The sequence below is a fragment of the Bradyrhizobium sp. 141 genome, from assembly GCF_023074055.1.
In the GTDB taxonomy this organism is placed as follows: domain Bacteria; phylum Pseudomonadota; class Alphaproteobacteria; order Rhizobiales; family Xanthobacteraceae; genus Bradyrhizobium.
Genome location: NZ_JADPKR010000103.1, coordinates 56,305 through 113,975, shown reverse-complemented (window position 1 = coordinate 113,975; position 57,671 = coordinate 56,305). Strand labels below are relative to the sequence as shown.

Below are 57,671 nucleotides of genomic sequence, written 5' to 3'. Positions count from 1 at the left end.
CTTCCAACGCGGCTGGGCTGGCGACGTTCCGTCTCGGACGTATACGGCTCGTATCGTGGCAGGAACCTGGCCACCTAGAGCCCCGCCTCATCCTCAGCGATGCGTTTGAGATAATCCGACTTGCTGAACTGCATATGATCCACACACAGCTGAGCCAGCGCCCAGCTGTCGCGCCCCCTCAGCAGTTCGATCATCATCTCGTGCTGCCGCCGCGAAAGCGCGAGGCCGTCGCGGTCGGCGAGGTTCTTGGCGCGCATCGGCAAGGTCAGGTTCATGTAGTCCTGGAGCGAGCGCACCAGATAGGGATTGCCGCAAGCCGAGAACAGCGCGAGGTGGAAGGCATCGTTGGCTTCGTGGATGCCGCGCAGATCCTGCATGTCGGCCTTGGCGCAATATTGCTGTTGCAGCGCGGCTAGTTCGTCGATCAGGCCTTGCGGCGCGGGCAGGGGGATCATCAGCGCCGCCTGCCGCGTCAGCATCTCCCTGACCTCGTAGATCTGCCGGACCTCCTCGGACGAGTAGTACCGCACGGTGGCGCCGACGTTCTTCTCGCGGCGGACGATGCCGCGCCGCTCCGCATCCACCAGGGCCTGGCGCACGAAGTGGCGAGAGGTGCCGTAGCGCGACATCAGCGCGTCTTCGGTCAGCCGCGCGCCCGGCGGCAGGCGGCCGAAGATGATGTCCTCTTCCAGCCGCGCGACGACGTCGTCCGGGTCGTCGCGCCGGACTGGCATGGCGTCTGCGGTGCGAATCTCGGACATGCCCTCAGCCTCCGGCTTCAGCCGGTCTGCCCCTGTGGAGCAGGGAAGGCGCAGATTGTCAATAACTCCTGCCAATAACGGCGCCTGAAGCCGGAAATGCGACAATATGGACCAACCTTATTGACAATCGAGGGGCAGGCTGTACCACAATGGCAACGTAAGGAGTGGCATGATGACGAGTGGGTTGCGCAAGGGTTTGACGAGCTATGGCGACGCCGGCTTCTCGTTGTTCCTGCGCAAGGCGTTCATCAAGGCCATGGGCTATTCCGACGACGCGCTGGAGCGCCCGATCGTCGGCATCACCAACACCTATAGCGATTACAACCCCTGTCACGGCAACGTCCCGCAGATCATAGAAGCCGCCAAGCGCGGCGTGATGCTGTCGGGCGCGATGCCGTTCGTGTTCCCGACCATCTCGATCGCCGAGAGCTTTGCGCATCCGACCTCGATGTATCTGCGCAATCTGATGGCGATGGACACCGAGGAGATGATCCGGGCCCAGCCGATGGATTCGGTGATCGTGATCGGCGGCTGCGACAAGACGTTGCCGGCGCAGGTGATGGCGGCGATCAGCGCCGACCTGCCGACCGTGGTCATTCCCGTCGGCCCCATGGTGGTCGGCCATCACAAGGGCGAGGTACTGGGCGCCTGCACCGACTGCCGCCGCCTCTGGGCGAAATACCGCGCCGGCGAGATGGACGATACCGAGATCGAGGCGGTGAACGGCCGTCTCGCGCCATCGGTTGGTACCTGCATGGTGATGGGCACGGCCTCGACCATGGCTTGCATGATCGAAGCCATGGGCCTGTCGCTGCCGATGAGCGCGACGATTCCCGCGCCGCACGCCGAGCGTTTCCGTCTGGCGGAGGCGAGCGGCAAGGTGGCGGCCGAGATGGCGAAGGCGAAGGGGCCGAAGCCGAGCGAGGTGTTGACGCCGGCCTCTTTCAAGAATGCGCAGGTCGTGCTTCAGGCGATCGGCGGCTCGACCAACGGCCTGATCCATCTGACCGCGATGGCGCATCGCTCGCCGCACCGGCTCGATCTCGAGGTGTTCGACCAGATTGGCCGCGAGGTACCGGTGCTGGTCGATCTCAAGCCGTCCGGCGAACATTACATGGAGCATTTCCATCACGCCGGCGGCGTGCCGAAGCTGCTGGCGCAGCTCGGTGACCTCGTCGATCTCGAAGCGAAGACCATCAGTGGCCAAACGCTGCGCGATGTCGTCGCGACTGCCGAGGACGTGCCCGGCCAGGATGCGATCCGTCCGCGCGACAATCCGATCAAGAAGGAGGGCGGCCTTGCCGTCCTGCACGGTAATCTCGCGCCGCGCGGTGCGGTGATCAAGCAATCGGCCGCGAGCCCCAAGCTGTTGCAACACTCCGGGCGGGCGGTCGTGTTCGAATCCGTCGAGGACATGACCTTGCGGGTCGACGATCCCGATCTCGACGTGACCGCCGACGACGTGCTGGTGCTGCGCAATGCCGGCCCCAAGGGAGCGCCCGGCATGCCCGAGGCCGGCTATCTGCCGATCCCGAAGAAGCTCGCGCGCGGCGGCACCAAGGACATGGTGCGCATCTCCGATGCACGCATGAGCGGCACCGCATTCGGCACCATCGTGCTGCATATCACGCCGGAATCCGCCGTCGGCGGGCCACTGGCGCTGGTGAAAAACGGCGACATGATCAGCCTGGATGTGGCCAAGCGCAGCATCGAGCTGTTGGTCGATGCGGCGGAGCTGGATCGGCGCCGTGCCGCGTTGAAGCCGGCCGCCGCGCCGGAGGAAGCTCGGCGCGGCTACGCCTGGCTGTTCAACGAGACCATCATGCAGGCCGACGAGGGCTGCGATTTCGATTTCATGCAGAGGACTGGGAAGAAGACCGAGACAAGCTGACCGAACGACGAGCGCCCAGACCGCACAAGCGGCGGGCGAAAACATAGGGGGAAACGATGATTGCACGATCCATGCGTGGGTTGGCGGCTGCGGCCGCTATGCTTTTCGTCACCGGGGCCGGAGCGCAGGAGGTGAAGCATTATCGCTTTGCCTATGACCAGCCGCGCAACACCGGCTATTCCATCGCGGGCGACCTCTTTGCCGACAAGCTCAAGGAATTGAGCAAAGGCACCATGATCATCGACCAGTATCCGGGCGCGCAACTCGGACAGGAGCCGCAGGTGCTCCAGCTCGTGAAAGCCGGGGACGTCGAATTCTCAATCATCTCCTCCGCCAATACCGCGACGATCTCGCCGCAGGCCGGGGTGATGTCCTTGCACTATCTGTTCCGCGACGAGAACCACGTCGTCAAAGGTCTGGCCGATCCCCGCGTGTTCGAAGCGCTCAAAGCCATGATCGACGAGACCACGCAGGGCCTGCACGTGATTGCGACGGGCTCGCAGGGAGTGCGCCATATGTACTCCAGAAAGGAAATCCATAACGTCGGCGATATCAAGGGCGCCAAGATCCGCGTGCAGGCGACCGCGACCGAGGACACCATGTTCCCGGCCTATGGCGCCCAGACGGTGCACATGCCGTTCGGCAGCGTTTACACGAGCTTGCAAACCGGCGTCGTCGACGTCGCCGAGAACAGCATCAACGTGTACCTCGTCAACAAGCATTACGAGGTCGCGCCGGTCCTTAACATCACCGAGCACGAGGCCAACAACGCGCTGGTGTTCATCTCGGATAAGCTCTGGCAGAGCCTCTCGGCCGAACAGAAGGGGTGGGTGCAGGCCGCGGCCAACGAGGTCAGCACGAAGGAGCCGGCAAAGGCGTTCGAGCTCGAGCGCACCGCGGCCGAGAAGCTGAAGAAGATGGGCGTGAAGATCGTCGACAATGTCGACAAGAAGAGCTTCGCGGCGGTCGCCGATCCCTATCTCGACAAGCTCGCCAAGGAGCTCGGCCCGCATGCCGAGAAGATCAAGGATTTGATCCGGTCGATCAATTAGCTACTAGCACTGTCGTCATGCCCGGGCTTGTCCCGGGCATCCACGTTCTTCCTTCGAGCCAGCGCCAAGTGCGTGGATGGCCGGGACAAGCCCGGCCATGACGAGAAAGCTGCAGCCGGGGACACCAATGGCCATCGCCGACAAACTGCTGGTGCAACGCCAGCGTCACCTGAAATGGCGCTGGCTCGACTGGCTCGAGCTTGCGCTGATGATCCTCTGCGGCGTGCTCTGCTTCGGATTCTCGCTGTCGGTGACCGCCGACATCGTCACCAGGACCATCGGCCATCCCTGGCTATGGCTCCAGGAGGTCACGTCGACGCTGTTCATTTACGCGATCTTCATCGGCACGGCGGCCGCGACGCGCCGCAACGACCACCTCTATCTCACCGCCATCTCCGAAGCGATGCACGGCACCTCGCGGCTAATCGTCGAGGTGATCATCCGTCTCGTCGTGCTCGGCGTCGCCTTCTGCCTGATCTGGTACGGCTACCAGAATTATCTGCGCGGTTTCGGCAGTTTTCGCTTGCCGTCGGGCACGCCGATCGCCTCGCTCTACGCGATCATCCCGCTCTCGGGCGTGCTGATCGGCCTGTTCACCATCGAGCAGCTCGTCAACGGCCTGCGCAATGGTTTTGACCATCCCGAGCCGCCGGACGAAGATGCGGAGCCGGTCGTTGCTGCCGCACAGATGGGGGTGCAACCATGAGCGCACCCATTGTCCTGGCGTTGATGACGGTCTGTTTCCTGTCGTTCGGCTATCTCGGCGTGCCCGTGCCGTTCTCACTCATGGCCGGCGTCTTCATCGGCGCGCTGCTGTCGGATGTTTCGCTCGCCGCCATCATCCAGAAGATCTTTGACGGCGTCGATTCCGAAGCGCTGCTGGCGATCCCGTTCTTCCTGCTGGTCGGCGAGCTCATGAGCTCGGCCAACGTCGTGGTGCGAATAGCCAATCTCTCGGTGTCGCTGGTCGGGCATATCAGAGGCGGGCTGTCGCAGGTCGTGGTCGTCTTCAGCATGTTCTTCTCGGAGATGTCGGGCTCGACCACCGCCGACGTTGCCGTGATGAGCCGGGCGCTGGGCGGCCCGATGAAGCGAGAGGGCTACGAGCCCGCCTTCATCGCGGCGATCATCGCGTCGGCCTCGACCATTGCAGCGCTGGTGCCGCCGAGCATCACGGCGGTGGTCTATGGCGCGGTCGGCAACGTCTCGATCGCCGGCCTGTTCATGGCAGGCGTCGTGCCGGGCATGATGATCGGTTTCGGGTTGATGATCTATTGCTATTTCTTCGGCCCGTCCGGACTGCGCAAGCCGCGTGCGCCGCTCAAGCAGGTGGTGTTCGCGGCCGGCGATGCCGCTCTGCCGCTGATGATCCCGGTGATTCTGCTCGGGGGCATCCTAACCGGCTGGTTCACGCCGACGGAGGCGGGCGTGGTCGCCGTGGTCTGGATCGTCCTGGTCGTGATCCCAGCGCTCAACCGCGGGCATATCAAAAAGATCCCCTACGATTTCTGCCTCGCCGGCCTGATCTTTTCGCTGCCGCTGATCACCATCGGCGCTGCCAACGCCTTCGGCTGGATGCTGGCTTATCTGCGCGGCGCGACCTACATCGCCGAATGGATCACCTCGATCGCCGGCAACGATCCGCACCTGATCATGCTGTTGATGGTGCTGCTCTTCACCATCGTCGGCGACTTCATCGAGCCGGTGCCGACCATCATCATCTTCATGCCGCTGGTCAACGCGCTGACGGAAGCCGGCGACATCAACGCCGTGCATATGGGTGTGGTGCTGATCGCCACGCTCGCCTTCGGCCTGATCACGCCGCCCTATGGCCTTGTGCTGCTGATGGCCTCGAAATTCGTCGGCATCAGCTTCGCCAAGGCATTACGCGCGGCGCTGCCGATCTACCTGGTGTTCCTGGCGACGATTGCCTTTGCCATCTATTTCCCGAGCGTGGTGCTATGGTTACCGCGGCACGTGCTCCCTGAATCGGTCGGCTGCTTCAAGTCACCGGCGGGGACGGGCTATATCTGTCCGCAGTAGCGATTTGCTCGATGCGCCATCGCGTTTTTTCGTGCACGTAGCGGAACGGCGTGCCATGGCTGTTCTTGAAATAGCTGCCGCACAGCGCGTTCGCCATTCCTTGCATCACCGCGTCGTGGCAAACGAACAAGAGATCGTCGTCAGGATGACGCTCGAGCCAAGTCGAGACGCAACGCAGCGAGCGTTCGGCCATGGCGTCCCAGTTCTCGCCGTCGGTCGGAAGGATCGACACGAGGCCGATCGCTGATTTGAGGCCGTGCTTGGTCATGAGGTCGCGGACGGGCAGGCCCTCAAAGCTACCGAAATCGAACTCGATGATGCCTTCGTCGATCGCGAGCGGGACCGAGATCGCGTCCGCGATGATCTCGGCCGTTCGCGCCGCGCGCATCAGGGGGCTTGTGACGATGCGGCTAATCCCGGCGCCGCGCAGCATGTCCACGGCTTCGTGCGCCTGCCGCAGGCCGTCCTCGTTCAGCGGATTGTCGGTCCGCCCCTGGAATCGTCCCTCGCGATTCCAGTCGGTCGCGCCGTGACGAAGGCCGTAGAAGCTGCGCGCGGGCGTCGTCACTTTGACTTACTCGTGAATTTCTTCACGGCGGTGCGAAACTCTTCCGTGCTCATCGCCATGATGATCTTGTGCTCCTCGGCGTCTAACTGCTGCTTCACCGGCGTGGTGGCGGCCTGGTAGACCAGAGACTTGGTGCCGGCGATTGCGGCCGGCGGGTTTTGCGCGAGACGCTCGGCGAGCTTTCGCGTCGCCGCCTTCAGTTCCGCGGCGGGAACAATCTTGGCAACGAGGCCCCATTCATGGGCCTGCTGCGCGGTGAAATTGTCCTCGGCGAGAAAAATCTGCAGCGCGCGGCGGGAGCCGACCGTGCCGACGATGCCGACCGTCGAGCCGCCGTCGGGTGACACCCCGATCTTGGCATAGGCCGGCGTGAACTTGGCGTCGTCAGCGGCAATGCAGAGATCGGTGACGAAGGCGAGGCCCATGCCGGCGCCGGCGGCCGAGCCGTGCACGCTCGACAGCGAGATCTTCGGCATGCGCCTGACGATCTCGATGAAGGCGTGATAGTGCTTCAGGAGTTCGCCGACGACCGGCGTCACCGTACCGGCTTCGGCGGCCGCCCCGATCGTCTGCAGATCGCCGCCCGCCGAGAAGGCGCGGCCTTCGCCTTCGAGCACCACGACGCGGATGTTGTCGTTGCCTTCGATGGAGGCGGCGAGATGTTCGAGCTTCTGTGCGATCGCGAGATTGATGGAGTTGAACGCGGCGGGACGGTTGAGCGTGATGGTCGCGATCGGGCCGTCGATCCGGAGCAGCGCGGGATCATCGGGTTGGGAGGCGGGCGCGGTCATTTGGAAATCCCCGGCAGGAGGTGGTTGCTGCAACTAAATCGCAGAAGGCGAGAGGTGACAATCCCCGGGCCGCCAGTGCTCCGGCGGCTCTTGCGCTGGGCGGAGCGATAGGCTCAAATGGGGCCGCCTTCGCCAAGGAACGGACACGAGCGCCGGCTCCTCGTAAGGCCAGCAAATCAAAATCAGCGAAAGAGGAGACGACATGGGTCACGCTCGTGTCTCCGGAAGTAGGCTGCTCCAATGACCGACGGTCCGGTGATCATCGTCGGTGCGGGCCATGGCGGCTACCAGGCCGCGGCATCCCTGCGTCAGGCGGGCTTTTCGCAGCGCATCTGCCTCATCAATGACGAGGCGCATCTGCCCTATCAGCGGCCGCCGCTGTCCAAGGCCTACATCAAGGGCTCCGCCGGGCCTGAGAGCCTGATGTTCCGGCCGGAGAAGTTCTACCACGACCAGAACATCGAGCTGATCGCGGGCCGCGCGGTGTCGATCGACCGTGCGGGCCGCAAGGTCCTGCTCGCCTCGGGCGAGACGCTGCCTTACGGTCACCTCGTGCTGGCGACGGGCGCGCGCAACCGGCTGCTTGATCTGCCGAATGCCAATCTGCCTGACGTGAAATATTTGCGCATTCTCGACGAGAGCGAGGCGCTGCGCGCGGTCATGCCCTCGAAGACACGGGTCGTGGTCATCGGCGCCGGCTTCATCGGCCTGGAATTCGCCGCGACCGCGCGGATCAAGGGCCTCGAGGTCGACGTGCTCGAGCTTGCCCCGCGCGTGATGGCGCGAGCCGTGACGGCGGAGGTTTCGGAGTATTTTCAAGAGCGCCATCGCCAGGCCGGCATCTGCATCCATCTCGGTGTGCAGGCCACCTCGATCGAAGCCGAGAACGGCAAGGTCACCGGCGTCTCCTTGAGCGACGGACGGCATCTGCCCGCTGACCTCGTCGTGGTCGGCGTCGGTGTGCTGCCGAACATCGAGCTGGCGGCCGAGGCCAGATTGCCGGTCGCGGCGGGCATCATCGTCGACGAATATCTCTCGACGGCCGACCCAGATATCTCCGCGATCGGCGATTGCGCGCTGTTCGCCAGCCCGCGCTTCGGCGGATCGCTGCGGCTGGAATCCGTGCAGAACGCCACCGACCACGCCCGCTGCCTCGCGGCGCGGCTGACCGGCGACAAGAAGTCTTACGACAGCCATCCCTGGTTCTGGAGCGATCAGGGCGATGACAAGCTCCAGATCGCAGGGCTGACCACCGGCTACGACCGCGTCGTGCTGCGCGGCGATCCCGCCAAGAAGGCGTTTTCCGCGTTCTGCTACAAGGGCGAGAAGCTGCTCGGCATCGAGTCCATCAACCGCGCCGGCGACCACATGTTCGGCCGCAGGTTGCAGGGCATGGACCGCTCGATCACGCCGGAGCAGGCCGCCGACGAAAGTTTCGATCTGAAGAGCGCGTTGGCGTGATCAGCTTGCGGTGATCGCTGCGGCGACCTCCGTGGCCGTCGGCATCGACGGCCCGGCGCCCATCCGCTGCACGCTGATCGAGGCGGCGGCGTTGGCGAAGGTGAGGGCGGCGCGCAAGGGCACACCGTCAGCCAGTTGCGCCGCTAATGCGCCGACGAAGCAATCGCCGGCGCCTGTGGTGTCGACCGCCTTCACGGCGCGCCCGGGCACCGCGACCTCTTCGCGCCCCGCAAGCGCAAGCACGCCGCGCTTGCCGAGCGTGACGCAGATGGTCTGATCCTGCCGCGCCTGAAGCTGCCGCGCCACGTCGAAGATCCGTGCGGCCTCGTCGCTGTCTGACAGTTCCACGCCGGCGAGGAAGCCAAGCTCGGTCTCGTTCAGCACGAGGATGTCGACCAGCGCGAGCAGCTCGCCGGACATAATTTGCGCCGGCGCCGGGTTGAGAACGGTCACAACGCCAGCCTCGCGCGCGCGCCGGAAGAAGGCGGCGATGGTCGGCAGCGGGATCTCGAACTGGCTGACTGCGACATCGCCCTTTGCCACCGGCACATCCGCGACATCATCCGCGCTGACCAGGGCATTGCTGCCGGGAATGACGACGATGGTGTTGTCAGCCTTGGCGACCGTGATGATCGCGGTGCCGGTGTGCGCCTCGGCCGTCTCCTTGATGGAGCCAAGATCGATACCCTGATCGCCGAGGAACGTCCTCAACTCGGCCCCAAACGAATCCCTGCCCAGCCGCCCGATCAGCGTCGTCCCTGCGCCAAGCCGTGACGCCGCCACCGCCTGGTTCGCACCCTTGCCGCCCGGAAAATACAGCACCTGCCGGCCGGCGACGGTCTCGCCGACCTTGGGGTGGCGATCGGCGGTCGCCACCACATCCATGTTGATGCTGCCGGCGACGAAGACGCGCCCCATTTGAATCTAGACCCTGACCTCGAACTCGTGCCTGACCTTGGCGATGTCGACCAGCGTCGGCAGGCCGGCCTCGTTGCCGAGGCGCTGGATCTTATAGGTCGAGGCGGCGCGGGCAAAATCAAAGTGCTCGCGCCAGCTTTTGCCGGGATGGGCGAGGTAGGAATAGACATAGGCGCCATGAAAGACGTCACCGGCACCGTTGGTGTCGATCACGCGCTCGCGCGGAATCGGCATCGCCGGCATCACCTGCACCGTCCCGGTTTCGTCGTACCAGAGCAGGCCCTTCTCGCCCATGGTGATGCCGCCGATCTTGCAGCCGCGGCTCTTGAGGTAGTCGAGCATCTTCTCCGGCGTCAGGTCCATTTGCTCGCACAGGCGCTCGGCGACGATCGCGACATCGATGAATTCCAGCAGCTCATGCGTGTTGGTGCGCAGTCCGCCGCCGTCGAGCGAGGTCAAAATACCGGCCTCGCGGCAGACCTTGGCATAGTGGATCGCCGCATCCGGCTGATGGCCGTCGACATGCAGCGCGCGGCAGCCGCCGAGATTGAGCATCGGGAAGGGATGGATGTGCTCGTCGTCGCGGCAGCGGACGATGGCGCGCTTGCCGTCCTTGGGCATGATGAAGGAGAGCGAGGACTGGTTCACCTTCCGCCCGTGCAGCGAGATCGCGTATTTCGCGCACATGTCCTGGAACATGCGCCCCAGCCAGTCATTGGCCGCCGTCGCAATCAGATCGGGCACGATGCCGAGCTTGGCGCAGCAGAACGCTGCCGTCACGGCGTTGCCGCCGAAGGAGACCGCGTAGTCCGACGCCACGTGCTTCTCGTCGCCGGTTGGCATGTGGTCGGTGATGAAGACGACGTCGATATAGGTCTGTCCGATGAAGAGAGCCTGCATTGCTTGTCCGTGATGCGCTTGTGGTCCCGGCCGGCGGGATTACTCTAGCACCGGTTCCGCTCCGGAGGGACGCTGAAATTATTCGCAAAACTGCCGCCCGGAGCGCTTGAGGTCAGCAGGGTGCCGGAATACGACCATGTCAGGCCAATGCCAAGCCCGGACAATCGCCGTCTTTCGGTCCGTGGGTTCCAAGTCGATCAAATGGGTGCAGGATGATCACCGGGCTCGATCACATCGTCGTTCTGGTGAGCGATATCGCTGCGGCCAAGGCGGCCTACCAGACGCTGCTCGCTCGCGCGCCGGCCTGGCAGAATTCGGGCGAGGGCGCCGACCGGGTGCTGTTCACGCTCGGCAACATGACGATCGAATTGATGGCGCCGAGCGGCTTCAGCGTGACTGCGGATCGCATGCGCGCACTGCTAGACGACCAGGAAGGCGTGCTCGCCAGCCTGTGCTTTCGTGTCGCAGACATCGGCAGAATGCACCGGCGGCTGGAACGGGTGGCCTTGAGCCCGGATCCGGTTGCAGAGGTCGAAAGCAGCGACGCTGAATCAGGCAACGTTCTGCACTGGAAGCGCACGCGGGCCGCCACGGAGCTCACGCGCGGTGTACGCATGTTCTTCCTCGAATTGGCCGACGAGCGTCCCAAGTCGGCCGCGACCGACATCGCGCCGATCGACGCGCTCGACCATGTCGTGATCACCACCGAGGATTCCGAACGCGCCGCCGCGCTCTACGGCGCGCGGCTCGGCCTCGACCTGGCGCTCGACCGCTCGCACCAGGATTGGGGCCAGCTGATGTTCTTCCGCTGCGGCGACCTCATCGTCGAGGTGGTACGCCGGCCCGTCGCCGGCGGTGACCTCACGCATGACCGTCTGTGGGGCCTGAGCTGGCGCGTCGCCGACATCGATGTCACGCGCGCCCGCCTGATCGCTGCTGGCCTCGACGTCACCGAGGTCCGCAACGGCCGCAAGCCCGGGACGCGGATCATGACGGTGCGGAACGGGACCTGCGGGATACAGACGGTGCTCTTGGAGCGCTCGCCGAAGCCGGTGGATTGAGGGGCGCTGGTCTCTCCTCTCGAAGACTCCTGTAGGGTGGGCAAAGCGTAGCGTGCCCACGTCTTGGTGACTTGATAGAAGACGCGGGCACGGCGCAAGTGCGCCTTTGCCCACCCTACGAGGCTGTCCTCCGTCATTGCGAGCGAAGCGAAGCAATCCAGAATCCTTCCGCGGTGACAGTCTGGATTGCTTCGTCGCTTCGCTCCTCGCAATGACGGCGGGGCCGTGGTACATGGCATACCGACAGCACCCAGCGAGCACCCCGGTTTGGCGAAGGCAAAGCGAACTCTGAAATGGCAGCGCGACCCCGAGGGGATGCGGCTGCGCATTCTCGAAGCCGCCAAGCAGGAATTTTCCGCCCATGGCCTTGCCGGCGCGCGCGTCGACCGCATCGCGGCCAAGGCCGGCGCCAACAAGCGCATGCTCTACTACCACGTCGGCAACAAGGACGAGCTTTATCTGGCGGTGCTCGAAGGCGCCTATGACAAGATCCGCAGTGAGGAGCGCGGGCTCGATCTCGAACATCTCGAGCCGCCCGAGGCCATCCGGCGCCTGATCGAGTTCACCTGGAATTACTTCCTGCGCAATCCCGAATTCCTGTCGCTGCTCCAGACCGAGAACCTCGCGCGCGCAAAGCACCTGAAGAAGTCGACCAAGGTCAAGTCGATGCACTCGCCCTTCGTCGAGATGATCCGCACCGTGGTGCGCCGCGGCGTCGACAGCGGCGACTTCCAGGTCGCAGTCGATCCGGTGCAGCTCTACATCTCCATCGCAGGGCTGTGCTTCTTCTATCTCTCGAACTCGGCGACGCTCAGCGTGATCTTCGGCCGCGATCTCCTGGATAAGAAGGCCAAGGACGAGCGATTGGCACACATGGTGGGCCTCGTCCTTGCTGCGCTGACGGGACAGTCGGTCGCGCTGTTCGAGATTGCCAAAGCGCCGAAGGCGCGCGCGGCCGTGGTGCAGACGGTATAGCAACGCGGTCAATTGGGCGGATGGAGCGCTACTGCTGCTGCAAACTCCGTCATTGCGGACGTAGCGAAGCAATCCGGAACTCTTTCCGCAGCGGTAGTCTGGATTGCTTCGCTGCGCTCGCAATGACGCGGTGGAGGCGGGCGGGCGCCCCAAGGGCACTCTCGTGCCCCGGACGCAGCGCAGCACGCAAGTGATGCGCTGCAGGGCCGGGGCCCATGATTCAGCGGAGCGTGCGGCTCTGGGTCCCGGCTCTGCGCAGCAACGCTAGCGCGTTGCAGCGCGTCCGGGACATGGAAGCATCCGTTCGTCGGCTCCGCCCACCGGAACCCGCCGCAAAACGTCACAGGGAAAGCTCTGGACAGTATTTATCCAACGGGTTAATTTCTCCGCCAACGACAAGACTTCCGGGAGTGAAAATTGGCCGAGCTGAAGCAGCAAGGTGCAGTGTCCAAGGTGCTGAACGCGGCCTGGGTTCGGCCGTTCTTGTTCCTGGTTTTCATCGTGGTCGCCTGGGATCTTTCGATCCGGCTGTTCAGGATTCCCGCCTACCAGATCCCGGCGCCCCTCGATGTCGTCGCGGTGCTGCGCACGGAATGGCCGGAACTGCTCCGCCAGTCCTGGCCGACGACCTATGCGACCGTCTGCGGTTTCGCGCTGTCCGCTCTGTTCGGCATTCCCGTCGCGATGCTGATCGCGGGGTCCAAGACGGTGGAGAGCTACGTCTATCCGCTGCTGGTGTTCTCGCAGTCCGTGCCCAAGATCGCGATCGCGCCGCTGTTCGTGGTCTGGTTCGGCTTCGGCATCATTCCCAAAGTCATCTCGGCATTCCTGCTCGGTTTCTTCCCGGTGGTGGTCTCGGCCGTGCAGGGCTTTAAATCGGTCGACCCCGACATGGTCGATCTTGCCCGTGCGATGCAGGGCAGTCGCTTCCAGGTGTTTTGTGCGGTGAATCTGCCGCACGCGCTGCCCGCGATCTTCTCAGGGCTCAAAGTGTCGGTGACGCTCGCTGTGGTCGGTGCCGTCGTCGGCGAGTTCGTGGGCTCCAATTCCGGCATCGGCTACGTGATGCAGCGCTCGATCGGCACCTTCGATTTGCCGACGATGTTTGCGGCGCTGGTGATCCTCGCGCTGCTCGGCGTGATCCTGTTCTGGGTTGTGGACCGGATCGAGAAGCTGGTCATTCCCTGGCATGTCAGCCAGCGCGAGGACGTGATTTTCGCCTCTTGATTTCAAGCAACGGCCACCAACGGCCGAAACATAACGGCAAGGGAGAGTGACGATGAAGCGGTGGATAGGGGCTGTCTCGGCGGTGCTGATGACCTTCGCGGCCATGCCGGCGCAGGCGGCCGACAAGGTCGTGCTGATGCTGAACTGGTACGTCTATGGCGAGCACGCGCCGTTCTATTACGGCAAGGCCAAGGGCATCTACGCCGCCGAGGGCATCGACCTCGAGATCCAGGAGGGCCGCGGCTCGGCCGCGACCACCCAGGCCGTCGCCGCCAAGACCGCCGACTTCGGCTATGTCGACGTCCCCACCATGATGCGGGCCGCCATCAAGGGTGCGCCCGTGGTTGCGACCGGCGTGCTGCTCCAGACCTCACCGATGTCCGCCATGGGCTTCGCCGACAAGAACATCAAGAAGCCCGAGGACATCAAGGGCAAGACGGTGGCGATCACGCCGGCCGACTCCATGACCCAGATCTGGCCGCTGTTCCTGAAGAAGACCGGCCTCAAGGAGAGCGACTTCAAAACCGTTGCCGGCGACGGCCAGACCAAGCTCAACGCCGTCATCAACGGCCAGGCCGATCTCCTGCTCGGCTACGTCATGGACCAGTCGATGAAGATCAAGGACGCCACCGGCAAGGACGTCTATCCGATCAAGTTCGCCGACTACGGCATCAACATGGTCTCCTCGGGCATCATCGCCAACACCGACTATGTGAAGGCCAACGCCGATCTCGTCCGCCGCTTCATGTCGGCGACGACCAAGGCGGTTGAAGCCGCCGAGAAGGAGCCAAGGGCCGCGGCACAGTCGATCCTCGATGCCAACCCCAAGGGCGGCAAGATCGATACGCTGACGCAAGGCTTCGAGCTGACCATTCCGCTCTACCGGACCGCGGAGACCAAGAGCAAGCGGCCGTTCCAGGTCACCGATCAGAACATGACGGACTCGGTCAATCTGATGGTCGAGTACGGCGGCCTCGATGCCAAGGCCAAGGAGAACCCGAAGGCCTTCTACACCAACGACTATCTGCCGAAGAGTGGCTCGTGAAACCTGCGACAGTCATGAGTGAAACCGCGCAGCCGGCCGCACATCTGAGACTGGTGAGCGACCGGGCTGCCGGCGATGCGTCGGGCATCAAGCTATCAGGCGTGTCCAAAACCTACCGGACGCGCGATGGCGATGTGCCCTCGCTGCGGCCGCTCGACTTCCACATCAACGACGGCGAGTTCTTCGTCGTGGTCGGTCCATCCGGCTGCGGCAAGTCCACGCTGCTCAAGCTGATCTCCGGCCTGCTGCCGCCGACGACGGGCGAGATCCTGGTCGAGGGCGAGAAGGTGACGACGCCGCACGGCAATGTCGGCATCGTGTTCCAGAATGCGCTGCTGCTGCCTTGGCGCAATATCCTCGGCAACGTGATGCTGCCGATCGACATGAAGCGGCTGCCGCGGCAAAAATATCTCGATCGCGCCAAGGCGCTGTTGAAGCTGGTCGGGCTCGAAGGGTTCGAGAAGAAGTTGCCCTGGCAGCTCTCCGGCGGCATGCAGCAGCGCGCCTCGATCTGCCGCGCGCTGGTGCACGATCCCAAGATCATGCTGATGGACGAGCCGTTCGGCGCGCTCGATGCGCTGACGCGCGAGCGCATGAATGTCGAGTTGATGCGGATCCAGCGCGAGACGAAGAAGACGGTGCTGCTGATCACGCATTCGATTCCGGAGGCGGTGTTCCTCGCCGACCGCGTGCTGGTCATGACCGAGCGCCCCGGCGCGATCGCCGCGATCTACGACGTGCCGCTGCCGCGCCCGCGTTCGCTCGACGTAATGGCCGATCCTGTTTTCACCGAGCTCGTGCAGCGCATTCGCAAGCATTTCTTCTCGCAAGGTGCATTGGATTAAGGAAATGCGTTTGGTGTTGGCCGTAACCAAGGAGACGGTGCGCTCCCTCCCCCGCTTGCGGGGGAGGGTCGGGGAGAGGGTGTCTCCGCAATGGGACAATCCCCAAGAGGAGAAAGCCCTCACCCGCACTTTGTGCCGACCTCTCCCGCAAGCGGGAGAGGTGCACCGTCCGCGCGGCCAGATTTGTGGGACCAAGTAGCACCATGTCCCCGCGCCTGAAGCTGCGAGACATCTCCTTCTTCGAACGTCCCGTGCAGTTCGCGCGGCCGTTCCGCTTTGGTGCTGTGACCATCAATGCGACGCCGCAACTGTTCGTGCGGGTCGAGATCGAGGTCGAGGGCAGGGGAAGCGCGGTCGGCGCCAGCGCCGAGCTGCTGGTGCCGAAATGGTTCGACAAGCGGCCGGAGTTGTCGCTGGCGCAGACGGTCGATGGTTTGCGTCGGTCGCTGGAAATCGCGCGCGGGTTCTATCTGGCACGGACGGGATTTCTGACGGCGTTTGACCTACATGCCTCATGCATTGGTGCCCAGGTCGCGACCTGCGCAAAAAAGAACATTCCGGCGCTTGCGGCGGCCTATGGTCCGGCGGAGATCGACAAGGCGATCCTCGATGCGCTGCTGCGCGGCGTCGAGACCAGCTTTTTCGACGGGATGGCCGTCAACATTGCCGGCATCGACGCGCGGCTGTCTCCTGACCTGAGCGAGAGGGATATCAGCACGTTTCTCTCCGGCCGCAAGCCGCTAACCCGTGTTGCCATCAGGCATACCGTCGGCCTCGATGATACCGTCCAAGGCGAGGGCGGTGTTGCCGATGCCCACGAAAACGCCGGCGCAAATTACTTCAAGCTGAAGCTGTCGGGCGATCCTGTGGCCGATGCGTCGCGGCTGGTGCGGATCGGCAAGGAGCTGGATACGCTTGGGCGCGGCACCAAGGTGACGCTCGACGCCAACGAGCAGTACGCCGATCTTGCCGTGCTGGGCGCGCTGATGGACCGGCTCGATCATGATCCCGCATTGCGGCCGATCGCTTCGCGCTTGCTCTATGTCGAGCAGCCGATGCCGCGCGACATCACGCGGCAATTGCCGCTTGGCTCGCTGGCTTCGCATGGCTTCATCATCGACGAGGCCGACGATTCCTACGATGCATTCCCGGCGGCGCGGGCGCTGGGCTATTGCGGCATTTCCTCGAAGTCCTGCAAGGGACTGTACAAGTCCATCGTCAACGCGACGCGTGCGGCGAAGTGGAGCGCGGGCGGAGACAGGTTCTTCGTGACCGGCGAGGACCTCACTTGCCAGGCAGGCCTTGCCGTGCAGCAGGATCTCGCGCTCGGCGCTTTCCTCGGCGTCACCCACGCCGAACGCAACGGTCACCACTATGTCGACGGCTTTGGCGAGACGCCCTCCGCTGAAGCGCAAGCCTTCGCGGCCGCGCATCCCGATCTCTATGCCGATGCCGGGCAGGGCATCCGCCTCTCGATTCACAACGGCGATCTTCTTACGGGATCGCTTCATGCAACGGGCTTTGCGACGTCGGTCCATCCGGATTGGTCGGCACTGCGCCCGCTCGAACAGCCGAAATCACTTCAGGAGCAAACGGCATGACCACCCAACGCCTCGGTCTCATCATGAACGGCGTCACCGGCCGCATGGGGCTCAACCAGCATCTGATCCGCTCGATCGTCGCGATCCGCGAGCAGGGCGGCGTCCGCCTGAAGAACGGCGATCGCGTGATGCCCGATCCGATCCTGGTCGGCCGCAGCGCCGAGAAGGTCGAGGCGCTCGCCAAGCGCTACAATATCACGCGCTGGACCACCGACCTTGATGCGGCACTCGCCGACAAGAACGACACCATGTTCTTCGACGCCGCGACTACGCAGGCGCGCCCTGGTCTTCTGACCCAGGCCATCAACGCCGGCAAGCACGTCTATTGCGAGAAGCCGATCGCGACGAACTTCGAGGAGGCTCTGGAAGTCGTCAAGCTCGCCAACGCCAAGGGCGTCAAGCACGGCACAGTGCAGGACAAGCTGTTCCTGCCGGGCCTCAAGAAGATCGCCTTCCTGCGCGACTCCGGCTTCTTCGGCCGCATCCTCTCGGTGCGCGGCGAGTTCGGCTATTGGGTGTTCGAAGGCGGCTGGCAGGAGGCGCAGCGCCCGTCCTGGAACTACCGCGACGAGGACGGCGGCGGCATCATCCTCGACATGGTCTGCCACTGGCGTTACGTGCTCGACAATCTCTTCGGCAACGTCCAGAGCGTCGTCTGCATCGGCAACACCGACATCCCCGAGCGTTTTGACGAGCAGGGTAACAAGTACAAGGCCACGGCGGACGATTCCGCCTATGCCACCTTCCAGCTCGAGGGCGGTGTCATCGCCCATATCAACATGTCCTGGGTCACGCGCGTCTATCGCGACGACCTCGTCACCTTCCAGGTCGACGGTACGCACGGCTCGGCGGTCGCAGGCCTCACCGACTGCATGCTCCAGGCGCGGCAGGCGACGCCCCGGCCGGTCTGGAATCCCGACGAGAAGCGGCTGCACGATTTCTACGGCGACTGGCAGAAGCTGCCCGACAACGTCACCTACGACAACGGTTTCAAGGAGCAGTGGGAGATGTTCATCCGTCACGTCTACGAGGATGCGCCCTACAAGTTCACGCTGCTTGAAGGCGTCAAGGGCGTGCAACTCGCCGAATGCGCGCTGAAGAGCTGGAAGGAGCGGCGCTGGATCGACGTCGCCCCGATCAAGGCCTAAGGAGGGGACGAGATGAACAAGCCCGTCCAGCCGATGTCCTCATTGTCGCTCAAGCTGCCGAAAGCCGACCGGTCCATCGAGACCTACCGGCTTGCGGCCTCGCGAACGTTCCCGGCAAAGCTGGAGGGGCCGCTGAGCCGCATCGCCTTCTCCGCCGTGCACACCGTCGTCGATCCCTTCGCCGACAACGATCCCTGGCTGTCGGTCGCGGTCGACTGGGACAAGACCATCGCCTTCCGCGAGCACGTCTGGGATCTCGGCCTCGGCGTTGCCGAAGCCATGGACACCGCGCAGCGCGGCATGGGGCTGGACTGGCCGACCTCGCTGGAGCTGATCACGCGTTCGGTCGGTGCCGCAAAGCGCCGCAATGCGCTCGTGTTCTCCGGCGCCGGCACCGATCATCTCGCGGTTGAGGATGCCAGGAGCATCGACGACGTGATCCGCGCCTATGAGGAGCAGGTCTCGGCGGTCGAGAAGGTCGGCGGCCGCATCATCCTGATGGCGTCGCGCGCGCTGGCGAAACTCGGCCGCAACGCCGACGACTATGCGAAGGTTTATGATCGCGTGCTGTCGCAAGTCCGAGAGCCCGTGATCATCCATTGGCTCGGCGACATGTTCGATCCTGCGCTGACGGGCTATTGGGGCACCAAGGATCTCGACAAGGCGATGGACACGGCTGTGGCCATCATCAACGGCAATGCCGCCAAGGTCGATGGCGTCAAGGTCTCGCTGCTGGACAAGCAGCGCGAGATCGACATGCGCCGGCGCCTGGACAAGCGCATCAAGATGTATACCGGCGACGACTTCAATTATGCCGAGCTGATCGCCGGCGACGAGCAGGGCTTTTCTCACGCGCTGCTCGGCATCTTCGACGCGATCGCGCCGGCGGCGTCCTACGCGCTGTCGCGGCTGGCGGCCGGCGATGAGGCCGGATTCCACGACGTGCTCGGAGCGACCGTCCCGCTGTCGCGCCACATCTTCAAGGCGCCGACGCGCTTCTACAAGACGGGCGTCGTGTTCATGGCCTATCTGAACGGCCATCAGGATCATTTCACCATGGTCGGCGGGCAGGAGAGCACGCGCTCGACGCTGCATTTGGCCGAGCTGTTCCGTCTCGCCGACAAGGCCGGCCTGCTCGCCAATCCTGAACTCGCGACGCAGCGGATGAAGACCGTGCTCGCCACCCACGGTATCGAATCCTGATGCGCGATTTTTCGTCCGACCACCGCTGGCTGTCGCTGAACACGGCGACCGTCCGCAAGCAGGGGGACCTCGTCGCGATCATCGATGCCTGTGCGAAGCACGGCATCCGCGCCATCGATCCCTGGCGCGATCAGGTCGCATCCGTCGGTATCGAGCGTGCCGCGCGTGCGGTGCGCGATGCCGGCCTCGATCTCTCAGGCTATTGCCGCGGGGGCATGTTCACCTCGGACGCCTCGCGACGGAGCGAGGTGCGCGACGACAACAAGCGCTGCGTCGATGAAGCCAAGGCGCTGGGCGCACCCTGCATCGTGCTGGTCGTCGGTGGCCTGCCGCAATATTCGCGGCCGGGCAGCGAGGCCTCGAAGGACATCGCGGCGGCGCGTGGGCAGGTCGAGGAAGCGCTCGCCGAGATGCTCGACTACGCCAAGCAGGCGAACCTGCCGCTGGCCATCGAGCCCTTGCATCCGGCCTACGCCGCAGACCGCGCCTGCGTGAACACGACGAAGCAGGCGCTCGACATCTGCGACCGGCTCGATCCTGCCCGCACCGGCATGCTCGGTGTCGCGCTTGACGTCTATCACATCTGGTGGGACCCGGAGCTGATGGGCCAGATCGCGCGCGCCGGCAAGGACCGCCTGCTCGCCTTCCATGTCTGCGACTGGCTGGTGCCGACCAAGGACATCCTCAACGACCGCGGCATGATGGGCGACGGCGTCATCGACATCAAATCGGTGCGTCAGGCGGTCGAAGCGCAGGGCTTTGCGGGTTATTCCGAGATCGAGATCTTCTCCAGCGACTGGTGGGGCAAGCCGATGGACGAGGTGCTCCGCACCTGCATCACGCGCCATAAGACGGTGGTGTAGCAGGGCGCCTTGCTTGCGGCATTCTGCCACAGAACGGCGCAATCATCGATGCCGAATTTGTGATCCTCCGCAAGTGGCCTATTTCACATAAAATCACCTGAGGTTGCTGCAGTTTTGTCAGCTACGGCAGGCAGGCTTTTTGCCTGCCCCGTTCTCTTGCACGTCCTTTTGCCTTTCGCGACGCTGGCGGTGAAGCGCGTCGCATGTCGTTTGGATGGCGCGAATGGATTTCAAGAATGACGTTTTCATCAGTTTTAGCCATATCGACAACGAGCGGATCAGCGACCGGTTCGACGGCTGGATTACCCGCTTTCACATGGTGCTGGCGAGACTCCTGAGCAAGCACCTCGGCTCGGAAGCGAAGATCTGGCGAGACACCAGGCTTGCCGACGGCCATGTGCTGCAAGACGAGATCATCACCCAGTTGCAGCAGTCGGCGGTAATGCTCTCGGTGATTTCGCCACGCTATCTCAAATCGGAATGGTGCACGCGGGAGATGCACGAGTTCTGCGAGCACGCTCGGCGGAGCGGCGGGCTGGTGGTCGGCAGCACGCAGCGCCTGGTCCCAATCGTCAAGACACCGGTCGACGGCCCGCTTCCGCCAGTCATGAAGGACGTTTGGGTCCGCGATTTCTTTACGTTGGAAGACGGTGTGCCCATCGAATTCGACGAGGCTTACGGCGAAAAGTACGGTCAGGATTTCCTCAAGCAGGTGCTTCAGCTTGCCTTTCGTCTCAAGGAGGCGCTCAACGCCCTGCGCGGCAACGGCTCGCCCGTGTCGCAGAAGCCGGTCGTCTACCTCGCCGAATGCGGCCACGACCGCAGGCGTGACAGGGAGATGATCGGCGGGGAGTTGTTGAGGCTCGGATACACGGTCCTACCGGATCGTCGCCTGCCTCCCGACGAAGACGAATGCGTCGCAGTCGTGGACGATATGCTGTCACGCTGCGCGTTGTCGGTCCATCTGGTCGGGGCCGGTTATGGGGCGGTGCCGGACGGTCCCTCCGGCAAATCGGTCACGATCCACCAGAACGAGCGCGCCGTGGCGCGCGCCAAAAGTGGCGGGCTCAAGCGCCTGATCAGTCTGCCAGCAACGACCCACTCGGAACAACCGGCGCAGCAGGCGTTCGTCAAGGCGCTCCGCGAGGATGCCGAGGTGCAATACGGAGCCGATCTCATCGCTGGCGACGTCGAAGAATTGAGGGCGTCGATTCGCGCCACGCTGGAGGCGATCGAGCGGCCCGCACCGGTGCGCGTCAGCCAGGTGGAGGCGGAGGTGGCGGAGCAGGACAACGGACTGATCTATCTCATCTGCGACAAGAAGGATCGCGAGCGCAAGATCGCGAATCCGTTGAGAAAGGTATGCCGCCAGCTCGGCTTCAGGGTCGAGACGCCCGTATTCGAGGGCGATGCGGCGAGCATACGCAAGGCGCATAGGGATCTACTTGGAGCATGCGATGCGATCATTCTGTTCTACGGCGCCGGCGATCCCACGTGGAAGCGCGCAATGGAGAGTGAACTCAGGAAGGTCGGCGGCTATCGGCGCGGCAAGGCGCTACCGGCGCGATACACCTGCGTGGCCGGGGAAAGCACCCCGGACAAGCAGGAGATCGTCGAGACGGAGGACGACGGGCTGATTGTCGCTCTGGAAGGGATGACGGATGCGGCGTTGACGAACTCGGTGAAGAACGCCTTCAAGAACCGTGGCTTGCCCCAATGAGGGATTCGTCATGAGAGAGCTGGCCCAGGACGCGCTGGAAAATCCGTTCCCAGGGTTGCGGTCTTTCCAGGAGGAAGAGGAGCATTTGTTCTTCGGGCGCGAGAATCAGGTCGACACCATGGTTGACAAGCTCGCCGCGACCCATTTCCTCACTGTGGTTGGCACGTCCGGCAGCGGCAAATCCTCCCTCGTCAATTGCGGACTGCGGCCGGCGCTGCGCCGGGGTCTCATGGCTGGCGCCGGAACGTCATGGCGCATGGCGCAGTTCCGCCCGGGCAACGAACCAATCCGCGCAATGGCGCGTGCACTCGTCGAAGACGACGTGGTGTTCTCCGATGATGACGACGACGTTCTCCCGCTTCCACAACTCGTCGAGACCACCTTGCGCATGAGCAAGCTTGGGCTGATCGATGTCTTCGAGCAGGCGGGGCTCGGCGAAGACGTCAATCTTCTGCTTGTGGTCGACCAGTTCGAGGAGCTGTTCCGCTATCGGCAACTCGTCATCGCGAGCCCGGACGAAGGACGTGCCGCGGAAGAGGTGACGGCCTTCGTGAACCTGCTGCTGGAAATCAGGGAGCGTGCACCGGCGCGGATTTTCGTCGTTCTGACCATGCGTTCCGATTTCCTCGGGGATTGCACCCAATTTCCCGGGCTCGCCGAGGCGATCAATGCCGGACAATATCTGGTCCCGCGTCTGACGCGCGAAGAGCGCCGCGACGCGATCGAGGGGCCGGTCCAGGTGCGTGGTGCGGAGCTCTCGCCGGTGCTGCTGACGCAACTCGTCAACGACGTCGGCGATAACCCGGACCAATTGTCGATTCTCCAGCATGCGCTGAACCGCACCTGGGCCTATTGGCGAAAGCAGGGCGGCCAGGGTCCGCTGAAACTCGAACATTACGCGGCGATCGGTACGATGGCCAAGGCGCTCAACCAGCACGCCGACGAGGCGTTGCGCGATCTGGCGAACGACCGGCAGAGGCAGATCTGCGAGAAGATGTTCAAGGCGCTCACGGACAAGGCGAGCGATCCGCGTGGCGTCCGTCGTCCGACCATGGCCGCAACCCTGTGCGCCCTGAGCGATGGGAGCATGGACGAGATCACCAGCGTGGTGGACGTGTTCCGCGAGAAGAGCCGCTCTTTCCTGATGCCGTCGATCAAGGAAGAGCTGCGCCCCGATTCGGTTGTCGACATCTCGCATGAGAGCCTGATGCGGGTGTGGGAACAACTGAATAGCTGGGCCAACGAGGAGGCGCAGTCGGTTCGCGTGTATCGACGGCTCGCCGAAGCGGCGCAGGAGTACGATCGAGGGGAGACAAGCCTCTACACCGATCCTCAGCTTCAGGTCGCGCTCGATTGGCGCAAGCAGAACAAGCCCAATGCGACGTGGGCCGACCGCTATCATCCCGGCTTCGCCGGGGCGATGGCTTTTCTGGATAAGAGCAGGGCCAAAGCGACCGAACAGAAACGGCGTCAGCAACGTGCGCTCCGGATCACGCAGGCGACAGCGCTCGGCATGTCCTTGCTTGCCGCCGCTGCCGGCTACTTTGGCTGGATGGCTCGCCAGGCGTCGGTCGATGCGGACGCGAGTCGCGAAATCTCCCGGCGCGCCCTTGTGCAATCGGAGCGCTCGAAATCAAGTCGGCTTGCAGTGTTGGCGGCGCAAGATCCAAACAATCAGTCCAAGAAGATTCTGTTGGCGTTGGAAAGTCTGCCGGACCAGAAGAGCTCGGACGCAGACGTAGCAGGACGGCCGCGAATTCAGAAAATGCAGCAGCTGCTCGCCAGCTCGATCAGAAATCTGCGCGAAGTCCTGATTTTCGATGGTCATACGAAGGCCGTCAACAGCGTGGCCGTCGTGGCCGACGGCAAGCGCATCATCACCGGCTCTGACGACCGCACCGTGCGGCTCTGGAACTCCGGCACAGGCGAAGAGCTTGCGCGTGTTGAGGTTGAAGATGCAATCCTGGGCGTTGCCGCTTCGTCCGATGGACAGCGCATCGTTACAAGGCTTGCAAATGGAGCGGTGAGAGTCTGGCCCGCCAGTCTGCAAGGAACGTCGTACGCGCTCGATCGTCACGGCAGTCACGTCTTTTCCGTCGCACTGGCACAAGATGGCACGCGCATTGTGTCCGGGTCAGACGACGGTGTCGCGCGCGTCTACGATGTCGATAGTGGCAAGCAACTGCTCGAACTGGAGAAGCAAACCAACGCGATTCTCGGCGTGGCAGTGGCGCCCGGCGCCGAGAAACTTGTCACGGGTCAGGCTGACAGGACGGCCAGGGTTTGGGATGCAAGAACGGGCAGCGAATTGCTCAAGCTTCAAGGGCACTTGCGGTCGGTTTCAGGAGTGGCCGTGTCACCGGATGAGACCCGGATCATAACGTGGTCTGCAGACCGTACGGTTCGATTGTGGGACAGCAAGTCAGGCGAGGAATTGCAACGAATCGAGCTCAACGCCACTCCGCTAAGCGTTGCGTGGGCACCGAACGTAAACCGAACGAACGCGATCGTTGTTGGAGCAGATGATGATTCCGTGAGCGTATGGGCCGTGGCTCAACGCAAGGATGCGGCCTCCATTCTCGCGACAAAGACTCTCGAGTTCATTCGATTGAGAGGTCACGGTGGCGATGTCCGGAGCCTGGCCATCACGCCTGATGGTCGTGCGATCGTTACGGTATCGGCAGACAACACGGCGAGAATTTGGAAGGTCGTGAGGCCGTACGCAGAGGTTGACACGCCGGACGATACAGCGGTCTCGCAGGTGCTTGTCGAGGTCGGGAGGCGGGTTGTGCCCCGTTGTCTCACCCTCGACGAACGCATCGACTTGGAGTTGACGCCCAGGCCTCCGACTTGGTGTATCCAGCAAGGTAAGTATCCCTACAACACGGAGTTCTGGCGCGATTGGGAGGCCGGAAAGCAGCGTTTGGACCCGAAGCTTTCGGATAAATTCGGCAATTTCTCTGACGATGTCCTGAAGAAGGGCGGCGACGCTCGAATTGCATTGGATGCCGCCCAGCTCGGCATTGATTTCGATCCCTCGAAGCTCTGGACAAAGGTCAATCGCGCGCATGCGCTCATGTTCCTGGGCCAGACGGACTCGGCTCGTAAAGAATATCTGCAACATTGCGCAGAAAAATTGGAGGTTGAGGGAGCCGTTACCTGGCGAGACGGAGTCTTGCAGGATTTCCAGAAATTGCGTGCCAACGGCCGTTCTGACCCGCTGATGGACGAGATTGAACAAAGGTTTGGTTCTAGTGGTTGTCCGCCGGCGCCCTATAAGCTGTGGCGGTGGTGACGGCAGCGCCAAAGGCCGGTGAGCTGATGAAGGCGGCACCGAGCGCTCGCACGGAAGTCTACGTTAAGCACTCTCACCCAATCGCACAGGTCACACTCAAGAAGCCGCGGAATCGCACCCGTCCGCCGCGGCTCCACCGCTACGGCATAGTTCGGGAAGCGCGCGAGAAAGTGCGAGATAGCGATGGCCTCCGGCTGATGTCGCCGGGCAGCGCTGGCAGCGGTCACGGCCCTGCGACCTGTTGCAGCGTGTTGAAGCGCGCCTTCTGCTCGCTGCTCAGCGTGGCATAGAATTCGTCCAGCGCAGGTTCGACCAGCTTGGCGGCCGTCAGCATGGCCTCAAGCCGGTGCTGCATCGCCTCCAGCCGTCCGACCGGCGTCAGAGGCACATCGTTCGGACAGGCCGCTTGTAGGCCCTCGACGCCCTTCGCCGTGGCTTCGCCGAGGCGGTCGAGAGCCTCCTTTTGCTTACCTGCGGGGTGGAGCACGGCCTCGATCCTCTGGATCGGCAACTGGGTCAGGCTGGACTTGGGATCGCCGCAGGCCTCGGTGCTGGCTTCCTGCGGCTGTGACGAGCGCTCGCCGACATGGGGGCCAAGCGCGTTGAAGTGGGCTTGCTGCTCGTCGCTGAGCGAGTTGTAGAACTTCTCCAGGGCTGGCCGCACGATCTTGACGGCTTCCAGCGTCGCGCTGATGCGGTTCATCATGGCGCGCAGGCGGCCAGGCGGAGTCAGTGCATAGGTCTCCGCACAGGAGTCCTTGAACACATCGGCAGCGTTGGCCGCCGCGGTCTTCAACTCGTCGAGCAGTGCGCGTTGTTCCGGCGCCGGCCGTACCGCTCGCGCGATATCGTCAAGCGGCCAGGCGGTCACGCCCTTGTCCGGTGTGCCGCACAATTGCCGTAGCGTCTGCGGGCTCACGTTGGCGCGCGGCCGCGCGCGGCCGCCGCCGGCTTGCGGATCGTCATTGGGGTTGATGCTGGCATAGGCGGAATAGGGGCCGTCACCACCCCAGAACACGGTGTCGACAAAATCGTCATAGGCGTACGCCCAATAGCCGGGCTCGTAGGCATAGGACCAGAACGTGTAGTTGAAGATGTCGGAATAGGCGTAAGGCCAGAACACCGGCCCAAGCCACGCCACGAACACTGCGGGATGGCGGTGACGCCAGGCCTGCCGGGGCGCCCAGCCGCTCTGACGGGCGACGAGGGCCGCTTGGGTCTGCGGAGTAGTCTGCGCGCGGAAGCGCTCGGCAAATCGTCCGCGCTCGGCGGCCTGCGCTGCGGCCGCAAGCGCCGGAGCGCGCCCCGCCGGAGCCTGGAGTCCGAGTCGCTGCTGGCGCGCCAGGTCACTTTGTTGCGCGCGCTGCTCACGGCCGAGCAAGCGGTTCTGGGTCTGGAGCATCCGCTGCTGCTCGCGTTGCGCTCGCGCGCCTTCCACCTTTTGCGATTGCAATTGCTGAACGCGCTGCTGGAGGCGATCGATGCGGGTCTGGCGCTCCGTCGTCTGGCGCGACAGCATCTCGCGCTGTCGCTGCTCGACGTGCTGCGAGCGCTGTTGGACGCGTTGCTCGCGCTCAAGAAGGCGGCTCTGCGACTGCAACAACCGTTGCTGCTGGTGTTGCGCCCTTGCGCCTTCCGGCTTCTGCGATTGCAATTGCTGCACGCGTCGCTGCATGCGGTCGATGCGGTCTTGGCGTTCCGCGGATTGGCGCGAGAGCATCTCGCGCGGCGGTCCCGATCGCTCGCTCACGGCCTGGGGTGCACTTGGGCGAGAAGGGGCGGCGATATGCGGTGTCGGCCGCGGCGCCATGGCCGGACGTTGCGGCGCTGCCGGCGCCCGATGGAATTCGCGCCGGGGCACCGCCACCTGAGGGGCGGCTCGCGGGGCGCTGAAATGCGGGGACGGACGCGGTGGCGGTGAGGCGATGTGCGGCGCCGGACGTGGCGCCATCGCCGGCCGCTGCGGCACGGAAGGTGGATGGAAGGCCGGCGCGGCGGGACGCGCCATGGCTGGCGGCGCCGCCGGACGCGCCATCGCGGGCGGTGCCGCCGGACGGGCCATGGCCGGTGGTGCTGCTGGCCGCGCTGCCGGGGCTGCCGCTGGACCGGGTGGTCCGCCTCTTCCGTGTCCGTGGCCCGGCCCTTGGGCGAACGCGCCGACGCTCGCCGCCAGCATCGAGACACCAACCAAACCAGCCGTCAGGCAAACGCCACGCGGAAGCATGATCTCGGCTCCCAGCTCGTAATCGCCCACGACTTTCAACGCACAGACGGCGGAATCGTTCGTTGTCGGCCCCGGCCGGGGTTGCGATCTTCCGACGCAGGCCGCCTCAAGACAAATCCTGCGTCAGGGTGGTGGCGAGCCGCTCCAGCGCCCAGTCGACCTGGTCGCTCGTGATCACCAGTGGCGGAGCGATACGGATTGTTTGCTGATGGGTATCCTTGGCGAGGATGCCCTTGCCCTGAAGCGCCTCGCAGTAGCGACGGGCGCGCCCGGCCTCGGGATGCAACTCGACCGCCAGCATCAAGCCGCGCCCACGCACTTCGCGGATCGTGTTGGCACGAATGTCCTTCAAGCCTTCCAGAAAGCGCGCACCCTGCCTGGCCGCGTTCTCGATCATGCCTTCCTCGACCAGCACGCGGATCGCCGCCCGCGCCACCGCGCAGGCAAGCGGGTTGCCGCCGAAGGTCGAACCGTGCTGCCCGGGCCTCAATGTCCCGAGCACTTCGTTGTTCGAGAGCACGGCCGACACCGGATAGAAGCCGCCGGACAGGGCCTTGCCGAGCAGCGTCACGTCCGCCTCTATGCCCTCGTGCTGTTCGGCGAGCAGTCTGCCGGTGCGGCCGAGCCCGGTCTGGATCTCGTCGAGCACCAGCATCAAATTGTTGGCGGTGCAGAGCTCTCGCACCTCAGTGAAATAGCCGGCTGGAGGAATGATGACGCCGGCTTCGCCCTGAATCGGTTCGACCAGAAAGGCAACCGTGTTCGGGGTAATTGCGTCTTCCAGCGCCGCGGCGTCGCCAAACGGGATGATCTTGAAGCCCGGCGCGAACGGCCCGAAGTGCGTCCGTGTCTCGGGGTCGGTTGAAAAGCCGACGATGCCCAGCGTGCGTCCGTGGAAATTGTTGGCGCAGACGATGATCTCGGCCTGGCCGTCCGGCACGCCCTTCACCTCATAGCCCCATTTGCGGACCGACTTGATCGCGCTTTCCACCGCCTCGGCGCCGCTGTTCATCGGCAGCACCTTGTGGGAACCGGTGAGCGCCGCGATCTCCTCGTAGAACAAGGCGAGTTGGTCGTTGCGAAACGCCCTCGAGGTCAGCGTCAGCCTTCGTGCCTGTTCGACCATTGCCGCCAGGATCTTGGGGTGGCAGTGGCCCTGGTTGACCGCCGAATAGGCCGAGAGGCAATCGAGATAACGGTTACCTTCGATATCCCAGACCCAGACACCTTCGCCACGGGACAGGACGACCCCGATCGGCTCGTAATTATGGGCGCCAAAGCGTGCTTCTGTTGCGACTAAATCAATGACGGATGAGCTCATCTGTCGTCGCTCCATTGCTGCACGCACCGGGCTCTCAACTTGATTTGGGTATCGGTCGGCCGCCTTGGAAGCCTTCAAGCGCCCGATTGCGTGGCGAGGCCTGATTTGCCCCGCAATGTCAGATGGTTCTGCGGAACCACAGGGCATCGTTCGCCGACCCGGTCTCTACGGTGCATGGGGTTGTTTTCGCAGTTTTTGTTTTGGAGGCCTCACCCGATCGAGCAGGGCACGCTCAAAAAGCCGCGGAACCGGACCCGTCCGCCCCGCACCGGCTGGCCGCTCACGGCATAGTTCGGGAAGCGCGCCAGGAAGCGCGAGATCGCGATCGCGCCTTCCAGCCGCGCCAGCGCCATGCCGGCGCATTGATGCGCGCCGGTGGCGAAGGCGAGGTGCCGGTTCGGCGTGCGCGCGATGTCGAAGCTTTCAGGGTCCGGAAACTGCGCGGGGTCCCGGTTGGCCGCGCCAATACACAGCGTGACCGACGTGCCGGCATCGAGCATGACGCCGCCGAGTTCGACCTTCTCCGTGGTCATGCGGTTGCCGAGCTGGTTGGAGCTCTCGTAGCGCAGCATCTCCTCGACCGCGGTCTTGATCAGGTCGGGATTGTCGATCAGGCGCTGCTTCTGCCCGGGATTCCTGTGCAGGGCGACGAGGCCGTTGCCGATCAGATTGGTGGTGGTCTCATGCCCGGCATTGAGCAGGAAGATGCAATTGTGCAGCAGCTCCTTCTCGGTCAGCCGCTCGCCATTCTCCTCACCCTGGATCAGGCGTGTCAGCACGTCGCGCTCGGGATTGCCGGGCTTTTGGCGCCGCCGCGAGACCAGCGTCTCGAGATAGGCCAAAAAGTCCTGCACCGCCGTGTTGCCGCGCGTAGCCGCTTCCGGCGACACCACCGGTTCGAGTGCGCCCAGGATCGCCAGCGACCAGTCGCGCAGCGGCCCGCGTTCCTGGTGAGGGACGTCGAGCAGATTGCCGATCACCTCGATCGGAATGGAGGCGGCAAAGTCCTCGATCAACTCGCAAGTCCCGTTGGCGGCGATGGCATCGAGCAGGCCGTCGACCAGCTTGATGATATCAGGCTCCATCCCCGCGATCGCCCGCGGCGACAGCGCGCCCATGATCAGGCGCCGCACGCGGGTGTGCGCGGGCGGATCGTTGAAGACGAGGCTGGTGGTGTGGTGCTCGTAGAGCGGCGTGTCGCCGTATTTCGGCGCGAACTCGCGCTTCTTGTCCGAGCTGAACGATTTTGTGTTCTTGTAGGTCGTGACGAGATCGTCATAGCGCGTCAGGAACACGGTGCCGCTGCGCAGGCGCTTGACCGGTTCGTTCTCCCGCAGTGCACGATAAGTCGGGTAGGGGTTGTCGTAAAACTCCGGCGTCAGCTTCTCGAGATCGAAGCTTGCCGCCAACTCCTTCGCATCTGCGTTCATCCCGTTATACTCGCCGGTTAAAGCCGATATGCCGTTTTTGTTGTTCTGGTCGGCGCGTGCATGCGTCTACAGTCTTCGAACACTGCTAGCCGACCGGACAGGAAAATGCACGCGCGCGCTGACGCTCCCGACACGGCCCCGAATTGGCCCGACGAAATTTTCGCAACATTGCAACGCTTCGACGTCCGCCAGGTGCCTTATGTGCCCGATGCCGGCCATTCGAAGCTGATCCAGCACGTGCTGGATTCTTCAACCATGCGGGGCATTCCTCTGACGACCGAGGAGGAGGGCGTGGCGCTCCTCGCCGGCGCCTGGACCGGCGGGCAGCGCGGTGTGCTGCTGATGCAGTCGAGTGGCGTCGGCAATTGCATCAACATGCTGTCGCTGATCCCGATTCTGCGCTTTCCATTCCTCACCCTCGTGACCATGCGCGGCGAGTGGGGCGAGTTCAATCCGTGGCAGGTCCCGATGGGATCGACAACGCAGGGCGTGTTCGAGCTCTCCGGCGTCAAGGTGCTGCGCGCCTCGAACGCGGCCGAGGTGCCGGCGGTGCTGGAGGCCGCCGCGTCGCAGGCCTACAACGCGCTCACCCCCACCGCCGTCCTTCTGTCGCAGCGCCTGATCGGCGCCAAGGTTTTCACCAAATGAGCAAGGCCAATCTCCTCGACCGTCGGCAGGTGGTCTCCACGCTGCTCGCGAACCGCAAGGACGTCGTTGCGATCGGCGGCCTTGGCGCCTCGACCAACGACATGTGCGCGGCCGGCGACCACGCCCGCAACTTCTATCTCTGGGGCGGCATGGGTGGCGCCGCGATGATCGGGCTCGGCTTGGCGCTGGCGCAGCCGAAGCTGCCGGTCTTGGTCATCACCGGCGACGGCGAAATGCTGATGGGCATTGGCAGCCTTGCCACCATCGGCCTGCAGAAACCATCCAACCTCTCGATCGCAGTGCTCGACAATGAGGCCTATGGCGAGACAGGCGGCCAGACCAGCCACACCTCGGCCGCCGCCGATCTCGTCGGCGTCGCCAGGGCCTGCGGCATTAAAGACAGCAAGGCTGTCACGACCATGGCCGAGGTCGAGGCCTTTGCCAAAGCCGTCCACGACGTCTCGGCCGGGCCGCGCTTTGCCAATGTGAAGATCGACAGCGCCGGCCTGGAGCGCATTCTGCCAAGCCGGGATGGGACTTACATCCTCAACCGGATCCGCGGCGAGCTCGGCTTCCAGCCCATCTAGGGCGGGCCTGTCGATTCCGGTGGCGCCCACGTCCTGCACGCGACCCGTGCGGACGGGGCCAATTTCCACTGAATTTACAACCCACTTAGGTTGCGATGCAACATAGTGCTTGACTTTTGCGTGGGTGAGTGCTTACTCACCAGCATGAGCTCATTGCGTATGACGAGCGACCTGAGGCGTCAATTGATCCTCGGAGCCGCGAAGCGTTGCTTTGCCCGACATGGCTATACCGGCACCACGACGAAGAGCGTGGCGGCCGCCGCTGCCATTTCCGAGGCGCTGCTGTTCAAGCATTTCCCGTCCAAGGCGGCGCTCTACGCCGAAATCCTCAGCGACGAATGCGAGGCGGACCCGGCGCTCACCGAACTGCTCGAACGGGAGCCTTCGACCGCCACGCTGGTCGAAGTGATCCGCGGCATGGTCGAGCATTTCCTTCACATCGCTGATGGCCCGGATCAGGAAGAGGCCCAGCGCCTGCGATTGATGGCCACAAGCCATTTGGATGATGGCGAATTCGCCCGTTTGCTGTATGCCAAGATCGAGACGCTGATCGGGGCGATCTTCGTCGCCTCGCTCGAACGTGCCGTTGCCGCCGGGGACGCGCGGCTATGCAGCGGCGAACCGCTCAACCTGTTCTGGTTTGCGCATCACACGGTGATGACCGCAGCGCTGACCAGGCTGCCGGCCACGCCTTGCCTCGTCTACGGCAAGGCTGAAGACCTCGAGAGGCAGCTGTGTGAGTTTCTCCTAAGAGGTATCGGACTTAACGACGCCGCAATTGCTTCGCATCTGGGCCACAATCAGGCCGCGGATGCCGGCAGGACGGCGATTGCAGAAAGTGCATGACATGAACATCGTAACCGAACACAAGATTTCGGGCGAACCGATCGACAACAAGGCTCCCAAGCGTCCGGTCCGGCCGGTGCTCTGGTTCGTCATCGTCGGTACGCTGCTGGCCGTGCTCGTCGGCGGCCTCGTCTGGTTCAATTATTTCCGCGGCCAGATGATCAAGCAGTTCTTTGCCAACAACAAGCCGCCGCCGACCGCGGTCAGCGCGGCGGAGGCGAAGTCCGAGGTGGTGCCGAACCTGCTCACCGCAGTCGGCGGCCTCGTCGCCGTGCACCAGGTCGACGTCAGCGCCGACGTCAACGGCCGCGTCACCGAGATCAAGTTCGAGCCGGGCACGCGTGTCGAGGCCGGCACGCCACTGGTGCAGCTGTTCGACGCGCCGGAGCAGGGCGACCTTGCCAACTACAAGGCCCAGGCGACCGTGGCGCAGCTGTCGCTCGATCGCGCCAAGCAGCTCGCCGCGCGCCAGTTCGGTCCGCAGGCGACTGTCGACTCCGCGCAGGCCGCCTATGACCAGGCGCAGGCCGGCATCGCCAAGACCGAGGCGCTGATCTCGCAGAAACTGGTGCGCGCACCTTTCGCCGGCGATCTCGGCGTCCGCAAGGTCGAGCTCGGCCAATATCTGACGGCAGGTACGGCGATCGTGTCGCTGACCGACCTTTCCGAGCTGTGGGCCAATTTCACCGTGACCGAAAAGGATTCCGGCAGCCTCAAGGTCGGGCAGACTGTCCGGCTCAAGGTCGACGCCTATCCGGGCCGCACCTTCGAGGGCAAGATCACCACGATCGAGCCGCAGATCGCGAGCGACACCCGAAATATCCGCGTGCAGGCAACGGTCGCCAATCCGGAGAAGATCCTGAAGCCCGGCATGTTCGTGACCACCACGGTGGTGCTGCCGGACAAGCCGGCCGTGATCACCGTTCCAGAGACGTCGGTCGACTACACGCTGTACGGCGACTCGGTGTTCGTCATCACCGAGAAGAAGGAAGAGGACGGCAAGACCAGCCTTTCCGCGGTGCGCACTTTCGTGCAGACCGGCAGCCGGGTCGAAGGTCGCGTCGAAATCATCAAGGGTCTGAAGGCGGGCGACAAGGTCGTCGCCGTCGGCCAGCTCAAGCTGCAATCGGGCGCGGCGGTGTCGATTTCGACCGACCCGGTTCCGCAGATCCCGGCGCAGCCGCCGCGCTACTGATCCATGACATTCGAGTGATCCGGCCTGGCCGGATCACTTCTCTTGAGACAAAGAAATCGAGATTGCCGCGATGGCCCTTACCGATATTTTCATCAAGCGCCCGGTTCTGTCGGTCGTCGTCAGCCTGCTGATCTTGCTGATCGGCCTGCGTGCGGCAATGGTGCTGCCGATCCGGCAATATCCCAAGCTGTCGAACACGGTCATCAACATCACGACCGTCTATCCGGGCGCGTCCGCGGACCTGATCCAGGGCTTCATCACGACGCCGATCGAGCAGGCGGTGGCGTCCGCCGAGGGCGTCGACTACATCACCTCGTCCTCGGTGCTCGGCACGTCGACGATCCAGGTCTACATCAAGCTGAACTTCGATCCGAACCAGGCGCTCACTGAGGTGCTGGCGAAGACGAATTCGGTCAAGTACCTGATCCCGAAGGAATCCAACGACCCGATCGTCACCAAGACCACGGGCCAGACCACGGCCGTGATGTATCTCGGCTTCTCGTCCGAGGAGCTCTCGGGCTCGGCGATCTCGGATTATCTGACGCGTGTGGTGCAGCCGGTGCTGTCGACCGTCGATGGCGTGGCTTCCGCCGACATTTTGGGCGGCCAGACCTTCGCAATGCGTCTGTGGCTCGATCCCGAGAAGATGGCCGGCCGCAATGTGTCGCCGGGCGACGTCGCTGCGGCGATCACCGCCAACAACTTCCAGTCCGCGGCGGGCCAGACCAAGGGCTATTTGATCGTCTCGAACGTCTCGACGAACACGGGCCTGACTGACGTCAACCAGTTCAAGAAGATGATCGTCAAGGCCAAGGATGGCGGCTTCGTGCGGATGGAGGACATCGCCACCGTCGAACTTGCCGCCCAAAGCACGGATGCGAGCGTCGCCTTCAACGGCGAGCACGCGATCTTCATCGGTGTGCAGGCGACCCCGCAGGGCAACCCGCTGACGCTGGTCAAGGGCGTGCGCGCACTGTTCCCCGAGCTCGAGCGCAATCTGCCGCCGTCGATGAAGATGAAGGTCGCCTACGACTCGACCAAGTTCATCCAGTCCTCGATCGAAGAGGTGGAGAAGACGCTGGGCGAAGCCGTGATCATCGTGATCGTGGTCATCTTCCTGTTCCTGGCCTCGCTGCGTTCGGTCATCATTCCCGTCGTCACCATCCCGCTGTCGATGATCGGCGTCTGCACGCTGATGCTGGCACTGGGATTCAGCTTCAACCTTCTGACCCTGCTCGCGATGGTGCTGGCGATCGGCCTCGTGGTCGACGACGCTATCGTCGTGGTGGAGAACATCCATCGCCATCTGGAGGAGGGCAAGACGCCGGTCCAGGCGTCGCTGCAAGGTGCGCGTGAAATCGTAGGTCCGGTCGTCTCGATGACCATCACGCTCGCCGCTGTGTACGCGCCGATCGGCTTCCTTGGCGGCCTCACCGGTTCGCTGTTCCGCGAATTCGCGTTCACGCTCGCCGGTTCGGTGATCGTGTCGGGCGTGATCGCGCTGACGTTGTCGCCGATGATGTGCTCGGTGCTGCTGAAGAATACCGAAGAGGGCCGCTTCGCCAAGGGCGTCAATAAGGTGTTCGGCGCACTCACGCGCTGGTATGGCCGCAGGCTCGACCGCTCGCTCGACTACAAGGCCATCACGGGCCTGTTCGCGGTGACCATCCTCGGGCTCGTCGGCTTCCTCTACATGCACACGTCAAAGGAGCTGGCGCCGGAGGAAGACCAGGGCATCGTGTTCGCGGTGACCAAGGCACCGAAATACGCCAACATCGATTATGTCGATTTCTACGGCGAGAAACTCGACGAGAAATTCCAGCAGTTCCCCGAGACCGATCTGCGCTTCGTGCTGAACGGCATCAACGGCCCGCAGGGCGGCATCGCTGGCATGCTGCTCAAGCCCTGGGACGAGCGCAAGCGCTCGTCGATCCAGCTGAAGCCGCTGGTGCAGGCCGAGCTCTCCAAGATCGAGGGGGTGCAGGCCTTCGCCTTCAACCTGCCGCCGCTCCCGGGCGGGCCGGGCGGCCTGCCGGTGCAGATGGTCATCAACTCCACCGCCGGCTTCCAGACGGTCTATGAGCAGATGGAGAAGCTGAAGGACGCTGCGCGCAAGAGCGGCATGTTCATCGTTTCCGACAGCGATCTTGCCTACAACCAACCAAACGTGAAGGTGACGATCGACCGCAGCAAGGCGCAGGACCTTGGCGTCAACATGCAGAACCTCGGCGCCACGCTCGCGGTGCTGCTCGGCGGCAACTACGTCAATCGCTTCAATCTGGAGGGCCGGTCCTACCAGGTGATCCCTCAGGTGCCGCGCACCAAGCGGTTGTCGCCGGAATCGCTCGGTGGCTACTATGTGACGACCAACACCGGCCAGCAGCTTCCGCTGTCGACGGTGGTGTCGATCCAGACCAAGACCGATCCGAACTCGTTGACGCACTACAATCAGCTCAATTCGGCGACCTTCTCGGCCGTGCCGATGCCCGGCGTGACCGTCGGCGCGGCGGTCGACTTCCTCGAAGGCGAGGCCAAGAAGCTGCCGCAAGGGTTCAGCCACGACTATCTCGCGGACTCCCGGCAGTACGTGCAGGAAGGCAACCAGCTCGCGATCACCTTCGGCTTCGCGCTGATCATCATCTTCCTGGTGTTGGCGGCGCAGTTCGAGAGCTTGCGTGACCCGCTGGTGATCATGATCTCGGTGCCGATGGCGATCGTCGGCGCGCTGATCCCGCTGTTCTTCGGCGTCGCGACCATGAACATTTACACCCAGGTCGGTCTGCTCACCCTGGTCGGCCTGATCACCAAGCACGGCATCCTGATGGTGGAGTTCGCCAACGAGCTCCAGGTCAATGAGCGGCTCGACCGCCGCTCGGCCATCGAGATGTCGGCCCGTATCCGCCTGCGGCCGATCCTGATGACGACGGCCGCCATGGTGACCGGCCTGATCCCGCTCTTGACTGCGACCGGCGCAGGCGCGGCCAGCCGCTTCTCGATTGGTCTGGTCGTCGTCGCCGGCATGTCGATCGGCACGCTGTTCACGCTGTTCGTGCTGCCGGCGGTGTACGTGGTGCTGGCGACCGACCACCGCGCGGCGGCCGATTCCGAGCGGAACAAGCAGGTTGCCGAACTCGACCTCGACGCCAAGGCCCTGCGGCCGACCTGAAGCCGCTAACAAGCGAACCGGAGGGCGGCAGCGGCCAAACCGTTGCCGCCCTTTTTCGTTGTGCCGCCGCATCGGCAATTCGGCGCCGCGGCCATCGGTCGGGGGCCTTCCCGCGCTTGCGAGAGACAAGGCCCGGTCTTCTTGCTAGGTTCCGAGGGATGAGCCTTTCCCTCCATCCCGACACCCCGCAAGCCAGGACGCTGCCGAGTGCGGCCCCGGATGGCGCTGCCTCGGGCGCGGCGGCGGGACGCGGGATCAGGACCCGGCTGTTCACCAAATATGTTGCGCTGTTCGTGGCCGTCGTCGCCATCGCGCTGCTGGCCAACGGCCTGTTCGAGGTCTTCTTCTATTATCGCGAGCACAAGGCTTCGCTGATCCGGGTCCAGCATGAGCAGGCCGAGGCGGCTGCGGCCAAGATCGGCCAGTTCGTCAAGGAGATCGAGAGCCAGCTCGGCTGGACCACGCAATTGCCGTGGTCGGCGGGTTCGATCGAGCAGCGCCGGTTCGACGCGCTGCGGCTGCTGCGTCAGGTGCCCGGGATCACCGAGCTCGCCCAGGTCGATTCGACCGGCAAGGAACGGTTGCGGGTCTCGCGGCTGGCGATGGATGCGATCGAGAGCGGGATCGACCTGTCCAGCGATCCGAAGTTCACCGAGGCGGTCGCGCACAAGGTCTATTACGGCCCGGTCTATTTCCGCCGGGAGTCCGAGCCTTACATGACGCTGGCACTGGCCGGCGCGCGCAAGGACGCAGGGGTCAGTATCGCCGAGGTCAATCTCAAGCTGATCTGGGACGTCGTCTCCCAGATCAAGGTTGGCGAGCATGGACATGCCTATGTGGTGGGGCCGGAGGGGCGCCTGATCGCGCATCCCGACATCAGTCTGGTGCTGCGCAATACCGACATGTCCAGGCTCGAGCAGGTGCGCGGTGCCCAGGCCGGTGGCGGCACCATGCCGGGGGCTTTGCAGGAGGCGACCAACATCCAGGGGCAGAAGGTTCTGACCGCCTCCGCCCCTATCGCGCCGCTCGGCTGGACCATGTTCGTGGAATTGCCGGTCGAGGAAGCCTACGCTTCGCTCTACGCCTCGCTGCAGCGGCTTGCGATCGTGCTGCTCGCAGCATCGATTTTCGCGGTGCTCGCCGGGATTTTCCTGGCGCGCCGCATGGTCGGGCCGATCCAGGCGCTGCGCAGCGGCGCCGAAAGGATCGGCGGTGGCGACTTCTCCCAGCGCATTTCGATCCGGACCGGCGATGAGCTCGAAGGACTTGCCGACCAGTTCAACGACATGGGCGCGCGCTTGCAGGAATCCTATGCCGACCTGGAAAAGAAAGTCGAGCAGCGGACGGCGGAATTGAGCGAATCCTTGCAGCAGCAGACGGCGACCGCCGATGTGCTGAAAGTCATCAGCCGTTCGGCGTTCGACCTGCAAACCGTGCTGAACACGCTTGTTGGCTCGGCAGCCCGGTTGTGCGACGCGGATGAGGGGACGATCTTTCGGCCCAGCGATGGCGTTTTCTATTTGGCGGCAAGCTGCGGGCTCGACGCGGAGCAGGAAAACAAGCTTCGGACATTCGCGTCTATGCCGGAACGGGGAAGCGTGGTCGGCCGTACGCTGCTCGATGCCAAGACGGTTCATGTCCCGGATGTGCAGGCCGACCCGGAATTTGCGCCCTCGTCCGCTCGAAGGCGCTCGAACGTACGTACGATGCTGGGCGTGCCCCTGTTGCGAGAGGGAGCACCGATCGGGGTGTTCGTCCTGACGCGACACGAGGTGCGGCCGTTCAGTGCAAAGCAAATCGAACTCGCCACCACTTTTGCCGATCAGGCCCTGATCGCGATCGAGAATGTCCGGTTGTTTGAGGAGGTCCAGGAGCGCACCAGAGAGCTATCGCAGTCGCTCGACGACCTGCGCGCCGCCCAGGATCGCCTGGTCCAGACCGAGAAGCTCGCCTCGCTCGGCCAGCTCACTGCCGGCATCGCCCACGAGATCAAGAACCCGCTCAACTTCGTCAACAATTTCTCCGCGGTCTCGACCGAACTGATCGACGAGCTCAACGAGACCTTGCAATCGGCCGCGCTCGACGACAAAACGAGGCACGAGGTCGACGAGCTGACCGGGATGCTCAGAAGCAACCTCGAGAAGGTCGTGCAGCATGGCAAGCGCGCCGATTCCATCGTCAGGAACATGCTGCTGCATTCGCGCGAGGGCTCCGGCGAGCATCGCGCCGTCGACATCAATGCGGTCGTGGAGGAAAGCCTTAATCTCGCCTATCACGGCGCGCGCGCCGAACGACCGTCCTTCAACGTCACGCTGGAGCGCGAGTTGGATCCCGCTGCCGGCATGGTCGACATCTATCCGCAGGAGATCACGCGTGTTTTCCTCAACCTGATCTCAAACGGCTTCTATGCCACTGCCAAGCGTCGGGAGAGCGCGGGCGAGGCCTTCGAGCCCACCTTGAGCGCGACAACCAAAGACCTCGGCGGCAAGGTCGAAATCCGGATCCGCGACAATGGCACGGGGATTCCACCCGAGGTGAAGGAGAGGATGTTCAATCCCTTCTTTACCACCAAGCCGGTCGGCGAGGGTACCGGGCTCGGCTTGTCCATGAGCCATGATATCGTCGTGAAGCAGCACGGCGGCACCATCGACGTGAACACCACACAAGGTGTATTTACCGAATTCATCATCACCCTGCCGCGCACGATGGCGGCGGGCGGCACTTCCGGAGGCAAGTCGTGAACGTTTACATCCTGGTCGTCGACGACGAGCCCGACGTCGAGGCGCTTTTCCGGCAGCAGTTCCGGCGCGAGTTGCGCGCCGGCCGCTTCCAGATGGAGTTCGCCTCCTCTGCGCCCGATGCACTCAAGCGCGCCGCGGAGGTTCGCGATCCCTCGTTGATCCTGATCCTGTCCGACATCAACATGCCCGGCATGAGTGGGCTCGACATGCTGCCGAAGGTGCGTGCCGCGCATCCGGACGTTCCCGTCATCATGATCACGGCCTATGGCGACGCCGAGACGCGGCGCAAGGCGATCGAGCGCGGCGCCGTCGGGCTCCTCACCAAGCCGATCGACTTTGCGCTGCTGCGGCAGGAGATCGATACGAGGCTCGAGCAAGCCGCATGACTGCGACCATCCTCTTCGTCGACGACGAGCCGGATCTCGAGGCGCTGATCCTGCAAAAGTTCCGCAGGCAGATTCGCGACGGACAGATCGATATCATGTTTGCTCGCGACGGCCTCGATGCGCTGGCCTCGCTCGAGCAGAATCCGCATGTCGACATGGTGGTCTCCGATATCAACATGCCCAGGATGGACGGCCTGTCGCTGCTCGCGAAGCTCCAGGAGGCCGAGGAGAAGAAGTCGACTATCATCGTCTCCGCCTATGGCGACATGAGCAATATCCGCACCGCCATGAATCGCGGCGCGTTCGACTTCCTGACCAAGCCAATCGACTTCGCCGATCTGGAAGCCACGATCGAGAAGACCATCCGCCATGTGGAGATGCTGCGCGACGTGCGGCGGCGCCAGATGGAAGCCGAGCGCGCCCATGCCGCGTTGTCGCGTCATTTCTCGCCCGAACTTGCCAAGCGTCTGGCCGCAAGCGGCGACGGCGAGGGGATCGAAGTGCAGTGGCGCGATGTCGCCACCATCTTCACCGATATTACCGGCTTCACCTCATTGGTGGAAAGCGCGCCGCCCGAGACGTTGGGCAAGCTGCTCAACGAGTATGTCGGCGGCATGACCGAGATCGTCTTTGAGCATGAGGGGACGGTCGCAAAGATCATCGGCGATGCGATCCAGGTGCTCTTCAATGCGCCCGGCGATCAGCCGGATTATGCCACGCGTGCGGTCGCTTGCGCCCATGAGCTCGATGCCTGGGCGCAGGACTTTCGCGCGCGTCAGAGCGCCATGGGCGTCACCTTCGGTGCCACCCGCATCGGCATTCACGCGGGCCCAGCGCTGGTCGGAAATTTCGGCGGAAATCGCTTCTTCGACTACACCGCGTATGGGGATTCCATCAACATCGCGGCGCGGCTGGAGGCCGCCAACAAGCATCTGGGCACCCGCATTTGCGTCAGCGGCAGCGTCGCCGAGGCGGCCGACAACTTTAAAGGCCGCGCCGTCGGGGAGCTGATGCTGCGCGGACGCAGCGAGCCGTTGCGCGCGTTCGAGCCGCTGCCACAAGCCAAATTCGAAGCGCCGGAAACGGCGCTGTATTCGGAGGCTTTCGCCAAGATGGAGGCCGGCGATGCCGCGGCCATGCCGGCCTTTGCCGCGCTGGTCGGCATGCACGCCGACGATTCTCTGGCCGGCTTTCACCTGAAGCGCCTGCTCAACGGCGCCAAGGGCGTTCGCATGCAACTGGAATAGGGGTTCGATATGATTCGTGACTTCTCTGCCGGCAATTACCGCTTCATTCCGTCCGTGTTTCAATATTCAGCGGGTGCCGCCGCGGACGACGGCTACGAGATCGAGCGTGTCCGCTTCGACCGCCTGGTGCCGCTCGCGGAAGGGTTTGCGCTGGCTGCAAAATTCATCCAGGAGGCAGGTCGTCCGCTGACCGCGTTCTGCGCCTGCGAGCTGCGTTCGCCCGCGGCATTCAGCGAAGAGGGCTTTCGCGCGTTCAACCTGCACTATGTGAAGACGCTGTCGGAATGGGGCATCTTCGACGGCACCACCAATCCGGTGGCGCGCAGCAATGTCTGTCCCGAGATCGACCCGCCGTCCGAGCCGTCGTTCTACGCGTTCTCCTTTACGCGCCCGACCCGCTCGACAACGCCGAGCTTCGTGATATCAGGCGGCGCCGAGGCGGGCGAGGGCAGCGGCACCTATGTCGAGCGCACCGTGCGCTACCGCGATCTCAGCCCGGAGGGGCTGCGGGAGAAGGTGCGCTTCACGACGACGTCGCAGATGGAAAACCGGATGGCGGCCTTCGGCTTCGGCTGGAACGACACGACCGCGGTGCAGGCCTATTCCGTGCACGACTTCCACCACGCGCTCGCCGACGAACTGGTCCGGCGCGGCGCGTTGCGCTCCGGCCTAACCTGGCATTTCGCCCGGCCGCCTGTGGTCGATCTCGAATACGAGATGGATTGCCGCCGGGTGATGCGGGAAGTGGTGATCTGAGCGCCCTTCAGCGTCCCGCCGCGTAACCCTGCATGCCGCGCGGATTGGCGGCGGCGCGCCGGCGCAGACCCACGCGCGAGGCCGCGGTGAGGCGGCCTTCGGACCAGTCGGGGCCGACCTCGACGATGTGCCCGCGCTCGCGGAGGTTCTCGATCGTCGCCTTGGGCACGCGGTTCTCGACCACGAGCACGCCGGGGCGCGCGGTGCGCGGCCAGAACGAGATCGGGAAATGCTCGGAGTGCCAGGCGGGCGCGTCGATCGCTTCCTGGAGATTGAGGTTGCAATGGACGTGGCGCAGGAAGAACTGCGTGATCCACTGATCTTGTTGGTCGCCGCCGGGTGAGCCCCAGGCGAGGTACGGCTCGCCATCGCGCAGCGCCATGGTCGGCGACAGCGTCGTGCGCGGCCGCTTGCCCGGTGCGAGCGAGCTCGGTTGGTTCTCCTCCAAATCGAACATTTGTGCGCGGCTGCCGAGGCAGAAACCCAGCTCGGGAATGACAGGCGAGGATTGCAGCCAGCCGCCTGACGGCGTCGAGGACACCATGTTGCCGGCTTTGTCGATGATGTCGAAATGCACAGTGTCGCCGCGCACCTCGCCGAAGCGCCCCACGGTTGGTTCACCGGCGCCAAGCGCGCCCACCGCCTCGCGTTGGCCTTCAGCGCGGCGCAGTTTGACCACGCCGCCAAGGCCCTCCACCATGCCAGGCCGGAGATCGAGCGAAGCTTTCTCGGTAACCAACTTACGACGTTCATCGTTGTAGGCGTCCGACAGCAGCGTCGCGATCGGGATCTCGCTGAATTTTGGGTCGCCGTAGAATTTTTCGCGGTCGGCGAAGGCGAGCTTTGCGCATTCGATCTGGAGGTGGATGAACTCGGGTCCGGTCGGATCGAGCCCATCGAGCGCAAAGCCCTTTAGTAGGGCCAGTTGTTGCAGTGTCACCGGGCCCTGGCTCCAGACGCCGGCCTTGCACACGGTGTAGCGGCCATAGTCGTAGGTGAGCGGCGCCTCGATTGTCGGCTGCCAGCGCGCCATGTCGTCGGCCGAGAGCACGCCGCGATGCGGCGAGCCGCTGACGTCCATCACCTCCTGCGTCCGGCAGAACCTGTCGATGGCTTCGGCGACGAAACCTTGCGACCACGACTTGCGCGCGTGCTCGATCTCGGCGTCGCGGCCGCCGCCGCCGCTCTCGGCTTCGCTGAGAATGCGGGCGTAGGTCGCGGCCAGCGTCTTGTTGGTGAAGAGCGTGCCGGGCTTCGGCACCTCGCCATTGGGCAGGTAGACTGCGGCCGAGGTTGGCCAGTGTTTGCGGAACAGCTGCGCGACGGTCTGAATGGTGGCGCAGGCGCGCTCGACCAATGGATAGCCGTCGCGCGCATAGGAGATCGCGGGCTCCAGCACATCGCGTACGCGCATCGTACCGTAGTCGCGCAGCAGCATCATCCAGGATTCGAAGGTGCCGGGGACGCAGGCCGCGAGCAGGCCGGTGCCCGGCACCATATCGAGGCCTTCGCTCTTGTAATGCGCGATGGTGGCGCGTGCCGGCGCCGGACCCTGGCCGCAGATCACCTCGGTGCGCGCGCGCTTGACGTCGTGCACGATGATGGGCACGTCGCCGCCGGGGCCGTTCAGATGCGGCTCGACCACCTGCAGCGTGAAGGCGGTGGCGACGCCGGCATCGAAGGCGTTCCCGCCCTTTTCCAGGATGGCCATGCCGACGGCGGTCGCGATCCAGTGCGTGGTGGCGACGACCCCGAACGTGCCCTCGATCTCGGGGCGTGTCGTGAAGGGATCGGGATTGACGTTGCTGGCCATAGGCTACCTCATTTGCGGCGCGCGCAATTGATCACAGGCGATGCCGCGCCGCCAATGCGCTGCTAGCATGGCACGCGCGCGTCACGCCGGGACCGGCGCGGTGTTCACCGCGTGGCAGGCGACCCCGTCGATCAGTTCCGGGGTCTCCTTGCGGCAGAGGTCGAACGCCAGCGGGCAGCGCGGATTGAAGGCGCAGCCGGAGGGCGGGTTGATCGGGTTCGGGATCTCGCCCTTCACCGGAATGCGCTGGCGGCCGCTCATGGCGAGATCAGGCACTGCGCCCAGCAGCATCTTGGTGTAGGGCATGCGCGGACGAGCGAACAGCTCGCGCCCCTCCGCGATCTCGACGATGCGGCCGAGATACATCACGCCGACGCGGCTCGCCATGTGGCGGACCACGGCGAGGTTGTGGCTGATGAACATGTAGGTCAGGCCGAACTTGTCCTGGAGGTCGCGCATCAGATTGAGAATCTGCGCCTGCACGGAGACGTCGAGCGCCGAGGTCGGCTCGTCGCAGACGATGAACTCGGCGTCGGAGGCGAGCGCCCGGGCGATCGCGATGCGCTGGCGCTGGCCGCCGGAGAATTCGTGCGGAAACTTCAGCCGGTCGTCGGGATGCAGGCCGACAAGGCTGAGCAACTCGCCGACGCGGGCCTGGATGTCGCGCTCGCCCTGGATCAGGTTGAAAGCGCGGATCGGCTCGGAGATGATGGCATCCACCCGGAAGCGCGGGTTCAGGCTCGCATAGGGGTCCTGGAAGATCATCTGGATGCGGCGGCGCAGCTTTCGGCGTGCCGGCGCCTGCCGCGGATCCGTCATCGAGATGCCGTCGATCAGGACGTCGCCGGAGCTGGGCGGCAGCAGGCCCACGACCATCCGCGCCACCGTCGTCTTGCCCGAGCCGGATTCGCCGACCAGCGCAAAGGTCTCGCCCTTCCTGATATCGAATGCGACGTGATCGACAGCCTTGAGATATTCGAGGTGCCCGCCTTCGAGCACGCGGTTGAGCCAGGGTTTTGAGACGTCGAAGACGCGGCGCAGATCCCTGGCCTGAACGAAGGGGGCGCTCATGCCGCGCTCTCCGCCGGCACATCGTCATAGAGATGGCAGGCGACCGATTGCGCGCCGCGTGGCAGCGGCTCCGGCCGGTCAACACGACAGCGGTCGAACGCGAAGGCGCAGCGCGGATTGAACGAGCAGCCGCGCGGGATCGCGGAGAGGCGCGGCATGGAGCCGGGAATCTGCATGAGGCGCTTGTCGTCGCCGGCCAGCGTCGGGATCGCGCCCATCAGGCCCTTGGCGTAAGGGTGCAGGGGGTTCTTCACGACGTCCTGCACCGGGCCGATCTCGGCGACACGGCCGGCATACATCACCGCGACGCGGTCGGAGGTCTCCGCGATCACGCCCATGTCGTGCGTCACCAGCATCACGGCCGTGCCGTGATCGCGGCCCAGGCGCTTGATCAGCGAGATGATCTGCGCCTGCACGGAGACGTCGAGCGCGGTGGTCGGCTCGTCGGCGATAATCAGCTCGGGCTCGGCGCAGATCGCCAGCGCAATCACGACGCGCTGGCGCATGCCGCCTGAGAATTCGTGCGGATAGCCGTCGATGCGCTTTTCCGGCGCGGGAATACCAACCTCGGCGAGCAGGTCGATGGCGCGGCGGCGGGCGGCCGTCTCGGACAGGTTCAGGTGGGTTCTGATCGTCTCGATGATCTGGTCGCCGACCCGGTAGAGCGGATTGAGCGAGGTGAGGGGGTCCTGGAAGATCATGCCGATCCGCTTTCCACGGATGCGGCGCATCTCCTCCGGCGGCAGATCGTCGATGCGCAGGCCGGCGAGATGGATCTCGCCGCCGGCGATGCGGCCGGGCGGGTCGATCAGGCCGATCACGGCGAGGCCGGTGACGGATTTGCCGGCACCGGATTCGCCGACCACGCCCAACACCTCGCCCTTGGCAATGTCGAAGGAGACATCGTCGATGGCGCGCAGCGTGCCGCGGCGGGAGGCGAACTCCACGCGAAGATTACGCACGGAGAGAACCGGCTCGGTCATGGGCGAGGCGCTCTTATCAAAGGTTTGCTCATCGAAGTTTTGGGTTGAGCGCGTCGCGCAGCCAGTCGCCGAGTAGGTTGATCGACAGGATCAGCCCGGCCAGCGCGATGCCGGGGAAAGCGACGATCCACCATTCGCCCGCGAATAGATAGTTGTTGCCGATGCGGATCAGCGTGCCAAGCGAGGGCATGGTGTCGGGCAGGCCGACGCCGAGGAAGGATAGCGTCGCCTCGGTGATGATGGCCAGCGCAAGGTTGATGGTGGCGATGACCAGGATCGGACCCATCGTGTTGGGCAGCACGTGTCGCAGCATGATCTTTGGCGCGGGCAGGCCGATCAGCTGCGCGGCGGCCACGTAGTCCTTGTTCTTCTCGACCATCACGGAGCCGCGCACCGTCCGGGCATACCCCACCCAGAAACTCAGGCCGATCGAGATCACCAGCACCACCAGCATGCTGTTGGCGTCCAGCCGGTTGCCGAGGATCGATTTCGCGATGCCATTGACCAGCAGCGCGATCAGAATGGCGGGGAAGGTGAGTTGTACGTCGGCGATCCGCATGATCACGCCGTCGACCGCGCCTCCGAAATAGCCGGCGATCAGGCCGAGCGCGATGCCGAGCGCGCCGGCGAAGATCACGCCGGCGACGCCCACGGCCAGCGAGATGCGCATGCCGTAGAGAATTGCGGAGAACACGTCGCGGCCCTGCTCGTCGGTGCCGAGCAGGAACGGGCTCTGGCCGTCGGCGGTCCAGAGCGGCGAAATGCGCGAGTTCATCAACTGGAGCTGCGCCGGATCGAACGGGTTCTGCACCGCGAGCGCGGATGCAAAGATCGCGAGCAGGAAGAACAGCACGGTAATCGCCGCCGCCACCATGGTCAGCTTGGAGCGGCGGAACGAGTAGAAGATGTCGCTGTCGAGGGCGCGGCTGAGCCAGCTGCGGCCGGCATGCGCGGGCGGCGCGCTCTGCTTGTCGGAGTTGGAGGCGACTGCGTCGGACATGCAGGGCTGCCTTATGTGGCGCGGCCGACGGTCGCGCGCAGGCGCGGATCGACCACGGTGTAGAGGATGTCGACCACCAGATTGATGGTGACGAAGATCAGCGAAACCATCAGCAGATAGGCGGCCATGATCGGGATGTCGACATTTTGCACGGCCTGCACGAACAGAAGTCCCATGCCCGGCCATTGGAACACGGTTTCGGTGATGATCGAAAATGCAATAACCGAGCCAAACTGAAGTCCGGCCACCGTGATCACGGGAATGAGCGTGTTCTTCAGCGCGTGGCCGAAATGGATAGCGCGGGTGGTCAGCCCCCGGGCGCGAGCGAAGCGGATATAGTCGGTTCGCAGCACTTCCAGCATCTCCGCGCGCACCAGGCGCATGATCAGGGTCATCTGGAACAGGCCGAGCGTGATCGAGGGCATGATCAATGCCTTCAATCCCGACAGCGTGAGCAGACCCGTGCTCCACCAGCCGAGCTTGACCACCTCGCCGCGGCCGAACGAGGGCAACCAGCCCAATGTCACCGCGAACAGATAGATCAGCAGAATGCCGATCAGGAAAGTCGGCAGCGAGATGCCGATCAATGAAACCGCCTGAAATAATTTGGCGAGCACGGTGTCGCGCTTGAGCGCCGAATAGACGCCCATCAGAATGCCGAACACCATGGCGAACACGGTCGCGCAGATCGCAAGCTCCAGCGTCGCCGGCATGCGCTCCATCAAAAGTGCCGAGACCGGCTGACGAAACTGGTAGGAGACGCCGAACTTGAACTGCGCGGCATCGCCGAAATAGCGCACGAACTGCACCGGCACGGGATCGTCGAGGCCGAGCGACTTGCGCACGGCCTCGCGTTCGGCTGCCGGCGTGTCGATCGAGACGATCTGGTTGACGGGGTCGCCGGCGAAACGGAACATCGAGAAGGCGATGATGCCGACGGCGAACATGACGCCGACGGCCTGAACGGCGCGGCGAAGAGTGAAAGCGAGCATGCCTTCCACTTTCCTTGGGTGGCGTCCGGCCGACGTCGCTGTCGACCGGAAAAGGAAAGGCCCCGGAAGCCTGACGCCGCCGGGACCTCGTGTTCAAGTGGCGCTATTCCTTCTTGGTCGCCCAGTGGAACATGACCAGGTTGTCGGCGCGCTGCGGTAGGTCGACCTTTTTCGATACGCCCCAGGCCAGCGCCTGCTGGTGCAGCGGGATGTAGGCCCAGTCCTTGATGCTGATCTCGTACGCCTGCTTGATCAGCTGATTGCGCTTGGCGGTATCGGTTTCGACCAGCACCTTGTCGGTGATGGCGTCGAATTCCTTGTTGCAGTAGCCGCCGAGATTGGCCTCGCCACGCGAGGATTTCGGATCGTTGCGGCAGCCCATGATGTCATAGAGCACATTATGGGAGTCCATCGTGCTTGGCGTCCAGCCCAGCATGTAAAACGAGGTCTGGTAGCCGCCTTGCTTCAGCACCTTGGCGAAGTACTGCGCCTTGGGCTGTGCCAGCAAATTGATCTTGACGCCGACGCGGGCAAGCATGCCGACCACGGCCTGGCAGATCGCGGCGTCATTGACGTAGCGATCGTTCGGACAGTCCATGGTGACCTCGAAACCATCGGGATAACCGGCTTCGGTCAGGAGCTTCTTGGCGCCGTCAGGGTCCAATTTTGGCCGCGTAAATTCCTTGGAGAGTGGGAACAGTTCGGGAGCGATCATCAGGGCCGACGGCGTCGACAGCCCGCGCATCACGCGCGTCTTGATCAGCTCGATGTCGATGGCTTTGTAGAAGGCCTCGCGGACGCGGGCGTCCTTGAACGGGTTCTTGCCCTTGATGTTGGAATAGAGGAGCTCATCGCGGGTCTGGTCGAAGCCGATGAAGATGGTGCGCAGCTCCGGCGCCTTCAGCACCTGGGCGTTCGGGCTTCCATCGACGCGGGCGATATCCTGGACCGGCACCGGCTCGATGACGTCGACTTCGCCGGAGAGCAGCGCCGCGACGCGGGTGGCGTCGGAGGCGATTGGAGTAAAGACGATCTCCTTCAGGTTACCTTCCATCTTGCCCCAGTAATTGGGATTGGCCTTGAATACGGTCTTCACGCCGGGCTGATGGCTTTCGATGGTGAAGGGACCGGTGCCGTTCTCGTGCAGCGAGGCATAGCTTGGCGAGGTCGCGGACACCGGCGTCGGCTCGACGGCCTTGTTTTCCTCGGCCCATTTCTTGTCCATGATGTACCAGACATCCCACGAGTTATGCAGGATGGGATTGGGCGAAGGCAGGATGAAATCGACGGTGTAGTCGTCGACCTTGACGACCTTGACGTCCGGCGCGAGCCGGGTCTGCATGTTGGAGTTCTTGTTGCGGACACGGTCGGCGGAGAATACGACGTCGTCGGCGGTGAATGGGTCGCCGTTGTGGAATTTCACGCCCTTGCGCAAATGGAAGCGCCACCGGGTCGGCTCCGGCGTCTCCCAGCTCTCCGCCAGCGCGGGGATGATCTTCAGATTCCTGTCGCGTGCAGTCAGGCCTTGATAGACATGACCGAGATGGGCGTGGGTGGTGGACTCGTTCAGCGAGTACGGATCAAGCGACTTCAGATCGCCCTGGTTGGCATAGCGCAGCGTCTGGCTGGTCGCAGGCGAGACCGTCAACGCAAACGTACCGGCGAGCGCCGCCGCAAACAGACTCCGACATACTGACATTCTTGACCCTCTCCACACCGCCGTGCCGGTGGTTTTTGATTGTTCGGCCGGCCGATTAATCCATGTTGCCCAGAGTTCTCGACCGGTGCAAGCGCCATTCCAGCAAGGAACGCGCCAAGTTGCACTGCTGTGCAGCAATGCTGACCGTGCTGCCGGGCATAGAGGACAGCGTCTTTCGACTTTGGTTGACCATATCGGCCAATTGCGGGACGGGGCATGTCGCGCCTGCATAAGGTCGCTTGCGTCGCACCACAACTCGCGGCGATACTGCGCCAAGCCGCTCGAATCTCAATCCGGAGGGGACATGAAAGTTAACATCGAAATCGACTGCACCCCCCTCGAGGCCCGCCAGTTCTTCGGCCTGCCGGACGTGATGCCGATGCAGACCGCTGTGATGGACAAGCTGCAGCAACAGATGATGTCCAACATCGACAAGGTCTCCCCGGAATCACTGATCCAGAGCTGGTTCACCTTCGATCCGAAGATCGCGGAGCGGTTTCAGGACATGTTCGTCACCATGGCCGGTCTCGGCAGCCCGCGCAGCGGCGACAAGAAGAAATAGTGTCGCCCGGGACGGACGTGGCGCTGGAGAGAGACCGGCTTCGTCCGCCGGGCCTCGGCCTGCTGCTTGCCGAGGCTCGCGGCCTGTTCGAATTCAACGCCAGCCTGCTGCTGTCGCCGCTTCTGATGCGCGCGCCCAGGGGCGACGGCCATCCGGTGCTGGCGCTGCCGGGCTTTCTCGCCAGCGACCTCTCCATGATGCCGATGCGGCGCTATCTCAGCGAGCTCGGCTATGAGGCGCATGCCTGGCGAATGGGCCGCAATCTCGGTGGCCTCGGGCGGATGCGGGATTCGCTGCGCAGCCGTCTCGTCGAAATCCATTCCGCTACGGGGCGCAAGGTCAGCCTGGTCGGGTGGAGTCTCGGCGGCGTCTATGCCCGCGATCTCGCGCTGTGGGCGCCCGACAAGGTTCGCTATGTCATCACGCTCGGCAGCCCTTTTGCCAACGACGTGCGGGCGACCAACGCCACGCGGCTCTACGAGGCACTGTCCGGCGAACGGGTCGAGGATTTTGCGGAAGCGCGCGAGGCGATCGCCGGCGATCTGCCGGTGCCGGCAACCTCGATCTATTCGCGCGCCGACGGTGTCGTGAACTGGCGGACCTGCTTGCTCCGTCCCTCCGACCGTGCCGAGAACATCGAGGTGTACCTGGCGAGCCATATCGGGCTCGGGGTGAACCCCGCGGCGCTGTGGGCCGTGGCCGACCGCCTGGCCCAACCGGAGGGGGAATTCTCGCCATTTGACCGGGCAGGGCCGTTTGCCATTGCATATGCCCCGCCGGAACAGGCAGTATCGGCCTGACGAGAAGCGCCGGCTAAGGCGCCCGTCAAATCTTGCGGGAGGGAACTATGGCTGACGGTAAGAAGCTGTCGTCACTGGACGCGTCGTTTCTCTATCTGGAAACGCCGGAAATGCCGATGCATGTCGGGAGCATGGCGATCTTTCGTCTGCCCGACGACTACAAGGGCGACTTCTTCGAAGACTTCAAGGCGATGATCGTCTCGCGCCTGCACATCGCGCCGATCCTGAAGGCGCGGCTGGAGAAGGCGCCGCTCGACATCGATCATCCCTCCTGGGTGGAGGACGATCAGTTCGACATCGACCGCCATATCTTCCGCGCCAGCCTGCCGCAGCCGCGCGACCGGGCCACGCTCGAGCGCATCGTCGGCTGGATGCACGCCAAGCTGTTGAACCGGGCCCGCCCGCTCTGGGAGTTCTACGTGTTTGAGGGCATGAAGGACAATGAGGTCGGGCTCTATTCCAAGATGCACCATGCTGCCATCGACGGCGGCGCCGGTGCGGCGCTGACCAACATGATCTACGATATCTCCCCGATCCCGCGGAAGGTCGATCCGCCGGCGGCAGGAGCCAAGCCCGGACAGGAGCCGCGCGACATCGCCGCGAACCTGCTCGATTCCTATCAGCAGCTCTTCACCCAGCCGCTGGATGCCTCGGCCGCAGCGAAGAACCTGCAATTGCCGCGCACCGGCAAGAGCGACATCGGCTCGATCCTGTTCGACAATGCGATGTACCAGATCGAGAGCGCAGTGCGCTTCGCCGGCAATATTCCGACGGTGCTGAAGAGCGTGTCGGAGGTGCTCGGCAAGGTCTCCGATCCCAAGTCGCGCGAGAGCCTCGCCAGCATGGTGTCGCCGCCGACCATGCTGAACAAGACGATCTCGTCGGAACGAAGCTTCGCCGGTGTGTCGATCTCGCTGTCGCGGGCGAAGGCGCTCGCCAAGCAGGCCGGCGGCAAGCTCAACGACGTGGTGCTGGCGCTCGCGTCCGGCGTGGTCCGGCGCTACCTCCAGCAATATGCCACGCTGCCGGCGAAATCATTGACTGCGGCGGTGCCGATCTCGCTGCGGGAAGAAGGCAACACCGAGGCCAACAACCAGGTGTTCGGCATGATCTGCGCGATCGCGACCAATATCGACGATCCCAAGGCGCGCCTTGAGGCGATCATCGCGCAGTCGACCAAGTCCAAAGAGATGTCGCATCCGCTGCGCGCGCTGATGCCGCAGGTCTCCAACATCTCGATGCTGGGCGCACCGATCATGGTGCAGATCCTGGCCTTGCTCTACAGCCGCTCGAACCTGTCGGACGTGCTGCCGCCGGCCGCCAACATCACCGTGTCCAACGTGCCGGGACCGCGACAGACGCTCTATGCTGCCGGTGCCGAGCTGCTGCACATCTTCCCGGTGTCGATCTCGACTCATGGGCAGGCGCTCAACATCACCGTGCAGAGCTACCGCGATCAGCTCGATTTCGGCTTCATCGTCGGCGCCAACATCATCCCGCATGTGCAGGTGATGTGCGACATGCTGCCGGAGGAGTTTGCCGCGCTGGAGGCGGCCTACGCGCCGCCGGCGACCAACATCAAGGGCGCTGCAGAGTAGGAACGTGTCAATGATTGAGATGCCGCCGCTCCAATTCGCGCAGACGAACGGAATCCGCATGGGCTATTACGAGGCGGGCCCGGTCAGCGACAAGCCGCCGATCGTGCTGTGCCACGGCTGGCCCGAGCTTGCCTTCTCCTGGCGTCACCAGATCAAGGCATTGAGCGAAGCCGGCATTCGGGTGATCGCGCCCGACCAGCGCGGCTATGGCGCAACCGACCGGCCCGAGCCGGTCGAGGACTACGACATCGAGCACCTGACCGGCGACCTCGTCGGGCTCCTCGACCATCTGAATATCGACAAGGCGATCTTCGTCGGTCACGACTGGGGCGGCTTCATCGTCTGGCAGATGCCGTTGCGGCACATCGAGCGGGTTGCGGGGGTGGTCGGCATCAACACGCCTCACACCAACCGCGCCTGGGCCGATCCGATCGAGCTCCTGCGCGCGCGCTTCGGTGACAAGATGTACATCGTGCAGTTCCAGGACCCGGCGCGCGAGCCCGACAGGATTTTCGGCAGTCGCGTCGAACAGACTTTTGATGCGTTCATGCGCAAGCCGGCGCCGCGTCCGCCCGATGCGCCGGCAGAGGAAGTGGTTGCCGGCGTCGGCGCTTCGCCGCGGGTCAATCTGGCATTTCCGCAAATGATTGCAGCCTATGACGCGAAGCACGATCCGCGTACGCCGATCCTTTCGCCGGAAGAGAAGAAGGTGTTCGTCGACAACTTCACACGGACCGGCTTCACCGGCGGCATCAACTGGTACCGCAACATGTCGCGCAACTGGACGCGCGCCGAAGGGCTCGATCATACGGTGCACGTGCCGTCGCTGATGATCATGGCCGAGAACGACGCGGTGTTGCCGCCGTCTTCCGCCGATGGCATGGACAAGCTGATCCCCGACCTCGAAAAATATCTGGTCCGCGATAGCGGCCATTGGACGCAGCAGGAGAAGCCGGAGGAGGTCAGCGCCAAGCTGATCGAATGGCGTAGAAGGCGGTTTGGGTAGCTCGTCATTGCGAGGAGCGAAACGACGAAGCAATCCAGATGTGTCACCGCGGATACATTTCTGGATTGCTTCGCGTCGCTCGCAATGACGACGTTGAATACCGAGGCAGGGGGAAGCGCATTTAATGTCATCGAAGAACCGTCTGGATCCGATCCCGCATCCGCCGACCAAGCCGGTCGTCGGCAACATGCTGTCGCTGGACTCGGCTGCGCCGGTGCAGCACCTGACGCGACTTGCCAAGGAGCTGGGCCCGATCTTCTGGCTCGACATGATGGGTTCGCCGATCGTCGTCGTCTCCGGCCACGATCTCGTCGACGAGCTCTCCGACGAGAAGCGCTTCGACAAGACGGTGCGCGGGGCGTTGCGGCGCGTGCGCGCGGTCGGTGGTGACGGCCTGTTCACCGCGGACACCAGGGAGCCGAACTGGAGCAAGGCGCACAACATCCTGCTTCAGCCCTTCGGCAACCGCGCCATGCAATCCTATCACCCGAGCATGGTCGATATCGCCGAGCAGCTCGTCAACAAATGGGAGCGGCTCAACGCCGACGAGGAGATCGACGTCGTCCACGACATGACCGCGCTGACACTCGACACCATCGGCCTGTGTGGCTTCGAGTATCGCTTCAATTCGTTCTACCGCCGCGACTACCACCCCTTTGTCGAGTCGCTGGTGCGCTCGCTCGAAACCATCATGATGACCCGCGGCCTGCCGCTCGAGCAGTTTTGGATGCAGAAGCGGCGCAAGACGATGGCTGAAGACGTCGCTTTCATGAACAAGATGGTCGACGAGATCATCGCCGAGCGGCGGAAGGGCGCAGAAGGAAGCGACGACAAGAAGGACATGCTCGCCGCGATGATGACCGGCGTCGACCGCTCGACCGGCGAGCAGCTCGACGACGTCAATATCCGCTACCAGATCAACACGTTCCTGATCGCGGGTCACGAGACCACAAGCGGCCTGCTGTCCTACACGCTCTATGCGCTGCTCAAGCACCCGGAGATTCTCAAGAAGGCCTATGACGAGGTCGACCGCGTCTTCGGCCCCGACGTCAACGCCAAGCCGACCTATCAGCAGGTGACGCAGCTCAGCTACATCACGCAGATCCTGAAAGAGGCACTGCGGCTGTGGCCGCCGGCGCCGGCCTACGGCATCTCGCCGCTGAGCGACGAGACCATCGGCGGCGGCAAATACAAGCTCCGGAAAGGCACCTTCACCACCATCCTGGTGACCGCGCTGCATCGCGATCCCTCCGTCTGGGGCCCGAATCCGGATGCGTTCGATCCCGAGAATTTCAGCCGTGAGGCGGAGGCCAAACGGCCGATCAACGCCTGGAAGCCGTTCGGCAACGGCCAGCGCGCCTGCATCGGCCGGGGCTTTGCCATGCACGAGGCCGCGCTCGCGCTCGGCATGATCCTGCAGCGCTTCAAGCTGATCGACCACCAGCGCTACCAGATGCACCTGAAGGAAACCCTGACGATGAAGCCGGAAGGCTTCAAGATCAAGGTGCGCCCCCGCGCCGATCGCGAGCGCGGCGCCTATGGCGGGCCTGTCGGGGCTGCCAGTTCGGCGCCGAAGGCGCCGCGCCAGCCGACGGCCCGGCTCGGCCACAACACGCCGATGCTGGTGCTCTACGGCTCCAATCTCGGCACCGCCGAGGAACTCGCGACACGCATGGCGGACCTTGCCGAGATCAACGGCTTTGCCGTGCATCTCGGACCGCTCGACGATTACGTCGGCAACCTGCCGCAGGAGGGCGGCGTGCTGATCATCTGCGCCTCCTATAACGGGGCACCGCCGGACAATGCGACGCAGTTCGTCAAATGGCTCGGCAGCGATCTGCCGAAGGATGCCTTTGCCAATGTCCGCTACGCCGTGTTCGGCTGCGGCAATAGCGACTGGGCTGCGACCTATCAATCTGTGCCGCGCTTGATCGACGAACAATTGTCGGCTCACGGTGCGCGCGCGGTCTATCCGCGCGGCGAGGGCGATGCGCGCAGCGATCTCGACGGCCAGTTCCAGAAATGGTTCCCGGCTGCCGCCCAGGTCGCGACCAAGGAATTCGGCATCGACTGGAATTTCACCCGCACCGCGGAGGACGACCCGCTCTACGCGATCGAGCCGGTCGCGGTGACCGCCGTCAACACCATCGTGGCCCAGGGCGGCGCCGTGGCGATGAAGGTGCTGGTCAATGACGAGCTTCAGAACAGGAACGGCCAAAATCCGTCGGAGCGCTCGACGCGTCATATCGAGGTGCAGCTGCCGTCCAACGTCAGCTACCGCGTCGGCGATCACCTCAGCGTCGTCCCGCGCAATGATCCGACGCTGGTGGATTCGGTGGCCCGCCGCTTCGGCTTCCTGCCGGCCGATCAGATCAGGCTTCAGGTCGCCGAAGGGCGCCGCGCGCAATTGCCGGTCGGGGACGCCGTGTCGGTCGGCCGCCTGCTCAGCGAGTTCGTCGAGCTGCAGCAGGTCGCGACACGGAAGCAGATCCAGATCATGGCCGAGCACACCCGCTGCCCCGTCACCAAGCCGAAGCTGCTGGCCTTCGTCGGCGAGGAGGGCGAGCCACTCGAGCGCTATCGCAGCGAGATCCTGGCCAGGCGCAAATCGGTGTTCGATCTGCTGCTCGAATATCCGGCCTGCGAATTGCCGTTCCATGTCTATCTGGAAATGCTCTCGCTGCTGGCGCCGCGCTATTACTCGATCTCGTCCTCGCCGTCGGTCGACCCGGCGCATTGCAGCATCACGGTCGGCGTGGTCGAAGGGCCGGCTGCGTCCGGGCGCGGCACCTACAAGGGCATCTGCTCGAACTATCTCGCCAACCGGCGCACCGGCGATGCGATCTACGCCACCGTGCGTGAGACCAAGGCCGGCTTCCGGCTCCCGGACGATCCCTCGGTGCCGATCATCATGATCGGCCCGGGCACGGGCCTCGCGCCGTTCCGCGGCTTTCTCCAGGAACGCGCCGCGCGCAAGGCGAAGGGCGCGACGCTCGGGCCATCCATGTTGTTCTTCGGCTGCCGCCACCCCGATCAGGATTTTCTCTATGCGGACGAGCTGAAGGCACTGGCGGCAAGCGGCATCACCGAGCTGTTCACGGCGTTCTCGCGCGCGGATGGACCGAAGACCTATGTGCAGCATGTCCTCGCCGCGCAGAAGGACGAGGTGTGGCCGCTAATCGAGCAGGGCGCGATCATCTATGTCTGCGGCGACGGCGGGAAGATGGAGCCCGACGTGAAGGCGGCGCTGGTCGCGATCCACCGCGAGAAGAACGGCAACGACGCGGCCGCAAGCGCACGCTGGATCGAGGAGATGGGGACGAAGAACCGCTACGTGCTCGACGTCTGGGCGGGCGGGTAGCCGAAGCTCATTCTTGTAGCCCGGATGAGCGAAGCGACATCCGGGAATTCGCGGTCCCGGGTATCGCTTCGCTCACCCGGGCTACGAATTATTCGTGCTAAACGTCTGGCATGATTCCCTGGGAAAAGATCGATACCGCCAAAATCCCCGGCTCCGACGAAGAGCTCCGCCTGATGCGGCGGGGCAAGGAGTTTTCCATCAAGCTCGGCACCAACGAGCTGATGAACAACCGCCTGTCGGGCTCGGAAGTCGCGCTTGCAACGCTCGCGGCGAAGCAAATTGAGAAGGTCGCAAAACCCGTCGTCCTGATCGGCGGCCTCGGCATGGGCTTTACGCTGCGTGCGGCACTCACCGTGCTCGGCGCCAAGGCGAATATCATGGTGGCTGAGCTGGTCCCGGCCGTGGTGGCATGGGCTCGCGGTCCTATGGCCGAGATTTTCGGCGACAGTCTCAGTGACCCCCGCGTTGAAATCCACGAGATGGATGTTGCGCAGTTGATCGAGCGACATCCGCTCAGCTTCGACGCGATCCTGCTCGACGTCGATAATGGTCCGGAAGGACTCACCCGCAAGGGCAATGACGCCTTGTACGATGCCGCGGGGCTGAGGATCGCTCACACCGCGCTACGGCGGGGCGGAGTGCTCGCCATCTGGTCGTCCGGGCCGCATCCGAAATTTTCGCGCCGTCTCACGACCGCCGGCTTCGAGGTCAACGAAGTCAATGTCCGCGCGACCGGCAGAGGTGGCGGCGCGCGCCACGTGATCTGGATCGCGAGGAAGCGCTAGGCCGATTTTTGCGTCGCGCTTGATCCGCGCTGCGCATCCTTAGGACCGGAATTGTAGGGTGGGCAAAGCGAAGCGTGCCCACCATT

Annotated in this window: 46 protein-coding genes; 32 read left to right on the top strand and 14 right to left on the bottom strand. The window is 64.0% G+C overall.

The genetic code is table 11. The annotated features are described in order from the left end of the window. Positions 1-74 precede the first annotated feature (74 nt). A complete protein-coding gene (locus IVA81_RS31935) occupies positions 75-761 on the bottom strand; it encodes a GntR family transcriptional regulator (RefSeq protein ID WP_247325421.1) in 687 nt (228 codons plus the stop codon). Positions 762-933: 172 nt separating this feature from the next. Between IVA81_RS31935 and IVA81_RS31930 the strand changes: the two genes are divergently transcribed. The 4 genes from IVA81_RS31930 (at position 934) to IVA81_RS31915 (ending at position 5,747) form a co-directional block, all read left to right on the top strand. Beyond that, positions 934-2,652 carry an IlvD/Edd family dehydratase gene (locus IVA81_RS31930; RefSeq protein ID WP_247325420.1) on the top strand — a complete coding sequence of 573 codons (1,719 nt, stop codon included), beginning with the start codon at positions 934-936 and terminating at the stop codon, positions 2,650-2,652. Positions 2,653-2,708: 56 nt separating this feature from the next. Then, a complete protein-coding gene (locus IVA81_RS31925; RefSeq protein ID WP_247325418.1) occupies positions 2,709-3,704 on the top strand; it encodes a TRAP transporter substrate-binding protein in 996 nt (331 codons plus the stop codon). A 127-nt stretch (positions 3,705-3,831) separates the two neighbouring features. Beyond that, positions 3,832-4,410: a TRAP transporter small permease gene (locus tag IVA81_RS31920; protein ID WP_247325416.1), complete on the top strand. Its 579-nt coding sequence runs from the start codon at positions 3,832-3,834 to the stop codon at positions 4,408-4,410. Continuing rightward, positions 4,407-5,747, top strand: coding sequence for a TRAP transporter large permease (locus IVA81_RS31915; protein ID WP_247325415.1), 1,341 nt, complete (start codon positions 4,407-4,409; stop codon positions 5,745-5,747). The genes IVA81_RS31920 and IVA81_RS31915 overlap by 4 nt, the downstream gene beginning before the upstream one ends. Here IVA81_RS31915 and IVA81_RS31910 read toward each other — a convergent pair. Together IVA81_RS31910 and IVA81_RS31905 are read right to left on the bottom strand one after the other, a co-directional pair. Beyond that, a complete protein-coding gene (locus IVA81_RS31910; RefSeq protein ID WP_247325413.1) occupies positions 5,707-6,315 on the bottom strand; it encodes a histidine phosphatase family protein in 609 nt (202 codons plus the stop codon). The two genes, IVA81_RS31915 and IVA81_RS31910, sit on opposite strands and share 41 nt — an antisense overlap. Further along, positions 6,312-7,106 carry an enoyl-CoA hydratase-related protein gene (locus IVA81_RS31905; RefSeq protein ID WP_247325408.1) on the bottom strand — a complete coding sequence of 265 codons (795 nt, stop codon included), beginning with the start codon at positions 7,104-7,106 and terminating at the stop codon, positions 6,312-6,314. Before IVA81_RS31905 ends, IVA81_RS31910 begins: the two co-directional genes overlap by 4 nt. 240 nt (positions 7,107-7,346) lie before the next feature. Between IVA81_RS31905 and IVA81_RS31900 the strand changes: the two genes are divergently transcribed. Then, entirely contained in the window at positions 7,347-8,567 is a 1,221-nt protein-coding gene (locus IVA81_RS31900; RefSeq protein ID WP_247325406.1) for an FAD-dependent oxidoreductase, read from the top strand. On the opposite strand, the gene rbsK is transcribed toward IVA81_RS31900, so the two are convergent. Then, positions 8,568-9,485, bottom strand: coding sequence for a ribokinase (rbsK, locus tag IVA81_RS31895; protein WP_247325404.1), 918 nt, complete (start codon positions 9,483-9,485; stop codon positions 8,568-8,570). A gap of 6 nt (positions 9,486-9,491) precedes the next feature. Beyond that, positions 9,492-10,385 (bottom strand): sugar kinase, encoded by an 894-nt coding sequence (locus IVA81_RS31890; protein WP_246924573.1) that lies wholly within the window; start codon positions 10,383-10,385, stop codon positions 9,492-9,494. A 212-nt stretch (positions 10,386-10,597) separates the two neighbouring features. Between IVA81_RS31890 and IVA81_RS31885 the strand changes: the two genes are divergently transcribed. The 11 genes from IVA81_RS31885 (at position 10,598) to IVA81_RS31835 (ending at position 25,368) form a co-directional block, all read left to right on the top strand. Beyond that, the gene (locus IVA81_RS31885) at positions 10,598-11,446 is read left to right on the top strand and encodes a VOC family protein (protein WP_247325403.1); all 849 of its coding nucleotides are present in this window, start codon (positions 10,598-10,600) and stop codon (positions 11,444-11,446) included. Between the two features lie 267 nt (positions 11,447-11,713). Next, positions 11,714-12,421, top strand: coding sequence for a TetR/AcrR family transcriptional regulator (locus IVA81_RS31880; protein ID WP_247325401.1), 708 nt, complete (start codon positions 11,714-11,716; stop codon positions 12,419-12,421). A 417-nt stretch (positions 12,422-12,838) separates the two neighbouring features. Next, entirely contained in the window at positions 12,839-13,648 is an 810-nt protein-coding gene (locus tag IVA81_RS31875; protein ID WP_247325398.1) for an ABC transporter permease, read from the top strand. 52 nt (positions 13,649-13,700) lie between these two features. Further along, the gene (locus tag IVA81_RS31870; RefSeq protein ID WP_247325396.1) at positions 13,701-14,693 is read left to right on the top strand and encodes an ABC transporter substrate-binding protein; all 993 of its coding nucleotides are present in this window, start codon (positions 13,701-13,703) and stop codon (positions 14,691-14,693) included. Between the two features lie 14 nt (positions 14,694-14,707). Beyond that, positions 14,708-15,538, top strand: coding sequence for an ABC transporter ATP-binding protein (locus IVA81_RS31865; protein ID WP_247326046.1), 831 nt, complete (start codon positions 14,708-14,710; stop codon positions 15,536-15,538). A 203-nt stretch (positions 15,539-15,741) separates the two neighbouring features. Continuing rightward, the gene (locus IVA81_RS31860) at positions 15,742-17,139 is read left to right on the top strand and encodes a hypothetical protein (protein WP_247325395.1); all 1,398 of its coding nucleotides are present in this window, start codon (positions 15,742-15,744) and stop codon (positions 17,137-17,139) included. Next, a complete protein-coding gene (locus tag IVA81_RS31855; RefSeq protein WP_247325393.1) occupies positions 17,136-18,287 on the top strand; it encodes a Gfo/Idh/MocA family oxidoreductase in 1,152 nt (383 codons plus the stop codon). The genes IVA81_RS31860 and IVA81_RS31855 overlap by 4 nt, the downstream gene beginning before the upstream one ends. A gap of 12 nt (positions 18,288-18,299) precedes the next feature. After that, positions 18,300-19,490 carry a dihydrodipicolinate synthase family protein gene (locus IVA81_RS31850; RefSeq protein WP_247325392.1) on the top strand — a complete coding sequence of 397 codons (1,191 nt, stop codon included), beginning with the start codon at positions 18,300-18,302 and terminating at the stop codon, positions 19,488-19,490. Continuing rightward, positions 19,490-20,353 (top strand): sugar phosphate isomerase/epimerase family protein, encoded by an 864-nt coding sequence (locus tag IVA81_RS31845; RefSeq protein WP_247325391.1) that lies wholly within the window; start codon positions 19,490-19,492, stop codon positions 20,351-20,353. The genes IVA81_RS31850 and IVA81_RS31845 overlap by 1 nt, the downstream gene beginning before the upstream one ends. Positions 20,354-20,567: 214 nt before the next feature. Then, positions 20,568-22,073, top strand: a complete 1,506-nt coding sequence (locus IVA81_RS31840) for a TIR domain-containing protein (RefSeq protein ID WP_247325390.1) — start codon at positions 20,568-20,570, stop codon at positions 22,071-22,073. A gap of 10 nt (positions 22,074-22,083) precedes the next feature. Next, the gene (locus tag IVA81_RS31835) at positions 22,084-25,368 is read left to right on the top strand and encodes a WD40 repeat domain-containing protein (RefSeq protein ID WP_247325389.1); all 3,285 of its coding nucleotides are present in this window, start codon (positions 22,084-22,086) and stop codon (positions 25,366-25,368) included. A gap of 223 nt (positions 25,369-25,591) precedes the next feature. On the opposite strand, the gene IVA81_RS31830 is transcribed toward IVA81_RS31835, so the two are convergent. After that, the gene (locus tag IVA81_RS31830) at positions 25,592-26,509 is read right to left on the bottom strand and encodes a Spy/CpxP family protein refolding chaperone (RefSeq protein WP_247325384.1); all 918 of its coding nucleotides are present in this window, start codon (positions 26,507-26,509) and stop codon (positions 25,592-25,594) included. A gap of 12 nt (positions 26,510-26,521) precedes the next feature. Between IVA81_RS31830 and IVA81_RS31825 the strand changes: the two genes are divergently transcribed. Beyond that, positions 26,522-27,289: a hypothetical protein gene (locus IVA81_RS31825; protein ID WP_247325383.1), complete on the top strand. Its 768-nt coding sequence runs from the start codon at positions 26,522-26,524 to the stop codon at positions 27,287-27,289. Between the two features lie 409 nt (positions 27,290-27,698). On the opposite strand, the gene rocD is transcribed toward IVA81_RS31825, so the two are convergent. Next, positions 27,699-28,913 (bottom strand): ornithine--oxo-acid transaminase, encoded by a 1,215-nt coding sequence (rocD, locus tag IVA81_RS31820; RefSeq protein WP_247325382.1) that lies wholly within the window; start codon positions 28,911-28,913, stop codon positions 27,699-27,701. A gap of 209 nt (positions 28,914-29,122) precedes the next feature. Next, positions 29,123-30,343: a cytochrome P450 gene (locus IVA81_RS31815; protein ID WP_247325378.1), complete on the bottom strand. Its 1,221-nt coding sequence runs from the start codon at positions 30,341-30,343 to the stop codon at positions 29,123-29,125. Positions 30,344-30,448: 105 nt separating this feature from the next. Between IVA81_RS31815 and IVA81_RS31810 the strand changes: the two genes are divergently transcribed. The 9 genes from IVA81_RS31810 to IVA81_RS31770 all read left to right on the top strand — a co-directional run bounded on the left by IVA81_RS31810 (position 30,449) and on the right by IVA81_RS31770 (position 41,915). Next, positions 30,449-30,991, top strand: a complete 543-nt coding sequence (locus IVA81_RS31810; RefSeq protein ID WP_247325377.1) for a phosphonopyruvate decarboxylase — start codon at positions 30,449-30,451, stop codon at positions 30,989-30,991. Next, on the top strand, positions 30,988-31,578 hold the full coding sequence (locus IVA81_RS31805) for a thiamine pyrophosphate-dependent enzyme (protein WP_247325376.1): 591 nt from the start codon (positions 30,988-30,990) through the stop codon (positions 31,576-31,578). The genes IVA81_RS31810 and IVA81_RS31805 overlap by 4 nt, the downstream gene beginning before the upstream one ends. A 159-nt stretch (positions 31,579-31,737) precedes the next feature. Then, entirely contained in the window at positions 31,738-32,424 is a 687-nt protein-coding gene (locus IVA81_RS31800) for a TetR/AcrR family transcriptional regulator (protein ID WP_247325375.1), read from the top strand. Between the two features lies 1 nt (position 32,425). Beyond that, the gene (locus IVA81_RS31795; protein WP_247325374.1) at positions 32,426-33,619 is read left to right on the top strand and encodes an efflux RND transporter periplasmic adaptor subunit; all 1,194 of its coding nucleotides are present in this window, start codon (positions 32,426-32,428) and stop codon (positions 33,617-33,619) included. A gap of 70 nt (positions 33,620-33,689) precedes the next feature. Next, entirely contained in the window at positions 33,690-36,785 is a 3,096-nt protein-coding gene (locus IVA81_RS31790) for a MexW/MexI family multidrug efflux RND transporter permease subunit (protein ID WP_247325373.1), read from the top strand. A gap of 158 nt (positions 36,786-36,943) precedes the next feature. Further along, on the top strand, positions 36,944-39,526 hold the full coding sequence (locus tag IVA81_RS31785; RefSeq protein WP_247326042.1) for a cache domain-containing protein: 2,583 nt from the start codon (positions 36,944-36,946) through the stop codon (positions 39,524-39,526). Continuing rightward, positions 39,523-39,912 carry a response regulator gene (locus IVA81_RS31780; RefSeq protein WP_018315558.1) on the top strand — a complete coding sequence of 130 codons (390 nt, stop codon included), beginning with the start codon at positions 39,523-39,525 and terminating at the stop codon, positions 39,910-39,912. The genes IVA81_RS31785 and IVA81_RS31780 overlap by 4 nt, the downstream gene beginning before the upstream one ends. Continuing rightward, a complete protein-coding gene (locus tag IVA81_RS31775; RefSeq protein ID WP_247325372.1) occupies positions 39,909-41,159 on the top strand; it encodes an adenylate/guanylate cyclase domain-containing protein in 1,251 nt (416 codons plus the stop codon). Before IVA81_RS31780 ends, IVA81_RS31775 begins: the two co-directional genes overlap by 4 nt. A 9-nt stretch (positions 41,160-41,168) precedes the next feature. Next, complete coding sequence (locus IVA81_RS31770) at positions 41,169-41,915, top strand: hypothetical protein (protein WP_247325371.1); 747 nt, start codon at positions 41,169-41,171, stop codon at positions 41,913-41,915. Between the two features lie 7 nt (positions 41,916-41,922). On the opposite strand, the gene IVA81_RS31765 is transcribed toward IVA81_RS31770, so the two are convergent. The 6 genes from IVA81_RS31765 to IVA81_RS31740 all read right to left on the bottom strand — a co-directional run bounded on the left by IVA81_RS31765 (position 41,923) and on the right by IVA81_RS31740 (position 49,473). Then, positions 41,923-43,728 (bottom strand): gamma-glutamyltransferase family protein, encoded by a 1,806-nt coding sequence (locus IVA81_RS31765; protein ID WP_247325370.1) that lies wholly within the window; start codon positions 43,726-43,728, stop codon positions 41,923-41,925. Between the two features lie 81 nt (positions 43,729-43,809). Beyond that, positions 43,810-44,799 carry an oligopeptide/dipeptide ABC transporter ATP-binding protein gene (locus IVA81_RS31760; RefSeq protein WP_247325369.1) on the bottom strand — a complete coding sequence of 330 codons (990 nt, stop codon included), beginning with the start codon at positions 44,797-44,799 and terminating at the stop codon, positions 43,810-43,812. Further along, a complete protein-coding gene (locus IVA81_RS31755; protein WP_247325368.1) occupies positions 44,796-45,782 on the bottom strand; it encodes an ABC transporter ATP-binding protein in 987 nt (328 codons plus the stop codon). Before IVA81_RS31755 ends, IVA81_RS31760 begins: the two co-directional genes overlap by 4 nt. Before the next feature lie 28 nt (positions 45,783-45,810). After that, complete coding sequence (locus IVA81_RS31750) at positions 45,811-46,782, bottom strand: ABC transporter permease (protein WP_247325362.1); 972 nt, start codon at positions 46,780-46,782, stop codon at positions 45,811-45,813. An 11-nt stretch (positions 46,783-46,793) separates the two neighbouring features. Then, positions 46,794-47,774 (bottom strand): ABC transporter permease, encoded by a 981-nt coding sequence (locus tag IVA81_RS31745; protein ID WP_247325360.1) that lies wholly within the window; start codon positions 47,772-47,774, stop codon positions 46,794-46,796. A gap of 103 nt (positions 47,775-47,877) precedes the next feature. Next, a complete protein-coding gene (locus IVA81_RS31740; protein ID WP_247325357.1) occupies positions 47,878-49,473 on the bottom strand; it encodes an ABC transporter substrate-binding protein in 1,596 nt (531 codons plus the stop codon). 304 nt (positions 49,474-49,777) lie between these two features. Here IVA81_RS31740 and IVA81_RS31735 point away from each other — a divergent pair, with 304 nt between their 5' ends. The 6 genes from IVA81_RS31735 (at position 49,778) to IVA81_RS31710 (ending at position 57,585) form a co-directional block, all read left to right on the top strand. Further along, the gene (locus tag IVA81_RS31735; protein WP_071915885.1) at positions 49,778-50,035 is read left to right on the top strand and encodes a DUF6489 family protein; all 258 of its coding nucleotides are present in this window, start codon (positions 49,778-49,780) and stop codon (positions 50,033-50,035) included. Further along, complete coding sequence (locus tag IVA81_RS31730) at positions 50,035-50,835, top strand: alpha/beta hydrolase (protein WP_247325355.1); 801 nt, start codon at positions 50,035-50,037, stop codon at positions 50,833-50,835. Before IVA81_RS31735 ends, IVA81_RS31730 begins: the two co-directional genes overlap by 1 nt. Positions 50,836-50,882: 47 nt before the next feature. Then, positions 50,883-52,433: a wax ester/triacylglycerol synthase family O-acyltransferase gene (locus tag IVA81_RS31725; RefSeq protein ID WP_247325353.1), complete on the top strand. Its 1,551-nt coding sequence runs from the start codon at positions 50,883-50,885 to the stop codon at positions 52,431-52,433. Positions 52,434-52,443: 10 nt separating this feature from the next. Continuing rightward, positions 52,444-53,439 (top strand): alpha/beta hydrolase, encoded by a 996-nt coding sequence (locus tag IVA81_RS31720; RefSeq protein WP_247325351.1) that lies wholly within the window; start codon positions 52,444-52,446, stop codon positions 53,437-53,439. A gap of 124 nt (positions 53,440-53,563) precedes the next feature. Then, positions 53,564-56,800, top strand: coding sequence for a cytochrome P450 (locus IVA81_RS31715; RefSeq protein WP_247325350.1), 3,237 nt, complete (start codon positions 53,564-53,566; stop codon positions 56,798-56,800). 110 nt (positions 56,801-56,910) lie between these two features. Further along, on the top strand, positions 56,911-57,585 hold the full coding sequence (locus IVA81_RS31710; protein WP_247325349.1) for a spermidine synthase: 675 nt from the start codon (positions 56,911-56,913) through the stop codon (positions 57,583-57,585). The last annotated feature ends 86 nt before the right edge of the window (positions 57,586-57,671 follow it).

Coding starts and splice junctions, on each gene's coding strand:
- IVA81_RS31935 (WP_247325421.1), bottom strand. CDS start 761: ATGTCCGAGATTCGCACCGCAGACGCCATGCCAGTCCGGCGCGACGAC.
- IVA81_RS31930 (WP_247325420.1), top strand. CDS start 934: ATGACGAGTGGGTTGCGCAAGGGTTTGACGAGCTATGGCGACGCCGGC.
- IVA81_RS31925 (WP_247325418.1), top strand. CDS start 2,709: ATGATTGCACGATCCATGCGTGGGTTGGCGGCTGCGGCCGCTATGCTT.
- IVA81_RS31920 (WP_247325416.1), top strand. CDS start 3,832: ATGGCCATCGCCGACAAACTGCTGGTGCAACGCCAGCGTCACCTGAAA.
- IVA81_RS31915 (WP_247325415.1), top strand. CDS start 4,407: ATGAGCGCACCCATTGTCCTGGCGTTGATGACGGTCTGTTTCCTGTCG.
- IVA81_RS31905 (WP_247325408.1), bottom strand. CDS start 7,106: ATGACCGCGCCCGCCTCCCAACCCGATGATCCCGCGCTGCTCCGGATC.
- IVA81_RS31900 (WP_247325406.1), top strand. CDS start 7,347: ATGACCGACGGTCCGGTGATCATCGTCGGTGCGGGCCATGGCGGCTAC.
- rbsK (WP_247325404.1), bottom strand. CDS start 9,485: ATGGGGCGCGTCTTCGTCGCCGGCAGCATCAACATGGATGTGGTGGCG.
- IVA81_RS31890 (WP_246924573.1), bottom strand. CDS start 10,385: ATGCAGGCTCTCTTCATCGGACAGACCTATATCGACGTCGTCTTCATC.
- IVA81_RS31885 (WP_247325403.1), top strand. CDS start 10,598: ATGATCACCGGGCTCGATCACATCGTCGTTCTGGTGAGCGATATCGCT.
- IVA81_RS31870 (WP_247325396.1), top strand. CDS start 13,701: ATGAAGCGGTGGATAGGGGCTGTCTCGGCGGTGCTGATGACCTTCGCG.
- IVA81_RS31865 (WP_247326046.1), top strand. CDS start 14,708: ATGAGTGAAACCGCGCAGCCGGCCGCACATCTGAGACTGGTGAGCGAC.
- IVA81_RS31860 (WP_247325395.1), top strand. CDS start 15,742: ATGTCCCCGCGCCTGAAGCTGCGAGACATCTCCTTCTTCGAACGTCCC.
- IVA81_RS31855 (WP_247325393.1), top strand. CDS start 17,136: ATGACCACCCAACGCCTCGGTCTCATCATGAACGGCGTCACCGGCCGC.
- IVA81_RS31850 (WP_247325392.1), top strand. CDS start 18,300: ATGAACAAGCCCGTCCAGCCGATGTCCTCATTGTCGCTCAAGCTGCCG.
- IVA81_RS31845 (WP_247325391.1), top strand. CDS start 19,490: ATGCGCGATTTTTCGTCCGACCACCGCTGGCTGTCGCTGAACACGGCG.
- IVA81_RS31840 (WP_247325390.1), top strand. CDS start 20,568: ATGGCGCGAATGGATTTCAAGAATGACGTTTTCATCAGTTTTAGCCAT.
- IVA81_RS31835 (WP_247325389.1), top strand. CDS start 22,084: ATGAGAGAGCTGGCCCAGGACGCGCTGGAAAATCCGTTCCCAGGGTTG.
- IVA81_RS31825 (WP_247325383.1), top strand. CDS start 26,522: ATGGCGGTGACGCCAGGCCTGCCGGGGCGCCCAGCCGCTCTGACGGGC.
- rocD (WP_247325382.1), bottom strand. CDS start 28,913: ATGAGCTCATCCGTCATTGATTTAGTCGCAACAGAAGCACGCTTTGGC.
- IVA81_RS31815 (WP_247325378.1), bottom strand. CDS start 30,343: ATGAACGCAGATGCGAAGGAGTTGGCGGCAAGCTTCGATCTCGAGAAG.
- IVA81_RS31810 (WP_247325377.1), top strand. CDS start 30,449: ATGCACGCGCGCGCTGACGCTCCCGACACGGCCCCGAATTGGCCCGAC.
- IVA81_RS31805 (WP_247325376.1), top strand. CDS start 30,988: ATGAGCAAGGCCAATCTCCTCGACCGTCGGCAGGTGGTCTCCACGCTG.
- IVA81_RS31800 (WP_247325375.1), top strand. CDS start 31,738: ATGACGAGCGACCTGAGGCGTCAATTGATCCTCGGAGCCGCGAAGCGT.
- IVA81_RS31795 (WP_247325374.1), top strand. CDS start 32,426: ATGAACATCGTAACCGAACACAAGATTTCGGGCGAACCGATCGACAAC.
- IVA81_RS31790 (WP_247325373.1), top strand. CDS start 33,690: ATGGCCCTTACCGATATTTTCATCAAGCGCCCGGTTCTGTCGGTCGTC.
- IVA81_RS31785 (WP_247326042.1), top strand. CDS start 36,944: ATGAGCCTTTCCCTCCATCCCGACACCCCGCAAGCCAGGACGCTGCCG.
- IVA81_RS31775 (WP_247325372.1), top strand. CDS start 39,909: ATGACTGCGACCATCCTCTTCGTCGACGACGAGCCGGATCTCGAGGCG.
- IVA81_RS31770 (WP_247325371.1), top strand. CDS start 41,169: ATGATTCGTGACTTCTCTGCCGGCAATTACCGCTTCATTCCGTCCGTG.
- IVA81_RS31765 (WP_247325370.1), bottom strand. CDS start 43,728: ATGGCCAGCAACGTCAATCCCGATCCCTTCACGACACGCCCCGAGATC.
- IVA81_RS31760 (WP_247325369.1), bottom strand. CDS start 44,799: ATGAGCGCCCCCTTCGTTCAGGCCAGGGATCTGCGCCGCGTCTTCGAC.
- IVA81_RS31755 (WP_247325368.1), bottom strand. CDS start 45,782: ATGACCGAGCCGGTTCTCTCCGTGCGTAATCTTCGCGTGGAGTTCGCC.
- IVA81_RS31750 (WP_247325362.1), bottom strand. CDS start 46,782: ATGTCCGACGCAGTCGCCTCCAACTCCGACAAGCAGAGCGCGCCGCCC.
- IVA81_RS31745 (WP_247325360.1), bottom strand. CDS start 47,774: ATGCTCGCTTTCACTCTTCGCCGCGCCGTTCAGGCCGTCGGCGTCATG.
- IVA81_RS31740 (WP_247325357.1), bottom strand. CDS start 49,473: ATGTCAGTATGTCGGAGTCTGTTTGCGGCGGCGCTCGCCGGTACGTTT.
- IVA81_RS31735 (WP_071915885.1), top strand. CDS start 49,778: ATGAAAGTTAACATCGAAATCGACTGCACCCCCCTCGAGGCCCGCCAG.
- IVA81_RS31725 (WP_247325353.1), top strand. CDS start 50,883: ATGGCTGACGGTAAGAAGCTGTCGTCACTGGACGCGTCGTTTCTCTAT.
- IVA81_RS31720 (WP_247325351.1), top strand. CDS start 52,444: ATGATTGAGATGCCGCCGCTCCAATTCGCGCAGACGAACGGAATCCGC.
- IVA81_RS31715 (WP_247325350.1), top strand. CDS start 53,564: ATGTCATCGAAGAACCGTCTGGATCCGATCCCGCATCCGCCGACCAAG.
- IVA81_RS31710 (WP_247325349.1), top strand. CDS start 56,911: ATGATTCCCTGGGAAAAGATCGATACCGCCAAAATCCCCGGCTCCGAC.